The 56,709-nt window shown below is 73.4% G+C and carries 49 protein-coding genes and 1 pseudogene (1 of these 50 running past the window's edge); 25 read left to right on the plus strand and 25 right to left on the minus strand.

Annotated elements, in window-relative coordinates; genetic code table 11:
- Positions 1-122: 122 nt before the first annotated feature.
- Positions 123-1,811, minus strand: coding sequence for a ricin-type beta-trefoil lectin domain protein (locus tag AAT21_RS11675; RefSeq protein WP_235438749.1), 1,689 nt, complete (start codon positions 1,809-1,811; stop codon positions 123-125).
- 156 nt (positions 1,812-1,967) lie between these two features.
- Between AAT21_RS11675 and AAT21_RS11680 the strand changes: the two genes are divergently transcribed.
- The 3 genes from AAT21_RS11680 to AAT21_RS11690 all read left to right on the plus strand — a co-directional run bounded on the left by AAT21_RS11680 (position 1,968) and on the right by AAT21_RS11690 (position 4,131).
- Positions 1,968-2,609 (plus strand): TetR/AcrR family transcriptional regulator, encoded by a 642-nt coding sequence (locus tag AAT21_RS11680; protein ID WP_046776561.1) that lies wholly within the window; start codon positions 1,968-1,970, stop codon positions 2,607-2,609.
- Positions 2,610-2,623: 14 nt separating this feature from the next.
- A complete protein-coding gene (locus AAT21_RS11685; RefSeq protein WP_079025567.1) occupies positions 2,624-3,670 on the plus strand; it encodes a serine/threonine dehydratase in 1,047 nt (348 codons plus the stop codon).
- 89 nt (positions 3,671-3,759) lie between these two features.
- Positions 3,760-4,131 carry a hypothetical protein gene (locus tag AAT21_RS11690; RefSeq protein WP_235438750.1) on the plus strand — a complete coding sequence of 124 codons (372 nt, stop codon included), beginning with the start codon at positions 3,760-3,762 and terminating at the stop codon, positions 4,129-4,131.
- 70 nt (positions 4,132-4,201) lie between these two features.
- Here AAT21_RS11690 and AAT21_RS11695 read toward each other — a convergent pair whose 3' ends face one another.
- Entirely contained in the window at positions 4,202-5,257 is a 1,056-nt protein-coding gene (locus AAT21_RS11695) for an AraC family transcriptional regulator (RefSeq protein WP_046776564.1), read from the minus strand.
- Between the two features lie 270 nt (positions 5,258-5,527).
- On the opposite strand from AAT21_RS11695, the gene AAT21_RS11700 reads away from it, so the two are divergent.
- The 7 genes from AAT21_RS11700 to AAT21_RS11730 all read left to right on the plus strand — a co-directional run bounded on the left by AAT21_RS11700 (position 5,528) and on the right by AAT21_RS11730 (position 16,271).
- Positions 5,528-6,949, plus strand: coding sequence for a serine hydrolase domain-containing protein (locus tag AAT21_RS11700; protein WP_046776565.1), 1,422 nt, complete (start codon positions 5,528-5,530; stop codon positions 6,947-6,949).
- Positions 6,950-7,231: 282 nt separating this feature from the next.
- The gene (locus AAT21_RS11705) at positions 7,232-8,569 is read left to right on the plus strand and encodes an ABC transporter substrate-binding protein (protein WP_235438751.1); all 1,338 of its coding nucleotides are present in this window, start codon (positions 7,232-7,234) and stop codon (positions 8,567-8,569) included.
- 143 nt (positions 8,570-8,712) lie between these two features.
- On the plus strand, positions 8,713-9,606 hold the full coding sequence (locus AAT21_RS11710) for a carbohydrate ABC transporter permease (RefSeq protein ID WP_046776566.1): 894 nt from the start codon (positions 8,713-8,715) through the stop codon (positions 9,604-9,606).
- Positions 9,603-10,472: a carbohydrate ABC transporter permease gene (locus AAT21_RS11715; RefSeq protein WP_046776567.1), complete on the plus strand. Its 870-nt coding sequence runs from the start codon at positions 9,603-9,605 to the stop codon at positions 10,470-10,472. Before AAT21_RS11710 ends, AAT21_RS11715 begins: the two co-directional genes overlap by 4 nt.
- A 69-nt stretch (positions 10,473-10,541) precedes the next feature.
- A complete protein-coding gene (locus tag AAT21_RS11720) occupies positions 10,542-13,565 on the plus strand; it encodes an alpha-mannosidase (protein WP_046776568.1) in 3,024 nt (1,007 codons plus the stop codon).
- Positions 13,566-13,777: 212 nt separating this feature from the next.
- Positions 13,778-15,811 carry an NADPH-dependent 2,4-dienoyl-CoA reductase gene (locus AAT21_RS11725; RefSeq protein ID WP_046776569.1) on the plus strand — a complete coding sequence of 678 codons (2,034 nt, stop codon included), beginning with the start codon at positions 13,778-13,780 and terminating at the stop codon, positions 15,809-15,811.
- A gap of 46 nt (positions 15,812-15,857) precedes the next feature.
- The gene (locus AAT21_RS11730; RefSeq protein ID WP_046777274.1) at positions 15,858-16,271 is read left to right on the plus strand and encodes a PaaI family thioesterase; all 414 of its coding nucleotides are present in this window, start codon (positions 15,858-15,860) and stop codon (positions 16,269-16,271) included.
- 241 nt (positions 16,272-16,512) lie between these two features.
- Here the strand turns inward: AAT21_RS11730 and AAT21_RS11735 are convergent, their stop codons facing one another.
- The 4 genes from AAT21_RS11735 to AAT21_RS11750 form a co-directional block, all read right to left on the minus strand.
- Positions 16,513-17,064 carry a hypothetical protein gene (locus AAT21_RS11735; protein ID WP_052757716.1) on the minus strand — a complete coding sequence of 184 codons (552 nt, stop codon included), beginning with the start codon at positions 17,062-17,064 and terminating at the stop codon, positions 16,513-16,515.
- A gap of 155 nt (positions 17,065-17,219) precedes the next feature.
- A complete protein-coding gene (locus tag AAT21_RS11740) occupies positions 17,220-18,242 on the minus strand; it encodes an SCO0930 family lipoprotein (protein WP_046776570.1) in 1,023 nt (340 codons plus the stop codon).
- Positions 18,243-18,379: 137 nt separating this feature from the next.
- Positions 18,380-19,798, minus strand: coding sequence for an NADH-quinone oxidoreductase subunit NuoF family protein (locus tag AAT21_RS11745; protein ID WP_235438752.1), 1,419 nt, complete (start codon positions 19,796-19,798; stop codon positions 18,380-18,382).
- A 29-nt stretch (positions 19,799-19,827) separates the two neighbouring features.
- The gene (locus tag AAT21_RS11750; protein WP_063838085.1) at positions 19,828-20,724 is read right to left on the minus strand and encodes a hypothetical protein; all 897 of its coding nucleotides are present in this window, start codon (positions 20,722-20,724) and stop codon (positions 19,828-19,830) included.
- Between the two features lie 585 nt (positions 20,725-21,309).
- On the opposite strand from AAT21_RS11750, the gene AAT21_RS11755 reads away from it, so the two are divergent.
- Positions 21,310-22,611 carry a PucR family transcriptional regulator gene (locus AAT21_RS11755; RefSeq protein ID WP_046776572.1) on the plus strand — a complete coding sequence of 434 codons (1,302 nt, stop codon included), beginning with the start codon at positions 21,310-21,312 and terminating at the stop codon, positions 22,609-22,611.
- Between the two features lie 583 nt (positions 22,612-23,194).
- Here the strand turns inward: AAT21_RS11755 and AAT21_RS11760 are convergent.
- From AAT21_RS11760 to AAT21_RS11775, 5 genes and pseudogenes are all read right to left on the minus strand, one after another.
- Positions 23,195-24,577, minus strand: coding sequence for a DUF1996 domain-containing protein (locus AAT21_RS11760; RefSeq protein ID WP_046776573.1), 1,383 nt, complete (start codon positions 24,575-24,577; stop codon positions 23,195-23,197).
- Positions 24,578-24,586: 9 nt separating this feature from the next.
- Positions 24,587-25,234: a DUF4142 domain-containing protein gene (locus AAT21_RS11765; RefSeq protein WP_046776574.1), complete on the minus strand. Its 648-nt coding sequence runs from the start codon at positions 25,232-25,234 to the stop codon at positions 24,587-24,589.
- A gap of 385 nt (positions 25,235-25,619) precedes the next feature.
- Positions 25,620-25,844, minus strand: a pseudogene (locus AAT21_RS38810) (WCX domain-containing protein); the annotation flags it as partial.
- Positions 25,845-25,929: 85 nt separating this feature from the next.
- The gene (locus AAT21_RS11770; RefSeq protein ID WP_046776575.1) at positions 25,930-26,628 is read right to left on the minus strand and encodes a sigma-70 family RNA polymerase sigma factor; all 699 of its coding nucleotides are present in this window, start codon (positions 26,626-26,628) and stop codon (positions 25,930-25,932) included.
- A 240-nt stretch (positions 26,629-26,868) separates the two neighbouring features.
- Positions 26,869-27,546, minus strand: coding sequence for a hypothetical protein (locus AAT21_RS11775; RefSeq protein ID WP_052757718.1), 678 nt, complete (start codon positions 27,544-27,546; stop codon positions 26,869-26,871).
- 245 nt (positions 27,547-27,791) lie between these two features.
- On the opposite strand from AAT21_RS11775, the gene AAT21_RS11780 reads away from it, so the two are divergent.
- From AAT21_RS11780 to AAT21_RS38815, 3 genes are all read left to right on the plus strand, one after another.
- Positions 27,792-29,006, plus strand: a complete 1,215-nt coding sequence (locus tag AAT21_RS11780; protein ID WP_046776576.1) for an MFS transporter — start codon at positions 27,792-27,794, stop codon at positions 29,004-29,006.
- A complete protein-coding gene (locus tag AAT21_RS11785; protein ID WP_327152731.1) occupies positions 29,003-30,151 on the plus strand; it encodes a sugar ABC transporter permease in 1,149 nt (382 codons plus the stop codon). The genes AAT21_RS11780 and AAT21_RS11785 overlap by 4 nt, the downstream gene beginning before the upstream one ends.
- Before the next feature lie 189 nt (positions 30,152-30,340).
- Positions 30,341-30,505, plus strand: coding sequence for a hypothetical protein (locus AAT21_RS38815; RefSeq protein WP_235438753.1), 165 nt, complete (start codon positions 30,341-30,343; stop codon positions 30,503-30,505).
- Here AAT21_RS38815 and AAT21_RS11790 read toward each other — a convergent pair.
- A complete protein-coding gene (locus tag AAT21_RS11790; RefSeq protein ID WP_412180318.1) occupies positions 30,495-31,652 on the minus strand; it encodes an acyl-CoA dehydrogenase family protein in 1,158 nt (385 codons plus the stop codon). The genes AAT21_RS38815 and AAT21_RS11790 overlap by 11 nt on opposite strands.
- Before the next feature lie 340 nt (positions 31,653-31,992).
- On the opposite strand from AAT21_RS11790, the gene AAT21_RS11795 reads away from it, so the two are divergent.
- The 3 genes from AAT21_RS11795 to AAT21_RS11805 are packed head-to-tail and all read left to right on the plus strand — an operon-like array spanning position 31,993 to position 36,402.
- On the plus strand, positions 31,993-33,834 hold the full coding sequence (locus AAT21_RS11795; protein ID WP_046776577.1) for a CoA transferase: 1,842 nt from the start codon (positions 31,993-31,995) through the stop codon (positions 33,832-33,834).
- Entirely contained in the window at positions 33,831-35,489 is a 1,659-nt protein-coding gene (locus tag AAT21_RS11800) for an AMP-binding protein (RefSeq protein ID WP_046776578.1), read from the plus strand. The genes AAT21_RS11795 and AAT21_RS11800 overlap by 4 nt, the downstream gene beginning before the upstream one ends.
- Before the next feature lie 37 nt (positions 35,490-35,526).
- Positions 35,527-36,402 (plus strand): DUF1963 domain-containing protein, encoded by an 876-nt coding sequence (locus AAT21_RS11805; protein WP_052757719.1) that lies wholly within the window; start codon positions 35,527-35,529, stop codon positions 36,400-36,402.
- A 20-nt stretch (positions 36,403-36,422) separates the two neighbouring features.
- Here the strand turns inward: AAT21_RS11805 and AAT21_RS11810 are convergent, their stop codons facing one another.
- The 4 genes from AAT21_RS11810 to AAT21_RS11825 form a co-directional block, all read right to left on the minus strand.
- Positions 36,423-38,078, minus strand: coding sequence for a WG repeat-containing protein (locus AAT21_RS11810; RefSeq protein ID WP_167350571.1), 1,656 nt, complete (start codon positions 38,076-38,078; stop codon positions 36,423-36,425).
- Between the two features lie 161 nt (positions 38,079-38,239).
- Positions 38,240-39,046, minus strand: coding sequence for a metal ABC transporter substrate-binding protein (locus tag AAT21_RS11815; protein ID WP_046776580.1), 807 nt, complete (start codon positions 39,044-39,046; stop codon positions 38,240-38,242).
- Positions 39,004-39,873: a metal ABC transporter permease gene (locus AAT21_RS11820; RefSeq protein WP_046776581.1), complete on the minus strand. Its 870-nt coding sequence runs from the start codon at positions 39,871-39,873 to the stop codon at positions 39,004-39,006. Before AAT21_RS11820 ends, AAT21_RS11815 begins: the two co-directional genes overlap by 43 nt.
- Complete coding sequence (locus tag AAT21_RS11825) at positions 39,870-40,505, minus strand: metal ABC transporter ATP-binding protein (RefSeq protein WP_046776582.1); 636 nt, start codon at positions 40,503-40,505, stop codon at positions 39,870-39,872. The genes AAT21_RS11820 and AAT21_RS11825 overlap by 4 nt, the downstream gene beginning before the upstream one ends.
- 267 nt (positions 40,506-40,772) lie before the next feature.
- On the opposite strand from AAT21_RS11825, the gene AAT21_RS11830 reads away from it, so the two are divergent.
- Both AAT21_RS11830 and AAT21_RS11835 read left to right on the plus strand, forming a co-directional pair.
- Positions 40,773-42,209: a tyrosinase family protein gene (locus AAT21_RS11830; RefSeq protein WP_046776583.1), complete on the plus strand. Its 1,437-nt coding sequence runs from the start codon at positions 40,773-40,775 to the stop codon at positions 42,207-42,209.
- On the plus strand, positions 42,209-43,027 hold the full coding sequence (locus AAT21_RS11835) for a DUF2182 domain-containing protein (protein WP_052757722.1): 819 nt from the start codon (positions 42,209-42,211) through the stop codon (positions 43,025-43,027). The genes AAT21_RS11830 and AAT21_RS11835 overlap by 1 nt, the downstream gene beginning before the upstream one ends.
- A 6-nt stretch (positions 43,028-43,033) precedes the next feature.
- Here AAT21_RS11835 and AAT21_RS11840 read toward each other — a convergent pair whose 3' ends face one another.
- From AAT21_RS11840 to AAT21_RS11855, 4 genes are all read right to left on the minus strand, one after another.
- A complete protein-coding gene (locus AAT21_RS11840; protein ID WP_046776584.1) occupies positions 43,034-43,450 on the minus strand; it encodes a VOC family protein in 417 nt (138 codons plus the stop codon).
- 99 nt (positions 43,451-43,549) lie between these two features.
- A complete protein-coding gene (locus AAT21_RS11845) occupies positions 43,550-44,206 on the minus strand; it encodes a DUF2278 family protein (protein ID WP_046776585.1) in 657 nt (218 codons plus the stop codon).
- Positions 44,207-44,470: 264 nt separating this feature from the next.
- Complete coding sequence (locus AAT21_RS11850; protein WP_235438754.1) at positions 44,471-44,650, minus strand: hypothetical protein; 180 nt, start codon at positions 44,648-44,650, stop codon at positions 44,471-44,473.
- Between the two features lie 44 nt (positions 44,651-44,694).
- Positions 44,695-45,111 carry a VOC family protein gene (locus AAT21_RS11855; RefSeq protein ID WP_046776586.1) on the minus strand — a complete coding sequence of 139 codons (417 nt, stop codon included), beginning with the start codon at positions 45,109-45,111 and terminating at the stop codon, positions 44,695-44,697.
- 196 nt (positions 45,112-45,307) lie between these two features.
- Between AAT21_RS11855 and AAT21_RS11860 the strand changes: the two genes are divergently transcribed.
- The 3 genes from AAT21_RS11860 (at position 45,308) to AAT21_RS39830 (ending at position 47,247) form a co-directional block, all read left to right on the plus strand.
- Positions 45,308-45,967: a DUF4232 domain-containing protein gene (locus tag AAT21_RS11860; RefSeq protein WP_046776587.1), complete on the plus strand. Its 660-nt coding sequence runs from the start codon at positions 45,308-45,310 to the stop codon at positions 45,965-45,967.
- Positions 45,968-46,126: 159 nt separating this feature from the next.
- Positions 46,127-46,402, plus strand: a complete 276-nt coding sequence (locus AAT21_RS11865) for an isoamylase early set domain-containing protein (protein WP_046776588.1) — start codon at positions 46,127-46,129, stop codon at positions 46,400-46,402.
- Between the two features lie 230 nt (positions 46,403-46,632).
- Positions 46,633-47,247 carry a DUF5133 domain-containing protein gene (locus AAT21_RS39830; RefSeq protein ID WP_063838086.1) on the plus strand — a complete coding sequence of 205 codons (615 nt, stop codon included), beginning with the start codon at positions 46,633-46,635 and terminating at the stop codon, positions 47,245-47,247.
- On the opposite strand, the gene AAT21_RS11875 is transcribed toward AAT21_RS39830, so the two are convergent.
- The gene (locus AAT21_RS11875; RefSeq protein WP_063838087.1) at positions 47,157-48,209 is read right to left on the minus strand and encodes a nucleoside hydrolase; all 1,053 of its coding nucleotides are present in this window, start codon (positions 48,207-48,209) and stop codon (positions 47,157-47,159) included. The two genes, AAT21_RS39830 and AAT21_RS11875, sit on opposite strands and share 91 nt — an antisense overlap.
- Positions 48,210-48,380: 171 nt before the next feature.
- Here AAT21_RS11875 and AAT21_RS11880 point away from each other — a divergent pair, with 171 nt between their 5' ends.
- From AAT21_RS11880 to AAT21_RS11890, 3 genes are all read left to right on the plus strand, one after another.
- Positions 48,381-49,160, plus strand: coding sequence for a VOC family protein (locus AAT21_RS11880; protein WP_079025573.1), 780 nt, complete (start codon positions 48,381-48,383; stop codon positions 49,158-49,160).
- Between the two features lie 200 nt (positions 49,161-49,360).
- Positions 49,361-50,359: an ATP-binding cassette domain-containing protein gene (locus AAT21_RS11885; protein ID WP_046777286.1), complete on the plus strand. Its 999-nt coding sequence runs from the start codon at positions 49,361-49,363 to the stop codon at positions 50,357-50,359.
- Positions 50,356-51,171 carry an ABC transporter permease gene (locus tag AAT21_RS11890; RefSeq protein ID WP_046776589.1) on the plus strand — a complete coding sequence of 272 codons (816 nt, stop codon included), beginning with the start codon at positions 50,356-50,358 and terminating at the stop codon, positions 51,169-51,171. Before AAT21_RS11885 ends, AAT21_RS11890 begins: the two co-directional genes overlap by 4 nt.
- A 55-nt stretch (positions 51,172-51,226) precedes the next feature.
- On the opposite strand, the gene AAT21_RS11895 is transcribed toward AAT21_RS11890, so the two are convergent.
- The 4 genes from AAT21_RS11895 to AAT21_RS11910 form a co-directional block, all read right to left on the minus strand.
- Positions 51,227-52,024 (minus strand): VOC family protein, encoded by a 798-nt coding sequence (locus AAT21_RS11895; RefSeq protein WP_046776590.1) that lies wholly within the window; start codon positions 52,022-52,024, stop codon positions 51,227-51,229.
- Between the two features lie 22 nt (positions 52,025-52,046).
- The gene (locus AAT21_RS34405; RefSeq protein WP_157879665.1) at positions 52,047-52,796 is read right to left on the minus strand and encodes a hypothetical protein; all 750 of its coding nucleotides are present in this window, start codon (positions 52,794-52,796) and stop codon (positions 52,047-52,049) included.
- Between the two features lie 304 nt (positions 52,797-53,100).
- Positions 53,101-54,192, minus strand: coding sequence for an ABC transporter substrate-binding protein (locus AAT21_RS11905; protein ID WP_046777288.1), 1,092 nt, complete (start codon positions 54,190-54,192; stop codon positions 53,101-53,103).
- Positions 54,193-54,368: 176 nt separating this feature from the next.
- Positions 54,369-56,709, minus strand: the 3' portion of a protein-coding gene (locus tag AAT21_RS11910; RefSeq protein ID WP_079025574.1) for a SpoIIE family protein phosphatase. It continues 506 nt past the right edge of the window; the window shows 2,341 of its 2,847 coding nt (coding positions 507-2,847); the start codon falls outside the window, past its right edge; it ends in the stop codon at positions 54,369-54,371.

Here is a 56,709-nt window from a genome sequence, read left to right on the forward strand (position 1 = left end):
CCCGCGCAGATCACGGCCAGCAACGCCGCGGGAAGCGCGGCGAGGGCGGCCGGGCGGGTGGCGGGCAGGCGGCGCCCGCGGCGTGGCATCGGGGTCGGGTTCCTCATCCGTTCACGCCGGCCTCAGACCGGCAGGGACCAGGCCTGGTCGACCCGGTGGTCGCCGCACGGGCTCAGCCGGAGCCGCTCGGCCGGGGCGTCGGGGGTGGCGGCCGCGGCGGGCGCGGTCAGGCACAGGCCGCTGACCTCCTCGATGAGGGCGCCGTCACGGCGGTGGGACCAGCTCTGGCCGGGCTGCTCGCTCGGCCGCGGCGCGCAGTCGGCCAGTTCGACGAGACCGTCCTCGCCCGCCGACAGGCATTCGCCGGCGAGCCGCAGGCGGGAATCGTCGCCGAGGAACCACCGCTGGTCGGGGGCTCCGGTGCAGCCGGCCATAACGACGGCGCCGACCCCGCTGGTGTTCGCCCCGTCGGCGCACCGGGCGCCGTCACCGACGATCTGCCCGGTCGGCACGGCCTCGGCGCAGCCGCGCGGGCTCAGCCGCCACACGGCGGTGTCATGGCCGGCCAGCTTGCCGGTCAGGGCGTCGGAGACCTCGCTGCGGGCGCCGCTCCACAGGTCCTGGGCGTCGGCCGTGCACGCGTTCAGGCCGATCTCGTCGAGCGGGACCCTGATGTCACGGGTGTTCGCCGAGCGGTTCAGGACGGCCACCGCCCGGTCGCCGTTCGCGAGGGGGCGGACCAGGATCTCGAAGGTGGCGTTGGAGGAGACCACGGCGCCCTGACGGCCCATCGGGTCCTGGTCCAGCGCGATCATCCGGGTGTTGCCCAGGGCGGCGAGGCCCGCCGGGTTCAGCTTCGAGACGTCGGACGACAGGATGAAGGGGGCCGCCATCATGGCCCAGAGGGCCACCTGGCTGCGACTCTCGGCGGCCGTGAGGCCGGGGGCGCCCGCGAGCAGGAAGTCGGGGTCGTTCCAGTTGCCGGGGCCCGCGTACCGGCCGAGCCAGCGGTTGTAGCCGTAGTTGCCCAGCACCGAACTCCACCGCGAGGTGGCGGGCGCGGCCGGGTTGTAGACCTTGATGTCCTTGCCCTCGCGCCACAGCTGGCCGGTCTCGCCGACCCAGCCGAGCACCTTGTGCCAGTCGGAGCCGCCCCACTCGCCCTGCTGGAAGTAGGCGGGTGCAGAGGCCGACAGGACCATGTCCCGGCCGCTCTCGCGCAGGGCCTTCGCGACGGCGTTGTAGGCGTCCCGGTAGGCCTGCTCCTTGGTGCGCCCCTCCGGCACCCACAGGTTGCAGCCGTCCATCTTGACGTAGTCCACCTTCCAGGAGGCGAACTGCCGTGCGTCCCGGGCGTAGTGGTCGGCCCCGCCGCCCTGGGGGGCGCCGCTGCCCGGGTACTTCTCGCAGGTGAGGTAGCCGGCGTCCTGGTAGATGCCGAACTTCAGGCCCTTGGCGTGCAGGTACTCGCCGAGCCAGGCCATGCCGTGCGGGAACTTCGCGGTGTCGACCACCAGATTGCCCCGCGCGTCCCGGCTCCTGGTCATCCAGCAGTCGTCGACGGTCACCGTGTCGTAGCCCTTGGCGGCGAGCCCCGTCGACACGAGCGCGTCGGCGTTGGCGACGACCTTGGCCTCGTCGATGTCGCACATGTAGTGCGCCCAGTTGTTCCAGCCCATCGGAGGGGTGAGCGCGAGCGGGGTGTCCGAGGTCGCCCGGGGCTCGGCCGCCACCGGGGCGGGGGAGAGCGCGAGGGCGAACAGGGTGGCCGCGGTCAGACAGGGGAGCGTTGCGCGCAGGCGAGGCGGCACGGGGTCTCCTTGACGTGGGGACAGTCGTGCGCCCAGTGCAGCGAGGTGGCTACTCAGTGTCAACGCAAGTCGCTGATTGTCGGCCGATGACCAGCAATATGGCTGCAACGCCTGTCACACGAACGAGATGATACGTCGTATGATACGGTGTATCTCATGCCGAGGAGATCAGCCGCCCTGGACCGCGCCACCCCGGAGGCCATCGCCGTCGCCGCTTTGCGGCTCCTCGACGAGGAGGGGCCGCAGGGCCTCAGCTTCCGCACCCTCGCCGACCGGCTCGACGTCTCCCACGCCACCGTCCAGCGTCGCTGCGTGGACCTCGCCGGACTCCTCGACCTGTGCACCGAGCACCTGGCCGCGCAGCTTCCCGAGATCCCCGCCGGCACCGACTGGGCCGAGGCCACCGAACAGCGGTTCCGTGCGCTGTACCGGCTGCTCACCGCCCACCCCGGACTGCTCGTGCTGCGCGGCGGCCGCCCCTGGCTCGGCCGGCAGCTGCTGGCCCGGCTGGTCGAGCCGGCCCTCGCCGACAGCGTGGCGGCCGGGATGACCGTCGCCGAGGCGATCACCGCGTACCGCCGTATGTACCTGCTCACCCTGGGCAGCGCGGCCTTCGTGGACCACCGGGACCCGGCCGGCGCCACGGCCGCCTCGCGCGCCGCCCTGGCCGCGCTCGATCCCGGGGAGTTCCCCGTACTGTCCGGCGCAATGCCCGACGTACTGCCGGCCCTGACGGACCACGAGGTGTACCACGGCGCCCTGCGCCAGCTGATCGAGGCCGCCCGGCCCGCCACCTGATGGGGAGACCGACCATGGAACGTCCGCAACACCCGCAGCACCCGTTGCATGAGCAGCACCCGCAGCGCCCGCAGCGTCCGCATGTGGCGCCGCAGCGGCTCGACTACGCCGCCGTGCGCGCCGCCGCCGCGCGGATCGCCGGGGGCGTACGGCCCGTCACGGTGGCGCCCGCGGCGGAGGGCGTCTGGTACGCGCTGGAATACCTCCAGCACACCGGCACCTTCAAGGCGCGCGGCGCCCGCAACTTCCTCGCCGCCCACCACGAGGCCGGCGCCCTTCCGGCCGCGGGCGTCACCATCGCCTCCGGCGGCAACGCCGGGCTCGCCTGCGCCTGGGCGGCCCGCGCACTGTCCGTGCCCGCGACGGTCTTCGTGCCCGCCAACGCCCCGCGCGTGAAGGTGGAACGGCTGCGCGGCTACGGGGCCGACGTCCGGCTCGTCGGCGACCGGTACGCCGAAGCGCTCGCCGCCTGCCGGGAGTTCGCCGCCGGGAGCGGGGCGCTGAGCAGCCACGCGTACGACCATCCGCTCATCGCGGCCGGCGCCGGGACCCTGCTCGACGAGATCCGCGACGCCCTGCCCGGGCTGGACACCGTGGTCGTCGCGGTGGGCGGCGGCGGTCTGTTCGCGGGAGTGGCCACCGCCGCGCGCGAACACGGCGTACGGGTCGTCGCGGCCGAACCGGAGAACTGCCGGGCCCTGAACGCGGCCCTGGAGGCGGGCCGGCCCGTCGACGTGAGCGTGGACTCCGTGGCCGCCGACTCCCTGGGCGCCACCCGGGTCTCGGCCGACGCGCTGGCGGCCGCGCAGGAGAAGAACGTGACATCGGTCCTCGTCCCCGACGAGGCGATCACGGCGGCCCGGCGCGCCGTCTGGGAGGAGCACCGGATCGTGGTCGAGGCGGGCGCGGCGACCGCCCTGGCGGCCCTGCGCGAAGCCACGGAACCGCTGGGGGAGCGCGTCGCCGTCGTTCTGTGCGGGGCCAACACCGACCCGAGGGACCTGTCCCTGTATGCACCGCACGCCGGGTCGACCCCGAACGACGATCGTTGCGGCGGGTGACGACTTTCGAGGACAGCACGCGACCCCCGGGCCTTGCGAAGGTGTGAGCGTCCAGGCGATCACCGCCGGACGCGAACCGACTTGGAGGAATGGGCGTGGCTCAGCGCAAGGGTTGTCTGATCGGCTGCGGTGTGGCGCTGGTGCTGGGCATAGGCGCCGTCATCGCGGTCGTCTTCGGCGTGGGGAAGATCGCCGACATGGCGGACAAGAGCCTGCTCGACCCCTCGGTCTACGAAGGTGTGAAGACCGGTGACGCGGAGAGCGACGTCCGCGCGAAGCTGCCGTCGGGCGAGAGCTTCGTCAAGAGCGCCCTCAAGGAGGGCGGTCCGGTCGAGCCCGAAGGCAGCACCTGTGCCTGGTACATCTCCACCGACGACACCGACCTGGGCACGGAGACGGTGCTGCGCTTCTGCTTCAAGGACGGCAAGCTCGCGGAGAAGACCAAGTACCCCATGAAGTAGCCGATTCGGCCGCCGGGACGTCTCGGCCGCGGGTGGCGCCGGCCGCGGATGGCGTCGGCCGCCCTGAGTGTCAGCCGCCAGGGGCGGCGGGCGCCGCGAGGCCGGCCGCGGTGCGGATGTCGCGGGGCGCCCGCCCGTCCCAGCGCCGCACTGCCCGGCGCAGCGCGCGCATGTCGCTGTAGCCGACCCGGGCCGCGATCACCTGGAGCGGCAGATCGGTGGTGCGCAGCAGTTCCATGGTCCGCTCCTGGCGCACGGACTCGACCTCCTCGCGCCAGGTCGTGCCGAGTTCCCGCAGGCGTCGCTGCAGGGTGCGCGGGCTCATCGCCAGCCGTCCCGCCACGTGCTCCAGGTTCACGGTGTCCTCCCGGAAGGCGCCGGCGAGGACCATCCGGAAGCTGTCCTGCCAGAGCATCACCGGCTGGGCGGCCGCCAGCGTCAGCCGGGCCTGGTGCGCCAGCAGGAGGTCCAGCCCCGGCTGCGCCTTGGGCAACGGAGCCCGTACGTCGTCGTCGTGGAAGGTGATCGAGTTGTACGGCGCCTCGAAGTCGACGCGGGTGGTACCGAAGAATTCCGCCAGCCGCCGGTACCCGCCGGGCGCGCCGTGGGTCACGGTGATGCGCAGCGGGACCAGGGGCCGCCCGGTGGCGGCTCGCGCCCGGGTCAGGAACATCGCCAGCGCGAACCAGTCGATCGCCTCCACCACATCCGGCCCCCAGCTCCCCGTGGCGTGGCGGACGGTGAGACTGCGTGCGTCCTCCTCGACGAGGAGCTTCTCGTTGGCCGGGTCGCCGATGACGGCGCTGTACTCCACCACCTGCTTCAGGGACTCCCGGAGGCTGGGGCCGTTGGTGATCAGGTAGTCCCACAGGCCGAACGTGCCGATCGGCGCCTCGGCGGTGAGCAGCGCGCCGACCGCCGTGCCCGGTTCGGTGAGCGTCAGCTCCGCCCACACGGCCAGCGCCGACGGGGTGGAGACCCGGGCCAGGTCGTTGCCCAGCACCTCGGGGCCGAGGTCGTGGAACCGGGCGAACCCGGCCATGTCCCCGCCCGACCGGCGCAGGGCGTCGAGGATGAACCGCGCGAGGTGCACGGAGACGGTGCCGTGGGCGTGCGTGGGCTGCATAGACCCGGTGACGTTACCAGCCGGTCGGGTGAACCTCTGCGTACAGTGCGCAGCTTGGCGCCCGGACGCCGCTGCGCGGCCTGAAACGCGCCCTCCCGGCGCGCCGCCGTTCCCCTGTGGCGCCGACGGTTCCCTCACTGACGCGCGAAGGTCCTTATGGACGTCCGCGGCACCGGCCTACGGTGGCGGCGATCACGGGTATGCGGATCGACGACCGCCTGCGCTCACATGCCGTGATCCGTACGAGACCACCGAGTCGAAGGATCCGACGTGACGTTCTCCCCTGCCCGTTGGCAGAGCCGCCTCGACGCGTTGCGCGCCGCCCATCACGTTCCCGGCGCCGTCCTCGCGGTCTTCGCCGACGGGCGGATCCACGAGCTCGCCAGCGGCCTGCTGCACCGCGGAACAGGGGTGGAGGTCACCACCGACTCGGTGTTCCAGCTGGGCTCCATGGCCAAGATCTACACGGCCACGCTGGTCATGCAGCTCGTCGACAGCGGCCTGCTGGACCTGGACACGCCCGTCGCCGCGCTGCTCCCCGAGTTCTCCCCGGCCGGCGCCCGCGGCGCGGACAAGGAGATCACCGTACGCCGTCTCCTCAGCCACACCAGCGGCCTCACCGGTGAGTTCATCCACGACAGCGGGCGCGGCGACGACTGCCTGGCCGCCTACGTGCGGGCGGCCCGCAACGTGGCGCTCGACTGCCCGCCCGGCACGGCCGTCTCGTACAGCAGCGTCGGCTACACCCTCCTCGGCCGTATCGTCGAGGTCGTCACCGGACGCACCTGGGACCAGGCCCTGAAGGAGCGGATCGTCGCCCCCCTGGGCCTGAACCGCACCATGACCCTGCCCGAGGAGGCGCTGGCCTTCCGTACGGCGATGGGCCATGTCCCGGGCGACGGGCCCGACCCCGAACCGGCGCCGGCCTGGGACATGATGCCCCGGTCGGCAGGACCCCACGGGCGGGTCCTGGCCAGCGCCGCCGACGTGCTGCGCCTGGCCAAGATGCACCTGGACGGCGGCGCCACCGCGGACGGTACCCAGGTCCTGGGCGCCCGCTCCGTCGCGGCGATGCAGCGCTGGGAGGTCGACGTCCCCGACCGGTGGACGGTGAGCGCGGACGGCTGGGGACTGGGCTGGTCCCTCTACGACTGGAACGGCGTCCCCGGGTACGGCCACGACGGCGCCGCCCTCGGCCAGTACGGCTACCTGCGGGTCGTTCCCGGCGCCGACGTCATCGTCGTCCTCCTCACCAACGGCGGCGGATCCCGCCACCTGTACGCCGACCTGTTCCGCGAACTCCTCGCGGACCTCGCCGAGGTCCGTATGCCGCCGCCCTTCGCGCCGCCCGCGTACCCGCCGGCCGTCGACATGACCCCGCTGCTCGGCACCTACCGCCGCGAGGGGGTGGTCATCACGGTCAGCGCCCCCGACGGCACCCCGCACCTGCGCTACGAGTTCGCCGACGGCATGCGGGACTTCTCCCCGCCCCTGGAGAGGGACCTCACCCCGCTCAGCGCCACGGTCTTCGCCGCGGCCGGCGCGGCGGGCACCGCGTTCGGCGAGGCCTGGACCCCGGTCGTCTTCGCCGCCCTCGTCGACGGCACCCCCTGCTGCTACATCAACATGCGCTGCGCCCCCCGCACCCCGGGTGGAAAGGGGGTTTCGTGGGGTGGAGGTAAAGCGCATTAGTAAGGCGCCGGGGAAAGGGGCGACAAGGAGTCAACATGGACGTGCGTGACGCTCGGGTGTCGGGTCGGGGGCGGCGGGGGAGGGCTTTGTACTAAAGCGCATCAGTCCAGTTCGGGGGCGTGGGGTCTGGTCTTGTCGGCATTTCCCGGGCGTTGCCGTGCGATTCGGCACCCGTGCGTCGTCGGCCAGCTTCGGATCGGCGTCATTGACGCGGACTTGCTTTCCCGTAACGGTGGGCACCGCCTCCGGCGACGAGGCCGGACTTCTGTGGAGGCGGCGACGATGGCCCGTTCGAACCCGACCCGTAAGACCCTTGTCGTGCTGGTGTCCGGCGCCCTCCTGTCGACCGCCGCGTGCGGTCTCGGCGGTGCCGGTGCCGGGAACACCGAGGAGGCGGAGAGAACGGGCAGGGTGGCCGGCGAGATCACCTTCCGGACCCTGCAGCTGAAGCCCGCCTTCACCGGCTACGTGCAGGCCGTCATCGACGCCTTCGAGAAGGAACACCCCGAGGTGAAGGTCAACTGGGAGGACGTGCCGGGCGACGGCTACAACGAGAAGCTGGTCGCCGACGCCCAGGCCGGTGCCCTCCCGGACGTGGTCAACCTCTCCACCGACTCCTTCCAGCTCCTCGGCGACCGGGGCATGCTCGCGGACGTCGCGAAGCTCGACGGGGACTCGGCCGGGGAGTACGTACCGGGTGCCTGGGAGCAGTTCAAGCTGCCCGGCAAGGGCGACAGCGTCTACGCCTACCCCTGGTACGTGACCCCGGAGATCCTCACCTACAACAGGGAGCTCTTCGAGAAATCCGGCCTGGACCCGGCCGCTCCGCCCACCAGCGTGGAGCAGTTCTTCGACTACGCCGAGCAGATCGCCGCCCGGTCCGGCGGCCGGTACACGGCCTTCATGGCCGACCCCAAGGGGCGGCTGCCCGGTGACTGGCAGAAGATGGGCGTGCCCGTCCTCAACGCCCGGAAGGACCGGTTCACCTTCGGCACGGACCAGGCCGTCGCATGGGTGGAACGCATGAAGGACCTGTACGACAAGGGCGCCATGCCCAAGGAGTCCCTGCTCAAGTCCGACGACATCAACCAGCTCTACGGCGGCGGCAAACTCGTCTTCGGTCCCGGCTCCCCGGGATTCGTCAAGGACATCAAGCAGAACGCCCCGCAGGTCTACGCCAAGACCGGGGTGGCGGGAGCCGTCACCGGCCGGCTCGGGCACATCGGGATCTACGCCCAGTCGCTCGGCATCAGGAAGGACACCAAGCACCTGGACGCGGCCGCCGCGTTCGCGAAATGGGTCACCAACGGCCCCAACCAGGTGGAGTTCTCCCGGAAGGCCACCATCTACCCCTCCAACGCCCGGGGCCTCGCCGACCCGTTCTTCTCCGACCGGGGCGACGGCAGCGACGCCGAGACACTCGCCCGTGCGGTCGGTGCCGACCAGCTGAAGACCGCCGCCCTCGACGCCAACACCCCGGTCCAGTGGACCAACCAGGTCGGGGACGCCGTCGTACGCGAGGTGCAGAAGGCCATCAAGGGCGAGCAGGACGCCCGGACGGCGGTGAAGAAGGCCGAGGAAGCGGCGAACAGGCTGCTCGCCGACGCGGCCCGCGGATGACCGCCGTCGGCGCAGGCCGGCCCGCCGCCGCACACCCGCCGGCACCCCCGCCCGGACACCCGCCGGCACCCCCGCCCGGACACCCGTCGGCTCACCCGCCCGTGCCGCCGGACGGGCGCCGTCGCAGGGCGGCGCTGCGCGCCATGGAGGCCGACACCGGGCTGCCCCACCGAGCCTGGTGGACCCCGTACCTCTTCCTCGCCCCCGGCCTGGTGATGGTGGTGCTGTTCGGCCTCTGGCCGTTCGTCAACACCGTCATCCTCTCCTTCACCGACGCCCGGATCCTGCGTGGCGGCGGCTTCGTCGGCCTCGACAACTACCGGCGCGCCGTCGCCGACCCCGACTTCTGGGTCGCGACCGGCAACAGCGTGCTCTACCTCCTCGTCGTCGTCCCCTGCCTGGTGTTCCTGCCGCTGGCCCTCGCCGTCCTCGTCCGGGCGAAGATCCCGGGCATCGGCTTCTTCCGTTCCGCCTTCTACACCCCGGTGATCGCCTCCGCCGTGGTCGTCGGGCTGATCTGGCAGTGGGTCCTGCGCAGCGACGGCCTCGTCAACACCGTCTTCCGCCGGCTCCACCTGGTCTCCGAGCCGGTCCCCTTCCTGACGGACAGCACGATGCTGCTGGTCTCCGCGATGATCGTGACCGTGTGGAAGGGCCTCGGCTACTACATGGTCTTCTACCTCGCGGCCCTCGGGAACGTCCCCGCCTCCCTCCACGAGGCCGCCGCCATCGACGGCGCGGGGCCCGTCCGCCGCTTCTTCAGCATCACCGTCCCCCAGGTGAAGCCGATGATGCTGCTGGTCGGAACCCTCTCCGCCATCTCGGCCCTGCGCGTCTTCACCGAGATCTACATCCTCGGCGGGGAGAGCGGCGGGCCCGGCGGCGGCGCCCGCACCCTGCCCTTCCTCATCCGCCAGGTCGGCCTCGGCTTCGCCGGCGAGACCGGCTACGCCTCCGCCATCTCGATCCTGCTGTTCCTCCTCACGCTGGGGTTCAGCCTGCTGGGCCGCCGCCTGACGAAGGGGGACGAGGGATGAGCACGACACCCGCGGGCGAAACCGACCGGGCCGACCGCAGCGGTCGTGCGCGCCGCCGGCTCGGCCTGGCCGCCCGGTACGGCACGCTGCTGCTCATGCTCGTCGTCATGCTGGGCCCGATCGTCTGGCAGTTCCTGACGTCGATCCGCGGCCGCACCGAGAACGTGTACGACGGCGTGCTGCCCACGCAGCCCACCCTCGACAACTACGTCCGGGTCGCCGAGTCCTTCCCGATCCTGCAGTACGTCGGCAACACCCTCGTCGTCGCCGTACTCGCGGTCACCTCGAACATGCTGTTCGCCGCGATGGGCGGATACGCCCTCTCCCGCGCCGCCTGGAAGGGCCGCGAGGTGGTCTTCACCGTCCTCGTCGCGACCCTGATGTTCCCCTTCGAGTCCGTGATGATCTCGATGTTCCTCACGGTCCGCGGGATGGGCCTGGTCGACACCCTCGTCGGCGTGTGGCTGCCCGGAGCGGTCTCCGTCCTCAACATCATGATCATGAGGGCGGCCTTCCTCGCCGTGCCCAAGGAGGTCGAGGAGGCCGCCGTCCTCGACGGGGCGGGCGAGTGGACCCGCTTCACCCGGGTCTTCGTCCCCTCCGCCAAGGGCGCCCTGGCCGTCGTCTGCATCACCAGCTTCATGGGCGCCTGGGACGACTTCCTGTGGCCGCTGCTGGTCCTCACCGACAGCGACCACTACACCCTCCAGCTCGGCCTGAAGACCCTGGCCGGCGCCACCACCGTCAACGACCAGCGGCTCGTCGCCGCCGGCGCGATGGCCGCGCTCCTGCCGATGATGCTCTTCTTCTTCGCCCTCCAGCGCTTCTTCTTCAAGGGCGTGGGCGAGGGCGCCGTCAAGTTCTGAGCCGGACCGTCCGACGAACCGACCCGCAGGCCCCCGTACCGACCGACCACCACTCCGGGAGCAGCTGTCATGCATGACGACCGCAGCATCACCGAACACCGCCTCCGCCGGGTGCTCCACGAGCGCATCAAGCCCGCCGTCCACTCCAGCCCGCTCCCGCTGACCGTCGAGCGCTGGGACGCCCCCGGCGAGCCCGTCTCCGTCGCCGAGGGCCTGGCAGCGCCCTACGAGCCCTGCGCGCCCGGCGATGCGTGGGGCCCGGCCTGGGGCACCACCTGGTTCAGGGTCACCGGAACCGTCCCCGCCGGTTGGGCCGGGCGGACCGTGGAAGCCGTCCTCGACCTCGGCTTCGACCGGATGATGCCCGGCTTCCAGTGCGAGGGCCTGGTCCACCGGGCCGACGGCGGCGAGATCAAGGCCCTCAACCCGTACAACGACTGGGTGCGCGTGGCGGACCGCGCCGAGGGCGGCGAGCGGATCGAATGGTACGTCGAGGCCGCCTCCAACCCCGTCCTCGTCGACCACCGCCCCACCTACGAGGGCGACGCGCGCACCAGCGGCGACCAGCCCCTCTACCGCCTCGCCCGGATGGACCTCACCGTCTTCGAGGCCGAGGTCTGGGAACTGGTCCAGGACCTCGACGTGCTCTACGAGCTGATGACGCAGCTCGCCGCCGACGACGCCCGCCGGTACGAGATCCTGCACGCCCTCGGCGCCGCCCTGGACGCGGTCGACCTCACCGACGTGCCCGGCACGGCGGCCGCCGCCCGGGCCCGCCTTGCCGGGGTCCTGGCCGCCCCCGCCAACGCCTCCGCGCACCGCATCAGCGCGGTCGGCCACGCCCACATCGACTCCGCGTGGCTGTGGCCGCTGCGCGAGACGGTGCGCAAGGTCGCCCGCACCACGTCCAACATGGTCAATCTCATGGACGACCACCCCGAGTTCGTCTTCGCCATGTCGCAGGCGCAGCAGCTCGACTGGATCAGGACCCACCGGCCCGAGCTCTTCGAACGGGTCAAGAAGAAGGTCGCGGACGGACAGTTCGTGCCGGTCGGCGGCATGTGGGTGGAGTCCGACACCAACATGGTCGGCGGGGAGGCGATGGCCCGCCAGTTCCTCTACGGCAAGAAGTTCTTCCTCGACGAGTTCGGCATCGACACCCACAACGTCTGGCTGCCCGACTCCTTCGGCTACACCGCCGCCATGCCGCAGATCGTCAAACTGACCGGCTCCCGGTGGTTCCTGACCCAGAAGATCTGCTGGTCGCAGGTGAACGCGTTTCCCCACCACACCTTCTGGTGGGAGGGCATCGACGGCACCCGCGTCTTCACGCACTTCCCGCCCGTCGACACCTACAACTCCGACCTCGGCGGCGCCCAGATGGCACACGCCGCTCGCAACTACCGAGAAAAAGGCCGTGGTTCACGTTCACTAACGCCCTTCGGCTGGGGTGACGGCGGTGGCGGCCCCACCCGTGAGCACCTCGCCCGCGCCCGCCGTCAGCGCGACCTCGAAGGCTCCCCGCGCATCGAGATCGAGCGGCCCGACGCCTTCTTCGAGAAGGCCCACGCCGAGTACGAGGACGCGCCCGTCTGGGCCGGCGAGCTCTACCTGGAGCTGCACCGTGGCACCTACACCTCCCAGGCCAGGACCAAACAGGGCAACCGGCGCAGCGAATCGCTGCTGCGCGAGGCGGAGTTGTGGGCGGCGACCGCCGCCGTGCGGGTGGCGGGGTACGCGTATCCGTACGAGGACCTGGAGCGGATCTGGAAGACGGTGCTGCTCCACCAGTTCCACGACATCCTGCCCGGGTCCTCCATCGCCTGGGTGCACCGCGAGGCCCGCGAGACGTACGGGCAGGTGGCCGGGGAACTCCGGGGGATCACCTTCGCCGCGCAGCGGGCGCTGGCGGGGGAGGGTGCCGAGGAACTGGTCTTCAACTGTGCCCCGTACGCCCGCCGCGGCGTCCCGGCGGGCGGTGCGGCCCGCCCCGCGCAGCCGCGGGAGCCCGTCACGGCGGAGGAGCGGCACGGTGGCGGGCACGTCCTGGCCAACGGCCGGCTGCTGGTGGAGGTGGACGGCCGCGGCCTGATCGTCTCCGTCTACGACCTGGAGGCGCGCCGCGAGTCCATCGCCCCGGGGGCCGCCGCGAACCTGCTCCAGATCCACCCCGACTTTCCCAACATGTGGGATGCCTGGGACGTGGACGAGTTCTACCGCAACAACGTCACCGACCTCGTCGGCCTGGACGCCCTGGAGGTCGCCGAGAGCGGACCCGGGTCGGCGACGGTCCGGGTGACCCGCTCCTTCGGGAGGTCCAGGGCCGTCCAGCGGATCACCCTGCGGGCCGGGGCCAAGACGGTCGACATCGTCACGGACGTCGACTGGCACGAGACGGAGAAGTTCCTCAAGGCGGCCTTCCCGCTGGACGTGAAGGCCGAACGGACAGCGTCCGAGACGCAGTTCGGCCACGTCTTCCGGGCCACCCACACCAACACCTCATGGGAGGCTGCCAAGTTCGAGATCTGCGCACACCGCTGGATCCACGCGGAGGAGCCCGGCTGGGGGGTCGCCCTGCTCAACGACTCCACGTACGGGCACGACGTGACCCGTGACGTACGGGACGACGGCGGCCAGACCACCACCGTGCGGCTCTCGCTGCTGCGGGCCCCGCGCTACCCGGACCCGGAGACCGACCAGGGCACCCACACCCTGCGGTACTCGCTGGCGCCCGGCGCGGGCATCGGGGACGCGGTCCGCGAGGGCCACGCGCTGAACCTGCCCGAGCGCACCCTCACCGGCGCCGGCCCGGTCGCCCCGCTGCTGGCGGTCGACGAGGACGCGGTGGTGGTCGAGGCGGTCAAACTGGCCGAGGACCGCAGCGGTGACGTGGTCGTCCGCCTCTACGAGTCCCGCGGCGGCCGCGCCCGCGCCGTGCTCACGGCGGACTTCCCGGTCGCGGAGGCCGTGGAGAGCGACCTGCTGGAGCGGCCCCTCGCGGGCACGGCCGTCGCCGCCCCGGCGGCGGACGGCACGGTCGCCCTGACCCTGCGCCCCTTCCAGATCCTCACGGTCCGCCTCCGCCGCGCCTGACGGCCGCCCGCACGGCCCCGGCCCGGCCGCCCGCCGGGCCGGGGGCCGTGCGGCGTCGGCGGCGTGAACTGCGCCACAGGCGCGCGCGGGCCGGGCCCCAGGAACAGGGGAACGCGGGCCGATGGCCCCCGACCTGGTTATGCACCTAGTTGCAAAACATGCCCCGCCTCGCTAGAACAGGTTCATCACCCCCGTGCGAGGAGGCACACCCGATGAGTCCGCAGAGTTCCCAGAGCCGGTACCCGCACCTGCTGAGCCCCCTGGACCTCGGCTTCACCACCCTGCCGAACCGCGTGATCATGGGGTCGATGCACACCGGCCTGGAGGAGCACCAGGGCGGCTTCGAGCGCCTCGCCGCCTTCTACGCCGAACGCGCCCGCGGCGGCGCCGGCCTGATCGTCACCGGCGGCATAGCCCCCAACGACGCCGGCCGCCCCTTCGAGGGAGGATCCCGCCTCACCACCGAGGAGGAGGCCGCCGAGCACCGGGTGATCACCGACGCCGTGCACGCCGAAGGCGGGAAGATCGCGATGCAGATCCTCCACTTCGGCCGCTACGCCTACCACAAGGACCTGGTCGCGCCCAGTGCCATCCAGGCCCCCATCAGCCCCTTCGTCCCGAACGAGCTCTCCGGCGACGAGGTCGAGCAGACGGTGGAGGACTTCGTCCGGGCCGCCCGGCTCGCCCGGCTCGCCGGCTACGACGGCGTCGAGATCATGGGCTCCGAGGGCTACCTGATCAACGAGTTCATCGCCGCCGCGACCAACAAGCGCACCGACCGCTGGGGCGGCGCCTACGAGAACCGCGTCCGCTTCCCGCTGGAGATCGTCCGCCGCACCCGCGAGGCCGTCGGCGAGGACTTCATCCTCGTCTACCGCCTCTCCATGCTCGACCTGATCCCCGGCGGCTCCACCCTCGACGAGGTGGTCCACCTCGCCAAGGAGATCGAGGCGGCCGGCGCCACCATCATCAACACCGGGATCGGCTGGCACGAGGCCCGCATCCCCACCATCGCCACCTCCGTCCCGCGCGGCGCCTACACCTGGGTCACGAAGCGGCTGATGGGCGCGGTCTCCGTCCCGCTCGTCACCAGCAACCGCATCAACACCCCGGAGATCGCCGAGGAACTGCTCGCCGACGGCCGCGCCGACCTCGTCTCCCTGGCCCGCCCCTTCCTGGCCGACGCCGACTTCGTCGCCAAGGCCGCGGCCGGCCGCCCCGAGACGATCAACACCTGCATCGGCTGCAACCAGGCCTGCCTCGACCACACCTTCAGCGGCAAGATCACCAGCTGCCTGGTCAACCCGCGCGCCTGCCACGAGACCGAGCTCGTGCTCTCGCCCACGAAGCTGAAGAAGCGCGTCGCCGTCGTCGGCGCCGGCCCGGCCGGCCTCGCCTGCGCGGTCTCCGCCGCCGAACGCGGCCACACCGTCACCCTCTTCGAGGCCTCCGGCCACATCGGCGGCCAGCTCGACATCGCCCGCCGCATCCCGGGCAAGGAGGAGTTCGAGGAGACCATCCGCTACTTCGGCACCCAGCTCGCCGCCCACGCCGTCGACGTCCGCCTGGACACCCGCGCCGACGTGGAGACCCTCCAGGGCTACGACGAGGTCGTCGTCGCCACCGGCGTCACCCCCCGCACCCCCGACATCGAGGGCGTGGACCACGCCAACGTCGTCAGCTACCTCGACGTCCTGCGCGACGGCGCCCCCGTCGGCGAGCGCGTCGCCGTCGTCGGCGCCGGCGGCATCGGCTTCGACGTCGCCGAGTACCTCACCGACAGCGGCGAGGGCGCCTCCCAGGACCCTGACGTCTACTTCCGCCACTGGGGCGTCGACACCGAGTACGCCGGTCCCGGCGGGCTCACCGCGCCCGAGCGCCCCGCGCCGCCGCGCCAGGTCCACCTGCTCCAGCGCAAGGCCACCAAGGTCGGCGCCGGCCTCGGCACCACCACCGGCTGGATCCACCGTGCCGAGCTCAAGCACCGCGGTGTCGTCTCCGTCGCCGGAGCCGCGTACGACCGCATCGACGACGAGGGCCTGCACATCACCGTCGGCGGCGAGCAGCGCCTCGTACCCGCGGACACGGTCGTGCTGTGCACCGGCCAGGAGCCGCGCCGGGACCTGTACGAGGCGCTGCGCGCGGCCGGCGTCGAGGCCCACCTGATCGGCGGCGCCGACGTGGCGGCCGAGCTCGACGCCAAGCGGGCCATCCGCCAGGGCACGGAGCTCGCCGCGAAGCTCTGACCGAAAGGGGATTGTGGCGGTCCGGGCGGGCCGCCACAATCTCCCGGTGACGTTCTCTCCCGCAGACGCAGACAAGATCCTCGCCGACAACTTCGCGCCCTGGGTGCTCGCCCTCGGACTGACCGTCCAGGAGACCGGCGAGCGGCACGCCGTCCTGCGGCTGCCGTGGTCCGCCGACCTCGCGCGGGACGGCGGCGGCCTCTCCGGGCAGGCCATGATGGCCGCCGCGGACACCGCCACGGTCATCGCGATCTCCGCCGCGCGCGGCGGGTACGGCCCGATGACCACCGTCCAGCAGTCGACGAGCTTCCAGCGGCCGGTCGTCGACGCCGACGTGCTCGTCCACGTACGGGTCACCAAGCTCGGCAAGCGCATGGCCTTCGCCGACATCACCCTGACCCCCGAGGGCGCCGACGAGCCGGCCGCCACCGCCTCCACCGTCTACGCCCTGCTCGGCTGACCGCCGCGGGGCCGGGTCAGAACCCGGCCGGCCCGGGCACCCCGGGGAGCGGCAGCGGCTTGGCCGGAGCCGCTCCGCGGCCCTCGGCGGTGGCCCCGCCGGGTTCCGGCAGGTCACGTCCTGGGCGGGCAGCCTGCCCGTGTGACGGTGCAGAACGCGTGGGACTCGCAGACCCCGCTCACCAGCGGCGAGATCCGCGAGCCCTTGGCCGGCACACCGCCGCCGGGCCGGCCCACCTGACTCAGCTTCCTGCAGGGGGAGTCGAGTGGCCGGAGTGCTCGGAGGAGCCGGCGGGCGCGGAGGGTGCCGCCCCGCCGGAGGGCGCGGCGGGCGCGGAGGGGTCAGTGTGCCCGGACGAGGGCCCGTTGTGCGCGGTGCCGGTCTCCACGGAGCCGCCGAGCCGTCCGCGGAGCGCGTTCAGGGCGTCCGCGGACTGGGTGGTGACGACCCAGCGGTCACCGACCAGATAGACCCCGCCGTAGGCGCGGGCCTCGTCCAGCCAGGCGCTCAGCCCCTTCTGGGCGGCGAAGGTGACCATGCGGTAGGCGCCCTGCTCGGTCTGACAGCCGCCCTGCCGCAACTCTTCGGCCTCCATGCTCACTTCGGCCGAACAGCCGATGGCCGTCGCGATCTCCTCGATCGAGGTCGTGGGCTTGGCGGCCTCCTCCGCGGAGGCTGCGGGCGTGGCCGCGTGCCCGGCGCATCCTCCGCACAGCAGCACGGTGACGCACGCCGCGGCGACGGCCGCGAGCGACGGGCGGATCCGGAGGGCGGGGCGGGCGGTGGACGGCATCGGGACCTCACGGGCTGATCGGGGAAAAGGGGTCGTGGTGCCCGGGAGGGGAGGGGCCCGGGCACCACGCGTTGAGGGGGTGTTGTGCTGTTCGGTGCTGTGTGGTGCTGTGCTGTGCGCCGCGGGTGAAGCCCTTGGGGGTGGGCTCCGCGGCCTCAGCCGGTGGCCGTCACCTTCTTGCCCTTGTCGGAGACCGCGAACCAGACGCCCTTGTTGCCCTGTCCGTTGATGTCACCCGGTTCCTTGTCACCGGTGAAGGTGTACAGCGGCCAGCAGTCGATCGTGAGCTGTTCGGTTCCGTCGGGCCGCTTGAACGTGCCCACCAATTCGGCGGGAATTCCCTTCACCAATTCCTTGTCGACGGCCTTGGCGGGCTTCCACGTGTTCAGGCAGGCATCGAGGCAATTGGTCTTCATCGGCCAGGCGCTGTCCTTGTCGAACCGGTAGAGCGTGCGGCCCTCCGCATCCGTGAGGATGGCGCCGAGCTTCGTGTCCCGGTTGACGCCGATCGGGTCGGCCTGCGCCTTCTCCTGCCCGCCGGCCTCGCCCGCACCGGCGCCGGCACCCGCGCCCGCACCGGCGCCCGCGCTCGGGTCGGCGCCGGCCCCGGAGCCCGCGTTGTTGCCGGCCTTCGCCGGCTTGCCGTCGGGCGCCAGCACGTGCCAGGTCCCGCCGACGCCCTCGCCGAGGGTGTCGCCCGCCTTGGTGTCCTTCGCGTAGCGGTACACCGGCCAGCCGTCCAGGGTCAGCTGCTTGGTACCGTCGGCCCGTTCGACCGAGCCGAGCAGGCTCTTGTCGATGCCCGCCCCGGCCGACGCGTCGTCCGCGGAGACCGCCGGCCAGACCTTGGCGCAGTCGCCCTCACAGTTGGACTTCGGGGGCTTCGGCGTGTCCTTGTCGAACCGGTAGAGCGTGAATCCCGCGCTGTCGGTGACCGTGTTCCCGAGCTCCGTGGTCGCCCTCACCTTGAGCTCTCCGGCCGGGCCGGACTTCACGGTGTCGGCCGCCGGGACAGCACCCGATCCGCCTCCGTAGCCGTCGTAGCCGGACCCCGCCTGTTTGCTGTCGCCCACCGGCTGAACCGAATCACTCTTTCCCGCGGAATTGTCGCCGCTGCCGCATGCGGCGGTCAGCATCAATACCGCGACGGCCGACCCGGCGAATACTCCACGACGCATTTTCTTCACGATCTCTCCTTCAGGTCAGGATTCGCGTTCTCGTGCCTTGGGTAATTTCTACGGGGCCGCTGGCGGAGAAAGCCGATCTCCTTCAGAATTTGTCAGATCGCGCCAACATTGAACCCGGGGGAGCTGGTTCAGTCCTGGATGCGCAGCGCGAGGGCGGGGCAGCGGCGCACCGCACGCTGCGCCTTCTGCCGCAGCTGCGCGGGCACGGGCATGGACGCCTGGGACGGGTATCCGTCCGCGTCGAGCCGTACGACGTCCGGGAGGATGTCCACGCACAGCCCGTGGCCCCGGCACAGCGTCCAGTCCACCAGCAGGCGTTCCTCGGGGGTCTCCTCCTTCGGCAGGGGCAGTGCCCCCACCACCCGCCGGCCGCAGCCGCTGCCCAGGGCGTGGTCGCGGAACTCGTCCGGGAACGCCGCGAGCGCCGACGCCACGAAGGCCGCGGTGCCGTCCGGATGGCTGCACGCGCCGCGGCGCCGTACCACCTTCATCCGGGCTTCGATGGTTTCCAGCGCGCTTCTGCCGCCGCCCCTGACCGCGTCCTCCACCACGTCGGCCAGCGCGGGCAGGCCCCGGAAACAGGGGCCGCACTGGCCGGCCGTCTCGTCCGCCATCCACCGGGTCACCTTCGCCACCTCGCCGGCCGGGCAGGTGTCGTGCGGCAGGGGCAGTACCGCTCCCGCACCCAGCACCGCGTCGAAGGCCGCGAGGGATCCCCGGGACAGGTCGGCGATGCGTGCGGACCCCGGATCCAGCCATTTGCCGTGGTAGCCGCCCACCAGTACGCCCTGGCCGGGATCGAGGCCGCACAGCTCCAGTACGTACGCCAGAGAGGTACCCAGAGGTGCCTCGACGACCGTGGAGCCGGCGATGGTCAGCATCACGGTGCCGGGCTCGGACGGCAGGCCGACGGACCGGTAGTCCAGCGCGCCGAGGCGTGCCGCCACGGCGAGCTGGGCGTAGGTCTCGGTGTTGGAGAACAGGGTGGGCATGCCGCCCAGACCCCGCTCGCTGGTCCGGATCTTCTGCCCCGAGGGCAGCGTCGGCCCGCCGTTCAGGCCGTTGACCATGGAGGTGCTCTCCCCGGTGACGAACCGTTCGGGCAGGGCCTGCACCCGTACCTGGCGGCCCGCGGGGCCGCGTTCGGCGACTGCCGCGCGCAGCGACTGCTCCACGTCGGGCCGGGTGACGCCGATGACGACGTCGTCCGCGCCGACCGCGGCGGCCGCCAGCAGGGCTCCGTCGAGCACCAGGTGCGGGACGTGCAGCAGCAGCGCCTTGTCCTTGAGGCAACTGGGCTCGCCCTCACTGGCGTTCACCACGACCGCGGTCCCCGTGTCGCGTCCCTCGCTCGCGCGCATGACGGCGCGCAGCTTCCTGGCGAAGGGGAACCCGGCCCCGCCGCGCCCGCGCAGGTCGATGTTCTCGGCGAGGTCGACGAGCTCGTCCGGCCGGTAGCGCGGCAGTTGGCCGTGCGTGGTCAGATGGGCGACGCGGTCGAGCCGGGGGGCCTGGTCGAGTCCGGCCAGGAGTCTGGGAGCGCCCACGCAGCCGAGGCTGGGGCGCGGGAAGCCGCTCACAGCCGCCACTCACGGGTGGCGTACTGGTCGCCGTCCATGCCCGCGGCGGTGCCCATGCCCAGGCCGGCGTCCATGTAGGAGCCGGCCGGGTCGGCCGCGTACACGGCCTTGAGAGCGGGTTGGTCGTCCATGGGTGGCGCGGCCGGTCCGGTGAACTTCTCCCGGTTCGACGCCCGGCCGCCGGCGGCCCGGCTGCCGGACGCCCGGGCGCGCGACTCCCGCCGCTGCCGGGGCACGCCGGCCACGATGGGCGGCTCCGGAACGTTCGTCGGGCCGGGGGACCCGGACGCCGACTCGTCCATCCTGGCCTTGAGCCGGAACGCGAGCATGCCGGCGACACCGACCAGGCACAGGGCGTACGACACGGTGACGTAGAGGTCGGCGGCGCGTCCCGCCTTGAGGCCGTGGACCAGTGAGGCGCCCCACGCCGGATAGGCGGCGAAGTGCAGGGCCCGCCACCACAGGGACCGGCCGTTGGTGGCGAACACGCTGCGGACCGCGCCGGAGACCGCGACCGCGACGAAGAGGTACCCGGCGAGGCTGCCGAGCCCGATCAGCAGGGGCCGTCCGGCATCCGTGAACGGCACCGCCGCCGCGGACGCGGTCGTCCGCTGCTCGGCGACCTTGACCCATATGTGCAGGGCCAGGAAGCCGAGCCCGGACACGGCCAGGCCGCGGTGCACGCCCTGGGCCAGCAGCCGGTGACCCGATTTCAGCAACAGCCGGTCCGTGGAGATCAGCCCCCACAGGACGGTTGAGGTGAGCGAGACGAGCGAGAGGACGCCCGCCCCGAAGTCGAGGAAGTCCCAGAGTTGCGAGAAGGCGCCCGCGCGGGCGGCCACGGTGATGGAGAGGATGGCCGCGCCGATGGCGCTGAGTGTGCCCGGACTCATCCGTCCGGGCGTCGGCAGCAGGGAGGGCCGCCGGACGGCCCTCCGTCCTGCGGCCGGAGCCGATGCCGCGTGTCGGCTCTTACGGCGCGCCCTGTGCGGGCGAGGCATGTGCGGCTGGGGCAAGGGCATCCAGGTCTCCTGTGCGCCTGGGCTCCGAGCGCTCCACCTCGCGCTCGGCACCCAGGGGGTCGTTGTCGTCTGTGCCCGGCCGCGCTGTGAAACTCCGCGCCGGCCGAGGGAACTTGGGGCCGGAGTGCAGCAGCATCGTGGAGCGTCACATCTGCTCCACAGGATTTATCGAAACGTGATAATTTCTCGCAGCGCGTCTCCGGCGCATCGAACAACACCGGAAGATTCCCCTCCAGCGGAGGTTGCGACAGGCCACCGCACCCGCCCGTCACCTACGCGTCCCGGACGGCAAAAAGAAAGCAAAGTCCCGGGACCGTGGGTGGTCGGACCTCTCCAGGAGGGAGTACGAGGGCCGCAACTCCCATGTCGGACAAAGCTGTTGGCACGGGAGGCAACCTCGGCGGGCTTGCCGCTCTTCCCCGGGCAAGCCTCACCCCAGCACGAACGAGGAAAACGATGTGCGAACTTCTGAACCGCATCTGGTCCCGCCCCCGAGGCGAGTGGACGCGCGTCCTGCGCAGGGAACTCCCCGCACTGGCCGCCGAGATAGTGGAGGAGCTTCTGCATGGAATTCCGGAATTTTCCGCTCTTGTCGATGACAACGATGCCATTGATGGAGAGTTGCTCCGGCAGCGCGTGGAAGAGGCTCTTCTCACCACCCTCGGCTACCAGGAGCGCCCCCGGGAACAAGCACCGGACGAGGACCAGGACCAGGCAGAGACCCAGGTCGAAATCGTCGGAACCGAGCACGACACCGACACCGCGGGCCGGGGGACGGCCGGCAGCAAGGAGGCGACCCGCACGGACGAGTGCGAGATCACGCACGAGGGCCGGCGCGACTACATTCGCGAAGCCACCCGCCCAGGGTCCCGCGACGGGATCCGCGAGCCGGCGCGCATGCGCATCCGGGCGAACACCCCGGACCTGACCGAGGAGGAGAACGGTGATGGCAGCCGCCCGGGCGAGCGGGCTCGCCAGGAACTGTTCAGGACCCTCACCGACGACCGTGTCGCGTCCGACAGCTCCCTCACCGAGCTCGCCGAGGCGGCCGGATGGACCCTCCCGCTGGCCGTACGGGCCATTGTGCCGGCCACGCCCGGCGAGGCGCAGCAGCTGGCGGGCGTTCTGGAGGACGCCCTCGTAGGGGTGTTCGCCGGCCGGCCGTGCCTGCTGGTCCCGAGCCCGGACCCCGATGTCCGCATACCGCTGGAGCATCTGCTGCGCGGCCGGTTCGCGTCCGTGGGCCACGCCGTCCCGCTCCGGGACACCGCCTCTTCCCTGCGCTGGGCCCTGCGCCTGGCGGCGCTGACCCCCAGTCGGCCGGGTATGGAGGCGAGGGCCGTCTTCGTCGACGACCACCTCTCGACCCTGCTCCTGCTCCAGGACGAACCTTTGGCCCACGCTCTGGCCGCCCGGTGGCTGCGGCCCCTCGCGGACCTGACCCCGCGGCAGAGCGAGCGCCTGGAGGTGACACTCCTCGCCTGGCTGGAGGGCGGCGGTGCCCCCGAGGCCGCGAAGGCCCTCAGCGTGCACCCGCAGACCGTGCGGTACCGCATGCGGCAGCTGGAAAAGCTCTTCGGAACCGGACTGCGTGACCCGCGGACCCGGTTCGAGCTGGAGATGGCCCTGCGCAGCCGCCGCCTGATGGCCCAGGTGCGGCGCCAGCACTCCCGCGTCACCCGCAGGACTGCCCGCGTGATCCAGGCGGACTTCACCCCCGTCGTCGTCGGCCGCATGGCCCGCGTCAACGGCCTCTGAGCCACACCCCCGACCTCACACCCTTCGACCTCACACCCCTGAACCCACACCCCTGACCACACCCCTCGACCCGAACTCCCCTGAACCCACACCCCTGACCACACCCCTCTGCACCACAGCAGCCCGGCCCGGCCCCGTCGTCACGGGGCCGGGCCGGGCTTTCGTGTGCCCACGTACACCGCCGGGCGCCGACGGGCCGGAGTGCGTGCGGTCGGGCACGACGTCCGCCGACACCGGACCGGTGTGGGTGTGGTCGTGCACCCGTCCGCCGCCACCGGACCGGTGTGGGTGTGGTCGTGCACAGCGTCCGCCGTCACCGACCCGGCGTCGCCGCGCCCACGCAGACCGTCCGCTGCCGCCGGCCGGGCGTCATGCGGCCCACGCACACCGCCCGCCGTCACCGCCGGAGCGCGTACGTGCCCGCGGTCCCGCCCTCCGTGACGGGGCCGGGAGACGGGCACACAAAAGGGTGTTGGTCCGAAGCGAGCTTCGGACCAACACCTGTCCCGGGGCGGGCGCGGGGNGAGGATGGGGGGAGCGCCCGCCCCGGGGGCTGTAAGGGGGCAGAGCCCCGCAGCGAGCGTCAGCGGCAGCGACGCCCCTCGTTGATGCAGCTCACGGCCTTGTTCATCAGGCCGTTCGACATCACGTTGATGAAGTCGCCGTGGTCGGTCACCGGCTTGTGGAGCTGCTCGGGGAAGCTGTCCACGGCGAAGCGGGCGCCCGGCGACACCCCGTACACGATGCGCTGGACCAGCTGCGGAATGGGCTTGAAGCCGTTCTTGCAGCGGCCGTTGTTGTCCGCGAAGGCCACGTGGGTCCGGTGGTTGGCGCTGTCGGCGTTCCGGCCGTCCCAGCAGCTCTGGAAGGTGAAGGTGCGCACCACGTCACTGCCCTTGGGGCAGATCGGGTACTTGTCCTTCAGCTGGCGGTCCTCGAAGCCGGTGCAGCTCCAGGAGGCGTTGGCGTTGGCGTTGCCGTTGGAGAAGGCCTTGGCGTCACCCGTGATGATGCGCAGGAAGCGGGGCATGGCCGTGACCTTGCCGGTGGGGTTCCCCTTGAAGTCGATCGTCACCTGCTTGGGCTGCAGGATCGTGCCGACGTTGCCGTCCTGGCCGCCGCCGGGGGCCTTGGCGTCCCGCTCGGCCTTGCCGTCGCGCAGCCGCAGCACCGGCCAGTAGTAAGTGGACTGGTCGCCGTTGTTGCATGTCGTGCCGGCCCTGGCGAGGCTGTCGTTGGTGGAGAAGGCGTCGGTGGACACGTTGCCCACGTAGTCGTGCATGTGGTGGGCGCCGTTGGAGACGCCGGGCGCGACGATGACGTTGTCCGGGTTGAAGTGCTTGTTCTCGTTACGGCCGCACTGGACGCTGAAGGTGCCGGTGGAGGCGCCGCCCTGGGCCTTGGGCTTGCGGACGTTGGGGCGGACCTTGGTGATGTTCACGAAGTCGTTCTTCGCCGGACCGCTCTTGCTGCCGGCCGCGGCGGACTTGGCGTCGGCCCCGGCCTGCAGCGCCGCGGCGCCGGCCGCGCCGTCCTCCTCGGCCGGAGCCTTCTTCATCTCGCAGGAGGCCAGTGAGGCGATCTCCTTCGGGGGCTCGGCCACCCGGTCGATCGCGTCGGACACGCCCTTGATGGTCTGCTCACGCTTGGCCTTGAGCTCGCCGAGCAGGGCGTTGCCCTGGGCCTCGCCGGCGGCGAGCCGCCGGTAGGCGTCCGCCACCTGGTCGTCCAGCTTGGCCAGGTTCGCGTCGACCTCGGCCTTGGCCTGCTCGGGTACCGAGGTGAGCTTGTCTCCCACGTCGGGGCAGTCGATCGTGGTCATCAACTGTCCCTTGCGGTTGTCGTCCTGGCCCGCGGAGGCGTTGCCGGCGATGACGGCGACACCGCCGCCGCCCAGCACGAGCGCGGAGACCACTCCCACGAGCTTGGTCGACAACCGGGGGCGCTTGTGGCCCTTTTGACTCATGCGATCACTTCACTTCGTCGGTGGGACATTGTCGGAGAGCCCGTCGAAGTCGACCAGCCCGGTGTCCTCGAGGACCGTGATGTGGTCCAGCACCGTGGCGTTGGCGGACGTGGCGAGGGCTCGCACCATGGAGTTGCGGGTCTGTGCCCGGATCCCGGCCAGCAGGCCGAACACCTTTCCGTGTGCTCGACGCAGCAGCTGGGTGAACAGTCGTTCGTATTCGTCTCCCTTGGCGCGGTTCATCTGGCTCAGCCAGTCCTGCTGTTGAGGGGAGGGCTGGTTGGGCAGGTCGATGCCGAGGGCCTGGCCGACCTGGATGGCCTGACGGTCCAGTTCGGTGTGGCCGTCCACGAGGTGATCGCCGGCCGTGCGGATCGCGGGGCGCGTCCCGCGCTGCTGGGCCTGCCGCCCGGCGGGCAGCTCCCACAGCCCGGCGAGACGGACCTTGCGCACGAAGTCCCGGTCCGCGGCAGTCAGCGGACCGTACGCCGTGCTCACCGTTCCCAGGCCGTCGTCGTCGCCCGCTGCCGGAGCCGCGACGGCGGCCGAGGCCGAGGCTCGGTCGCCGAACTTGTCCACGGGGACCAGCAGGGCGATCAGGGTGAGCGCGAGCGCGGTGATGACGACGCCGCTCGCGATCGAGTACCGGGTGGCCATCGACCAGCCTCGGCTGCTTCTCCGCCGCAGTGACAGCAATGTGCCTCCTTGCTCCGTGGGGCCGGGAGGTGGCGGGGCAGGGAGTTTCCGCAAGCGTGGTGCGGTGCAACACCCGCATTCCCGGGGGTGTCACGGGACGGTAGTGCCCGGGGTGACGCGCCCACCGGAGGACATCACCATCGGATAAACACTCCGGCGAGTCCTGGAAAGGCTGATATCTTGCGCGCGCACCCCCTGATGCGGGCCGACGCGGCTCGTGCCGGGTGTTCCGCCCTGCGCGCCGTGTCCTGTGTGCCCTCTGCGTGCCGTGTCCTGCGTGCTCTGACCTGTGCGCCGTGTCCTGTGCCCCGCTCCACGCGGGAGGCGGCTGCCCGGGGGACGGCGCCGCGTAGCGCGCGGCGGTCGCCACCGCGCGCTCGTGCAGGGATTCGCGCAACCACCGCGGGGCGAGGACCTCCGCGCTAGGGGCCGGCTGCCACAGCGCCCATTCGGCGTGCCGCGCGTCCTGGAAGGAGACGTCCAGCCGCAGCCGGCCGTCCGCCTCGGTCTCCTCGGCGAGGACGGCCGGCGCGCTGCCCGCCAGATCCTCCCGCCGCGCCGGGTCCACCCTGGGCCCGGGGGCGCGGGGGCCCAGGGGCGCGGGCCCGCGACGGCTCGCGCCCCCGGATCGTCCCGCGCCCCCGGACCGTCCCGGATCAGGCGGGCGAAGCCGCGAGCACCGCCTCGCGCGTGCGCCGCGGGGCCCGTTCGCCCCGCGCGGCCGGGGCCTCCGGCTCCGGCGCGGCCGTGGGGGCGTCGGTCAGCAGCGCGACGAGGGAGGTCCGGGCCCGGGCCACGCGGGAGCGGACCGTGCCGATCGGGCATCCGACGGCCTCGGCCGCCTCCGCGTAGGGGAGGCCGAGCAACTGCGTGAGGACGAAGGCCTCCCGGCGTTCGGCCGGGATCGCGGCCAGCAGCTCCGCCAGCGCGATGCCGTCCTCGAAGCCCGGTACGTCGTACGGCTGGGCCTGCTCGGCGGCCGTCTGCCAGTCGCAGCGGTCCGACAGTCTCGGCCGGGCGGCGGCGTGGCGCAGGCTGTCCACGACGGTGCGCCGCGCTATGGACAGCAGCCAGGTACGTGCGGAGGAACGGCCCTCGAACCGGTGGAGGCTCGCGAGCGCCCGCAGGAACACGTCCTGGGTGAGGTCGTCGGCGGCCTGGGTGTCGGCGCTCAGATAGGCGACGTAGCGCCAGACGTCGCGGTGGAGGGCGCGCACGAAGCGGTCCGTCTTCGCGCGGTCGCCGTCGCGGGCGGCGAGCGCCAGCCGGGTCACCGCCGCGTCGGAGGCCGCGGTGTGCCGGGCGGGACGCTCGCCGGTGGTACAGGACTGGGGGGTCGTCAGGGCAGGGGTCATCGCCAAAGGTCCTTATGTGCAAGGGGAGTCCGGCGTCGCGCGGAGGGCGGGGCCGGTGAGGGGCACGGCCTGCCCGAGGGCACGGCCGAGGGCCCGAGGCACGGCATCCACGTGACACATGCGGTGCACGGAGTACGTCGGGGACGCGTCAGGTGCACGTGAGACATGCGCAGTGCGCGAGGTGCGCGAGGTGTGCGCAGGATCGGTCGCGTACGCGGATGCGGCTCGGGTGACCAGCTGTCAGAGGACAGCGGTCGCCGTCGGCGGACCCCGGGTGGTGATGGCGTGGACGAGGAACAGCTGCCGCGGTGCGTGTGTCCGGCGCCGCCGGCGCACTCGCGGGCGCGGCCGGTGCGCCGGCGCGACGGTGCTGAGCAACAGGCGCAGCGGCGCCCGCAGTCGGGCGGCCACGGCGCGCACCACCCGGAAGAGGCCGCGCTCGCCGTGGGCGAGCCACAGTCCGCACAGCACGGCCGCCAGCAGGTGGGCGAGCACCATCCCGGCCGGTGACATCAACAGCACGGGCATGGCCGAGGACTCGTGCCCGGCGCCCGCCATGTGTCCGCCAACGGCCATGTGCCCGGCGGCCGGGGCGGCCACCGTCGCGTGCAGGGCGTGATGCGCGTGGCCGGCGGCTTCCGCTCCCGCCGTTCCGTCCGGCATCGCCGGCAGCGCCGTCATGGCCGGCCCGGCAGGCGGCGCCAGGGACTGGGCCAGGGAGAACCCCGAGTGGAGCACCGTCTGTACGGCGACGGCGGTGACCGTGACGGCGAGGATCCCGCGCTCACGGCCGGCGAGGGACCAGGCCGTCCCCGCGGTCGCCACGAACCCGGAGGACAACGCCCACCAGGGCACCGGGGCACCCGACATGAGCATGTGTCCGGTCGCCGCGAGCAGCACACAGAGGGCTGCGAACATCGCAGCCCGAAGGGCGCGTAAACAGCGGACCGGCTCCATGGCGGGGCTCATCCTCGCACCGGCCTCCCGAGCCGCACACCGGGGTACGCACTTCCGGACAAGATTCCGCGGACCCACCATGTCACAGCAGGGCCGCCTGCCTCATGTGGTGCAGGGCACAGCGGAACGCGGGAACCTGCCCGCCGTTCCACCCGACTGCTTACCCGGTCCATCGAGCGGTTCAACGTCCCGGGAAGGGAGACTTCGTGGCGTCGGAGGGAACGGCGACGGCATCGCCGACGGAGAAGGACGGCGGTGCGGGCCGGGGGCTGACGGCGCTCCTCACCGGCGCCATGGCGTTCTCGATGCTGCAACTGTTCCTGCTCGGGGCGCTCGGTCCGCGACTCGTGACCGAACTCGGCCTCTCACCGGCCCTGTTGGGGCTGACCACCACGATCGGGTTCGGGACGGCCGCCGCCCTGTCCCCGGCCGGGGGCCGGATCGTGGACCGGATCGGGCCCCGGCGCTCGCTGGTCGCCCTGCTCCTCCTCTCCGCCGCGGCGCTCGCCCTGATCGGCGCCGCCCCCGGCGCCGGCCTGCTGCTGGCCGCCGTCGCACTGGGCGGCGTACCGCAGGCGCTCGCCAACCCGGCCACCAACAAGGCTGTGCTGCGGGCCGTTCCGCCCGCCCGGCGGGGCGCCGTCACGGGGCTGAAGCAGTCCGGCGTCCAGCTCGGCGCCTTCGCGGCCGGAGCGCCGCTGGCGGCCCTCGCGGGCGGAATCGGCTGGCGGGGCGCGGTGTGGACGGGCGCCGCGGCGGCCCTGCTCACCGGCCTGTGGGCGCTGCGGGTGCTCCCGGCGGACCCTCCGGCTCCGCCGGCCGGCCCCCGTACGGAACTCGTCCCGCGCGGGATGGTGGCCTGGCTGGCCGCCTTCTCGCTGTTCCTCGGCGCGGGAATCGCCTCCGTCAACACCTACCTCGCCCTCTTCGGCGCGCAGCGCCTCGGCATGGGGCCGACGACGGCTGGCGCGCTGGTCGCCGTGCTGGGGGTGGCCGGGATCGCCGGCCGGGTGGGCTGGTCCAAGGCGGCCCGGCCGGGGCGTGCCGAATGGCTCCCCGGCCGGCTCGCGTGCGGTGCGCTGGGCGCGGCGGCCCTGCTGGGCGCCTCCCTCGTGGTGGGCCCGCTGGTGTGGTTCGGCGCGGTCGCCGTCGGGGTGTTCGCCGTGTCCGGCAACGCCGTCTCGATGGTGCTGGTCCTTCAGCGGGCCGCCCCCGGCCGGGCCGGCCAGGACTCCGCGCTGGTCGCGGCCGGGTTCTTCGCCGGATTCGCCCTGGGGCCACCGCTGTTCGGCCTGCTCGCGCAGAGCGGACGGTACGGGCCGGGGTGGCTGCTGGTGGCGGCGGAGTTCGCGGCGGCGGCCGCCGTCGGGTTCCTCTGGGCGGTACGCGACCGGCGGCGAGGCCCGGAGCGGGCGGCGTGAGCGGGGTGGGAGGCGTGGGCGGCATGAACGGCGGGAGCGGGACGGCCGGCGAGGGCGGCGAGGGGAGTGGGCCTACGGGCCGGGCGCTGGCCGCGGTGATGGCACGGGTGGCGGTGACCGCGGCCGAGGTGGGCCCGCGCTTCCCGCTGTACGCCGACCCCGCCGACGGGCGGTGGACCACGACCGGCCGGGGCTCGTGGACCGGAGGTTTCTGGGCCGGACTGCTCTGGCTGCGGGCGCGGTACACCGGAGCCGGGCACGACCGGCGGGCCGCCGCCGCGTGCACGGCCCGGCTCGCACCGTGGACCGCGGCCGACACCGCCACGCGCGGGCTCATCCTCTGGTACGGGACCGCCGCGGCCGGTGACGACGCCGCAGCCGCGGCGCTCCGGGCCCGGGCGGCCGGGGCCTGCCTGTCGGCCTGGGACCCGGAGCTCGGGATCCTGCCCTGGGGCGACGCCCTGGGCGGCCCCCGCCTGCTGGCCCGGGTGGACGCCGTACCCGGCACGGTGCCGCTCCTGGCGGCTGCCGGGCCCGGCGGGGCGGCCGCGGCGGCCGCCCATCTCCACCGGCACCTGGACCTCTGTCTCGACGGGACCGGCGACCCGTGGTTCCGGCCGGCCCTGATCCACGATGCGGCCACCGGCGGCTGGCGGCCCTGCGAGGACCCGCCGCCCGGCTGGAGCCGCGGGCGGGCCTGGCTGCTCCTGGCGGTCGCCGACGCGATGCTCCAACCGGAGCTCAGCGCGGGGGAGTTCACCCGCCTCTCCGAGGCGGCCACCCTGCTGACCACGCGTGGCGGGGTGCTGACCGGCCCTCCGGTCCCGCCCGCCGACACCGCCTGCCCGGACGGTCCCCCCGACACCTCGGCCGCCGCGATCACGGCGGTGGCCCTGCTGAAACTGGCCCGCACCCCCGGCCCCCGCGCGGAGCAGTACGCGCTCCGCGCCGCGGAGGTCCTCGACCACCTCACCCGCAACCACCTCACCCCCGAGGGCGGCCCCCGCCCGCCCGGCATGCTGCTGGACGGCTGCTACGACGCGGCGAAGGGCCTGGCGGTCCGCCACGAACTCGTCTGGGGCGACTTCTTCCTGGCCCTCGCCCTGACCGCCCTGCACGGCCTCGTCGACATCACCCGTTCATAGGGGGCGCCTGCGGGTCCGGCCGACGGGGGTCCGGGGGTGGGGAGCTGACGGGGCGGCAGGGTCACGACTCCGTATCCGATTGCAGAACGGAGGGAGAGAGCCGCTTCCGGCCCGGTCGACGTCCCCGTCGCGCCGTCCGAGCCCGCGAAGAAGAAGGGCACCCTGGGGAAGAGGATCCTCGGTGTCGTCGTGGCGATCGCTGTCGCCCTCTTCTGGCGCCTGGGCCTTCCCCACCTGACGGGCGAGGCCCCCGTGCACGACCTCGACACGTGCCAGGGCGTGGCCGATGTGGCGCTCGCGCAGCAGCCCGAGACGGACAAGTCCGTCCTCTGTATGGAGCCCGTCAGGAACTGACGCCCTGCCCGTTCGGGCCGTAGGCGCGCAGCACGCGGCGGGCCACCGCGGTGATGTGGAGTTCGTCCGGGCCGTCGAGGATGCGGGCTGCGCGGCCGGTGCGGAAGAGGGCCGGGAGCGGGGTGTCCGGGCCGAGGCCGGCGGCCCCGTGGACCTGGATCGCGCAGTCCGCGACCTGCTGGAGCATGCGCGCCGCGGCAACCTTGGCGAGCCCGACCTCCGTACGCGCGTCCCGTCCGGCGGCGATGAGCGCCACCGCCTCCCGGACCAGGGGGCGAGTGGTGCGCAGTGCGAGCAGGGCGTCGAAGACATGTGCCTGCACCAGCTGTTGCTCGGCGAGCGGGCCGCGCGAGCCGCCGCGGGTCGCGGCCCGCTCGCACATCAGGTCGAAGGCCCGCTGCGCCTGGCCGAGCCACCGCAGGCAGCGCAGCGTACGGCCGAGCGCGAGCCGTTCACCGGCGATGGCCAGGGCCTCGCCGGGCTCGCCGAGGAGGTGGTCGGCGGGCACCCGTACCCCGTCGAGGGCGATCTCGTACTGTCCCGTGGCGCCCAGCACGGGAAGTTCGCGCACCACGCGGAAGCCGGCCGCGCCGGTGGGCACGAGCAGCAGCGACAGCCCCTCGCGGTCCCCGTCCGCGCCGGAGGTACGGGCCATCACGGTCACCAGGTCGGCATCCGCCGCGCCCGAGGTGAACCACTTGCGGCCGGTGACCAGCCAGCCGCCGTCGGGGCGCCGTTCGGCGCGGGTCGTGGTCCGCAGCGGGTCGGTGCCGGGCACCCCCGGCTCGGTCATCGCGTAGCAGGTACGGATCTCCCCGGCGACCAGCCGCTTCAGGTACGCCTCGCGGACGCCGGGCCGCCCGTACCGCGCCAGCATCGTCACGTCGAGCAGTGGGGCCGACCCCAGCGCGGCCGGGCCGTGGTCACTGGCCCCCTCGGCCTCGGCCAGCTCGGCGTAGGCCTCGAAGGAGAGCCCGCCGCCGCCCAGTCCGGCGGGGAGCGGCAGGGCCCAGAGCCCCTCGGCCCGCGCCTCGGCACGCAGCGCGGCCAGCACCTCGCCGGCCACGGGCCCGCCCCCGTCCAGCATGGACTCCCGGGGGAACACCCGCTCCCGGACGAACCGGCCGACCCGCTCCCGCAGCGCCACCGCCCGAGACTCCCGGCCCGCGCCCCCCGCGCCCACCGCGCCCGCGCCCCCGGCGTCGGCCAAGGCACCGGCACCGGTACCGCCCACGGCACTGCCCACGGCTTCGGCATCGGCCCTGTTCGTGCGGGGATCTTTCACTGCTCGCCTCCTCTTTCCCGGGAAATTCCGGGACTCGCGCGGACTTCCGCACAGTTTCGGGAGCCTCCGCGAACTCGCGGGAACTCGCACGAACGGCCGACCGACTGTCTGTTCGTGGAACTGGTCGGGCGCGGACGCTCCCGGGTTCCCGCATTCCGCAAGACCCGGGCTGCGGCCACCGCCGCGCCAGGAGAGGAGAGGCATGGCGTCACCAGCCACCACGCAGACCGTCCGGCCGCTCGACACACTGCGCTTCGACGCCTCGGGGCCGCCCCGGATCACGGGCGTCGTCACCGATCACCTGCGCCTGCTCGGCGCACGGACGGACCGCCGCGGCCACTGGGACGCGCCCGCCTCCGGCACCACGCTCACCGGCGGCGGCTTCGCACCGGCGCACGCGACCGCCACCTGGGCGGACCCCGCGAGCGGGCTCGCCGACGAGGCCACCGTGCAGGCCGCCACAGGCATCATGGCCGTGCACGGACGGCGGGACGGCAGCCCCCGCGGACTGGCCGTCGACTACGCCGCCACCGCCACCGCCGTCCTCACGGTGCAGGGGCTCCTCGCGAACCTCGTGGGCCAGGCCCGAGGCGCGGCCGCCGCCCCCGTCACCACCAGCGCCGACCGGGCCGGGCTCCTCGCCGTGTCCCAGTACCTCGCGGCCGCCGGCGCCGACGAGGGCGAGGCGGCCGAAATCGCCCCCGGTGGACCGCCGTTCACCTCCGCCGACGGGATCCTCTTCGAGCTGGAAACCCTCGACCCGGGAGCCTGGGCCGCCTTCTGGACGGCGCTGGAGGCACCCGCGGACGCGCTGCGGGCCGGCTGGCGGCCCTTTCAGTTCCGCTACGCCACCGCCTGCGCGACCCTCCCGGCCGCCCTCCACGCCACCACGCGGTCCCACGGCTGGGACCTGATCCGCCGGGCCGCGGCCCTCTCCGGTGCCGAAGTGTGCGCGCTGCGCCCCCTCGCCGACCGGGCCGCGGAACACGACGGCGCCGCCCCCTGGTCCCTGGCCCCGTCGGTCCACGGCGCCGATGCCGCCGCCGACGGGCCGACGCCGGCGCCGACTCCGTTGCCGGGGCCCCGCCACGGGGCCGGCGGGCGGGCGGTCCCCGCGGCGCCGGCCGCCGGCCCCCTGTCCGGGCTGACCGTGCTGGAGGCCGGCCGCCGCATCCAGGCGCCGCTCGCCGCGCACCTGCTCGGGCTGCTCGGCGCCGACGTGATCCGCATCGAACCGCCGGGCGGCGACCCGCTGCGCGGCATGCCCCCCGCCTGTTCCGGGATCTCCGCCCGCTGGCTCGCCCTCAACCGCGGCAAACGGGCCGTCGAGATCGACATCAAGGCGGAGGCGGACCGCGGGCGGCTGCGGGACATGGCGGCGCACGCCGACGTCTTCCTGCACAACTGGGCGCCGGGCAAGGCCGCCGCCCTCGGCCTCGACGCCGACGACCTCGCCCGCGTCAATCCCGCGCTCGTCCACGCGTACACCAGCGGCTGGGCCGGCCGCCTCGACGACGCCCCCATGGGCACCGACTTCATGGTCCAGGCCCGCACCGGGGTCGGCGAGGCCGCCCGCCCCGAGGGCGAGAGCCCCGCGCCCTCGCTGATGACCCTCCTCGACGTCATGGGCGGACTCCTGGGCGCCGAGGCGGTCCTCGCCGGGCTGCTGCTGCGCGAACGCACCGGCCGCGGCGTCCGGGTCGACTCCTCGCTGCTCGGCGCGGCCGACACGCTGACCGGCCCCGCCCTGCGCCGGGCGGCCCGCGGGGAGAACCCCCGGCGGCCGGCCGGATTCCGCCGCCCGCTGGCCACCGCCGACGGCTGGATCGCACCCGCCGACGACGATGCCCGCGCCGCCGCCGGCCACGACCTGCGCGGCCTGCCGACGGCGGAGGCCCTGGCCCGGCTGCGCGAGCACGGCCTGACGGCGACCGCCGTCACCACCGACCTGTCCGACCTGCACCACGACCCGCGCTTCGCCGGCTCGATCAGCCGCGACGCGCACGGCGCCCCCGCAGTCCCCGACCCCTGGAGCTTCGCATGACCGCCGACAGGCTCGTACTGCGCGACCTGCTGCCCGCCGAACTCCGCCGCACCTGGGTGGTCGACGGCACCTGCCCCGACCTCGACCTCTACAGCCTCTTCCGCGCCCGCCAGATCGCCGACCTGCACCGCACCGCCGTCATCGACGCCAAGGGCAAGCTCTGCTACACGGCCCTCGACCGCAAGGTGCGGGCTCTGGCCACCGGTCTGCGGGACCTCGGGATCGGCCCGGGCGACGTCGTCGGCGTCCAACTGCCCGACGGCCGGGCCTCCGTCATCGCCGACCTGGCGCTGGCCGCCCTCGGCGCGGTCTCGCTCCCCTTCCCCGTCGGCCGGGGCGTCCTGGAGGCCGAGTGCCTGCTGCGCCGCGCCGAGGCGGTCGCCGTCATCGCCGCGAGCGAACACCGGGCGTTCCGGCACGCGGCCGACCTGCACACGCTCTCCGGGTCGCTCCCGTGCCTGCGCCACGTCATCGCCGCGGGGCGGCCGGGCACCCTCCCCGACGGAACGATTCCGCTGGCGGAGCTGCTGCGCAGCGACCCCGGCCGGTTCGTCCCCGCCCGGCCCGACCCCGACAGCGCAGCCCGGATCCTCGTCTCCTCCGGCTCCGAGGCCGAGCCCAAGATGATCGCGTACTCGCACAACGCGCTGGCGGGCGGACGAGGCAACTTCCTCGCCTCGCTCATCCCCGACGGGACCCCGCCGCGCTGTCTCTTCCTCGTCCCGCTGGCCTCCGCCTTCGGCTCCAACGGCACCGCGGTCACCCTCGCCCGGCACGGCGGCACCCTGGTCCTGCTGGACCGCTTCACCGCGGACGGCGCGCTGGCAGCGGTGCGCGAGCACCGGCCGACGCACGTCCTCGGTGTGCCCACCATGGTCCGCATGATGCTCGAACGCCTCGACGGCAGCGGCGCGGAACTGCCGCCGCCCACCGCCCTCGTCCTCGGCGGGGCGCCCCTCGACGAGACCACGGCGGCCGCCGCGGCGCAGGCCTTCGGCTGCCCCGTCGTCAACCTCTACGGCTCCGCCGACGGCGTCAACTGCCATACGGGACTGGGCAGTACGGTGCCACCCACCGACGGCTCCGGTGTTGTCGCAGGGCACCCCGACCCCCGGGTCGCAGAGATCCGCATCGCCGACCCCGAGACGCACGAGCAGCTCCCCGACGGCGCCGTCGGGGAGATCATCTCGCGCGGCCCGATGACCCCGCTGTGCTATGTCGGCGCGCCCGAGCTGGACGCCCGCTACCGCACGCCCGACGGCTGGGTCCGCACCGGTGACCTCGGCTACCTCGACGCCCAGAGCGTCCTGCACGTCGTCGGCCGGCTCAAGGACATCGTCATCCGGGGCGGCGCCAACATCAGTCCGGCCGAGGTGGAGCGCGAGCTCACCGCACACCCCCAGGTGCGGGACGTGGCCTGCGTCGGCGTCCCCGACCCGCTGATGGGGGAGCGGCTCGCGGCCTGCGTCGTGGCCCGGGGGGCGCAGGCCCCCACCCTCGCCTCCCTCGGCGAACACCTGACGGGGCGCGGCCTGGAGCGGTGCAAGCATCCCGAGCGGCTGCTCGTCGTCGCGGAACTGCCCCTGACCGCCGCCGGCAAGCCCGACCGCGCGGCCCTCCGCAGGCGGCTGACCGAGAGCAGTGCTCTCGTATAGGACGGCCGTTGTCCGACCCGGGCGGCATGATCGCCGTATGGACCACGAGGACCGGGCACACCTGGACGCGCAGGCAGGAGCGCTGCACGACATCGGCCGACGCCACCTCGACGACGAGGACGCCGAACGCTGGGCCGCGCTGCTGCGGCCCGGCGTACGGCTCGCCGTCGCGGACGAGGAGTGGGACGCCGCGGAGCTGCCGACGGCGGCCCGCCTGGGCGGGCTGCCCCGCCTCCCGGACGGGACGCACTGGCCGAGCGAGCCCGACGGTGCCCCGCTCGCCTTCGTGGCGGCGGTGGACTGTGCGGCCCTCCCGGCCGGGGCGCTCGACTTCCGCCTTCCCGCCGAGGGCTCGCTCGCGTTCTTCGCATCCGTCCCGAAGGGCCGGGGGCGGGTGTTGTGGGTGCCCCCGGGTGTTCCCGGCGCCGTGCGGACGGCGCCGTCCGGAGCGGCGGTGTTTCCGGCGGTGAGGCTGATCGCCCGGCCGGAGGTCACCGCGCCGTTCCCCGACCACCCCCGGGTGCGCGAGGCGTTCGGCCTCCACGCGCCGCAGGACCTCTACGACCACCCCCTGTGCGCCCAGTCCTTCCTCGACGAACTCGCCGAGTACGGGCACCGCTTCGAGCACCGCGTGGGCGGCCACGCGGTGGCCTCGGGCGTGGCCGAGTACCAGGCCCTCGGGGCGGGCGAGGCGGTGACGGACCCGTCCGCGGCGACCGCACTCGACATCGCGCGAGCACGCGAGTGGGTCCTGCTGGCGCAGTTCCACCACGAGCCCGCCGAGGGCATGCTGGGCCACCCCGACGATCCCGCACCGGCCGGCCGCCGGCGCGGAGCCCTCGTATGGCTGATCCGCCAGGAGGACCTGAACCGGGGCGACTTCGGCGCCGCCGTGCTCGTCCCCCGGTTCTGACCGGCCGCCCCCGGGGCGGGTCAGGCGTCGACGGCGGCCAGCCAGATCTCCATCTCCACGTCGCCGTCGCCGATGACCATCCACTCCTGGAGGACCAGCAGGCGCTCGCCCACCTGCCAGGTGACGGACCGTTCGCCGTCGCCGAAGCGCAGGAAGGCGGCCCGGTCGGCCGGCAGCGGCGGGCCGTACGCGGCGCGCAGGTGCTCCGCGACGGTGTCGTGGATCTCCGCGAAGCGCGCGTCCGTCCAGTCCTGGAGGAAGGGGTACTCGGCCAGCGCCTCCGCCTCCAGGAAGACGCTCGCGACCACGTGCACCGCGCCGCGGCACAGGTCCTCCTCGTCGTCCTCGTCCAGCCGGTCGAGGTCGTAGGGGTCCGTGGAGCCGGGGTGGAAGGGCTGCGGCGCGCGGTCCAGGAGCTCGGCGGCGACGGCCGCCGCTTCCCCTTCCCGCACGGGGGTGCGGTCCACGTACTGGCCGGCGTCGCGGAGCAGGTGCGGCCACGCCCGCTCGAAGGTCCCCGGCTGCGCCGTGCCCTCCCAGACGGTCCGGCCGGCCGCGTCCCGCAGGGCGACGCAGGCCCCGTCCCCGGAGGCCTCGACGCGGCACACGTCCCGGCCCGCGGCGTCGACGTGCACGACCGCGCCGTCGCCGGAGACGAACGCCGCGAGACCGGTCACGTCGTCGAAGCCGACGACCCAGCCGTCCCCGTCGGTCACCGGCTCCCGGTGCGGGGACGGCGTGAACGAGCCGTCCGTGCGCAGCACACTCCACCGCGGGATGCCGTCGTCCACACAGGCAACGGCCGCCCCGCACGGGGAGAAACGTTCCACCCAGGCGTAGCGCGGCTCGATCACCGGCCGCCCGGCCGGATCGACGAAGCCACGGGCGAAGCCGTCGCCGACCTTCAGCAGGCCGCACCACAGCTCCTCGTCCATCTCGCTCTCGCGGCGCAGCACCGGCTCGCCCCGGCAGTCGACGAACCCGGCGAACGCGTCGCCCGGCCCGCCGCCGATGGCGTACGCCAGACCGTTCTCGTCGAAGGGCTTCAGCAGCCGGAAGGACGGTTCGACGATCCATCCGCCCGCGGTGTCCACCAGCCCCCACAGCTCACCGACCCGCACCGGCGCCGCCCCGCCCGCGCCGAACGGACCCGCCCCGTCGAACCGCGGCGCGATCGCCGGGCGCCCCTCGCGGTCCACGTATCCGCACGCCCCGCCGGCGACCGGCCGTACGGGCGCCAGGCCGACGGGCCCGAAGGGCCCGGCCGCGTCGAAGCCGCCGCCGATGACCACCCGGCCCGTGGGATCCGCGTAGCCGGCGCCGTCCTCGGTACGGACCACGGGCAGCCCGTGGTGGAACTCCTCCGCCCCCGTGAAGCGGGCCGCCACGACCGGAGTGCCCGAGGTGTCCGCATACCCGAACAGGCCCGCCCGGCGGAACCGGGAGAGCCCGGCGCCGTCGAAGGCGCCGGCCCACTCCAGCCCGGGTGCGCTGAGCCAGCGGCCCTGCCCGTTCAGATAACCCCATCGCCCGGCCCGGTCCGCCGCGGGCGCGACCGGGCCGCCTTCGCCGTCCGGGTGGAACGGGCCGACGGCGGTGAGATCGGGGGAACGCACGAGCGCGCCCACCGCGTCGACCAGGGCCAGCCGCGTTCCGAACGGGTCGCGTCCCGTCACGGGCACGGCGTACGGCGCGGACGGTACGGGGCGGTGTCACGGACTTCTCCTGGGGGCGTACGGGACCGGGCCTCATCGTCGCGGACCGCTGCGTCGCGCCCCGATACGGGGGAGGGGCCCGGCGGACGTCCCGCCGGGCCCCTCCCCCGTACCACCGGCGGTCAGGGGGTACCCATGGCCTTCTTCAGCTCCGCCGCCGCGTAGCGGTAGACCGGCAGCAGATCGAGGTCGTCCCCCGGGTAGTTGACGATCTTCACCTGCTTGGCGTCCGAGTCCGGCAGGACCGCTCCGGTGGACATGTGGGCGTTGTCCAGCACCAGCGACGGCTTTTTCGCGGCGAGTTCGGCGAGCTGCGCCGGGGTCACCGCCTCCGGCCCGAACGTCCCCACCGTGGTGGCGCCCGCGAGCTTGGCCGACCACGCGGTGAAGACCTGGGTCACGACGGACGGACTGCGGCCGCCCGGCCAGCCGGCCTGGAGCTCCTTGTTCAGCTTCGTGTACTCGGCGTCGAAGCCGGTCTTCCACTGCGCGGCGGCGTCCGCAGTGCCGAACAGCCCTGCCAGACGGCCGACTTCGGCGGACACCTTGTCGGGGTCGTTGTCGAGCTCCACCTCGACGAGCTTCGCCCCGGACCCCGCGGCCTCCTTGATCTTCGCGGCGTACGGCTCGAAGGGCGCGTACAGCACGAAGTCGGCCTTGGCCACGGCGGCGAGGTCCGAGGGCCTGGGGTCGTAGTCGGGGGCGTGGTGGACGGACTGAGGCACGATGACCTTGATGTCCTCCGCGCCGGCGGCCTTCGCGAGGGCGCCCTCCCAGGTGGTCGTGACCACCACGGACGGCTTGCCGGTGCGCGGCTGCCCCTGGTCCCCGCCGGATGCGGACGAGGGGCCGTTCCCGCAGCCGGCGGTCAGGAAGAGGGCCGCGCTCAGTGCGAGGACGGCAGGGATACGGACGCGGGTGCGCGCCATGAGCTGATTCTCCGTTCGGGTATGAAATGCACCGCGAGGACCAGCGCCCCCGCGGTCAGGACGAGGACCGGGCCGGGCGGCCAGTCCAGCCACAGGGCCAGGAGGAACCCCGTCAGGTTCACCGTGACGCCGATGCCGACCGCCCACAGGGTGATCGACTTCAGTGAGCTGCCCAGGCGGCGCGCGGCGAGTGCGGGCAGCAGGGTCAGCGCGTCGACGAGCAGCGCGCCGGTGAGTTTGATGGCCCCGGCGACCGCGACGGCGACCAGGACCAGGAGCGCGGCCGTCAGCACCCGCACCGGGACGCCGGAGCACAGGGCGAGCTCGCGGTCGTACAGAAGCAGGCCGATCTCGCGCCGCCGCCACCAGAACAGGCCGGGCACGACGACGGCGAGGACGCCGAGGACGACGAGGTCGGGCGTGCCGACGGACAGGATCGAGCCCCACAGCAGGGCGAAGGCGCCGGAGGCGTTGACCCCCGACACGGCCAGCACCAGCAGGGCCGCCGCGATGGCCAGGCTCATCAGCAGCCCCATCGCCCCCGAGAGGCCGTCCGGTGTGCGGGCGAGCGGGGCCACGCCCGCACCGGCCAGGGCGCAGGCGACCAGCGCGCACAGCATCGGGTCGAGCCCCGTGAGCAGGCCGACGGCGATGCCCAGCAGGGCCACGTGCATCATCGCGAACCGGACCGGCATGATGTCGAGCCCGACGATGACGACACCGATGACGGGCAGTCCGACGGCGGCCAGCAGCAGGGCCGCTCCGGCCCGTTGCACCGGTAACAGCCGCAGGAGTTCACCGAGGTCCGCGGTGGCCAGGGTCGTCACCGGACCTCCCGCAGCCGGCCCGCGGCCATCTCCAGTACGCGGTCGCAGCGGTCCGCCAGGGCCCGGTCGTGCGTCACCACGATCAGGGTCACCGGCAGTGAGGTGAGCACGTCCGCCGCCTCTGCCTGTCCGTCGAAGTCGAGGGCGGCCGTCGGCTCGTCCGCCAGGAGCAGTTCGGCCCCCGCGGCCACGCATCCGATCGCCCGGGCCAGGTACATGCGCTGCAACTGGCCGCCGGAGAGGGTGTGCAGGGGCCGGCCGGTCAGCGCGCCCACCCCGAGCCGGTCCGCCGCCTCGGCCGCTTCCGCCGGGGCGTTGCTGCCGGCCAGCAGTTCGTGGCCGAGCAGCGGGAAGCGCCCGGCGGCCGGCTTCTGCGGGATCCAGGCACAGGCCCGGCGCCGCCACGCCCACTCGGCGGGCGAGCGGCCCTCCCGGCCACCGACCAGGATCGAGCCCGCCGTCCGGGGGTGCAGGCCGAGGACGGCGCGCAGCAGGGTGGATTTGCCCGAGCCGTTGGTCCCGGTCAGCGCCACGCGTTCACCGGCGGCGATCTCCAGGTCCACGTCGGCGACGGCCTCCACCCGGCCGTGCCGGCAGACGACCCCCCGCATGCGCACGTCCAGTCCGCCCATCACACGCCCCTCGATCGTCCTCGGCCGCGCGGGACGGCTCGGCTGCGCCTCCCACGTGCCAGTAGTCGGACGCGACGGGTCCGGGGTTCCCGCCGGTCCCGAACCGATGGCGCCGGACCGCGGCGCGCGGGGGAGCCGGGCCGTCCCGGCGCGGGCCGCCGGGGTTCGGGGGATGCCCCCATTGGGTCTGCCGCCCGCGCGCCGGTTCGATCACGGGATGTGCTTTCGGTAGGTTTCCTCCCGGTTCTCCGACGGAAGGCGGACACGATGGGCAACCCTCAGCAGGTGGCGCACGTACGCAGGAACGTATGGACCCTGCCGCCCGGCGACCTGACACTCGCCCACTACGCGGCGGCCGTCGCCGAGATGAAGAAGCGCGAACCCGACGATCCCACGAGCTGGACCTACCAGGCGGCCCTCCACGGGACGAGCACGACGCCCGCCCTGCCGCTGTGGAACGGCTGCAAGCACGGCTCCTGGTACTTCCTCGCCTGGCACCGCATGTACCTCTGGTACTTCGAGCGGATCGTCCGAGCGACGGTCGTGCAGCTCGGCGGCCCGGCCGACTGGGCCCTGCCGTTCTGGGACTACGACGCCGACCGTGAACAGGCCCGGATCCCCCCGGCCTTCCGCGACGAGGAGGGCGGCTCCAACCCGCTGTTCGCCGACCGGGCGAACCTCGTCAACGAGGGCGAGCCCCTGCCCGTCGAGATCACCTCCCCGGCCTACGCGATGGGGCGCACCCTGTTCGTCGGCGAGACCGAGTTCGGCGGGGGCATCACGCCGAACGGCAGCACCTTCTGGAACCGCAAGGGCGCCCTGGAGGACACGCCCCACAACGTCGTGCACAGTTACATCGGCCGCTGGATGGGCAGGACGACCACGGCCGCGCTCGATCCGGTCTTCTGGCTCCACCACGCCAACATCGACCGCCTGTGGTCCGTATGGGCGAGCCGGGCCGGGCACGACAACCCGGACGACCCACGCTGGATCAGCCAGGAGTACAGCTTCTTCGACGCGGACGGGAGCCAGCAGAGCCTCGCGGCCTCCGACATCCTCGACATCTCCGGCCGGCTGGGCTACACGTACGAGGAGCCCGTGCCGATCTCCCCTCCGGTTCCGCTGCCGCCGTCCGAGAGGACACCTCCCGTGCCCGAGTCGACGAGCGGTCCGAGTACCCCGGGGCCGACCCCGCCCGGGCGGCGTGAGATGGCGGGCTCCTCCGAGCAGCCCCTGCGCCTCGTCGGCCGCGCCGCGAGCGTCGCCGTACCGATCGACCGGCGGACCACCCTGCCCCTGGGCGAGGCGCTCGGCGTCGACGAACCCGAGACCGACCGGCACGTCTTCCTGAGCGTCGAGGACATCGAGGGTGAGACGAACCCCGATACCGTCTACGGCATCTACGTCAACCTCCCCGAGGGAGCCTCCCGGGAACAGGCGGAGGGCCACCGGGTCGGCAACCTGTCCTTCTTCGGCATCGAGCGGGCCCAGGACCCCCGGGGCGACGAGCACCCCCACGGCCTGCGGGTCAGCGTCGAGATCACCCCGCTCGTGCGCCGGCTCCAGGCCGAAAACGCCTGGGACGAAGCCCGGCTGCGCGTGACGTTCCTCCCCCTCGGACCGGCGGCCGCGGAGGGCAGGGAGGGGGTGGCGGACGAGGACCCGCCGGTCGAGATCGGGCGCGTCAGCCTCAGCTACTCCTGATGGCCCTGGAGGGCGCGGGGCGGACGCGGACGGCGCCCGCGTCACGGTCGCGGCGGCCGCGCGTCACCCTCGGGTACGAGCTGGCGGCCGTCGCCGCCTGGATCGCCGTGATCGCGCTGACCGTGACCGGGGCGGTGCACGGCCTCCACCCGGCGGCCCCGGCGACCGCCCCCGCAGGCGAGGTGGCCCACCACCACGTGAGTCCGGCGCACCCGCCCCACGGCGTACCCGGCCCCGGCACCGCCGGCTTCGGGAGCCTCGCGATGTGGACGCTGATGTGCGTCGCGATGATGCTGCCCGCAGCGCTCCCGGCCCTCGCCCACGTGGGCGAGAACAGCCTGCGCCGGCGCCGTCGCCGCGCGATGGCCGGCTTCGCCGCCGTCTACCTCACGGTGTGGACCGGCTACGGCGCACTGCTCCTCGCGGCGGCCCCGCTGTGGTCCCGGCCGCCCGGGCACGCCGTGGCGGCGGGCGCGCTCGCGCTCGCCGCCGCCTGGCAGCTGACGGTCCACAAGCGGCGCGCCCTGCGCGACTGCCACCGCTCCTTCCCGCTGCCGCTGAGCGGCCCGAGCGCCGCGGCGGGCCCCGTCCGCTTCGGGCTGCGCCACGGCGGAGCCTGCCTGCGGTCGTGCTGGGCGCTGATGGCGGTGATGGCCGTGGCCGGCGGGGGCGCCGCCATGCTCGCCTGGATGGCGCTGCTCACCGGGATCGTCCTGGCGGAACGGTTCGCCGCCGGGCCGGGGCGCGTCACACGGCTCGCCGCCGGCCTCCTCGCGGCGGCGGCGCCGGCGGTCGCCCTCATCCCTGCCGCGGTCTGAGGAGGCTCAGGCCGGCGGCTCCTGGAGGTTGAGCTGCCAGGACACGCCGAAGCGGTCGTTCACCCAGCCGAAGCGGGCGCTGAAGCCGTACGAGCCCACGGGCATCAGTTCCTTGCCCCGTTCGGCGAGGGCCGCGTAGAGGCGGTCGAGCTCCTCGGCGGAGGCGCACTCGACGAAGAGCGAGACCGACGGGGTGAAGCCGAACCCGTGCGTGACGTAGCTGTCGATACACATGAACCGCTGTCCGGCGAGCGCGAACGTGGCGCGGAGCACGGTCCCCTCCTTGCCGGGGCCGTCGGCGCCGTAACGGGTGATGTCGATGACCTCGGAGTCCTCGAACAGGGAGGTGTAGAAGGTCAGCGCCTCCTCCGCCCTGCCCTCGAACATCAGGAACGTGGTGATTTTCTGCGGTGCCGAGGGCATCGAACGTCCTCCGGGTGACGGGGCGGGAGCTTGGGGGCCGGGGCCGGGCCCGGGGCCGATGCCAGGACACGGCAGCGGCAATGCGGTGAAGGAGGCGGCCTACACCGGGTGCCCGTCGGCGTCCGTGTGGTCCTTCTGGGTGGAGAACTTGTTCAGGAACACGTCGTACTTGCCGTCGGGGCGGCGGGTCAGGGTGGCCCCGTCCTGCCAGATGCCGTTCTCGGGCCACCACTGGCTGCCGAACGGGTCGCCCTGGTTCTGGTGGATGTTGTGCACGCCGAGGCCCGCGTTGAAGGGTTCGCCGAAGACCAGGACCGGCCGTCCGACGACGAGCATCGGCTCGAAGGCGAGTGCGGCGTCGAGATTGGTCCCCGACGCCCACGGCCGGGAGGTCCTCAGCAGCCGGCCGAGCAGCTCCCGCACCGGGTCGGGCAGCCACGAGGGCCAGGCCGGGCCGCCCCGCAGCGCCGGATGCCGGATGTAGTCGAGCGCGCCGGACCCGGCCGTGCGGGCGAGTTCGTGGAACCCCGGCGCGAGTGCGGCCACCGGACCGAGTGCGGCGGCGTCCACCGTGAACACCTTCCACTGCACACCGGTCGCCGAGTCGTGACTGTCCACGTCGACGGCGCACTTGTGGCGTCCGCCCGGCGTGTCGACCCGGAGGTTGACGTGGAACCACGCGCCTTCCGTGTCGGGGGTGTCCCGGAAGTGCTGGTGCAGGGTCCCGGACAGGACCCCGTAGCGGGCGAAGGGCATGGTCCCCAGTGAAGCACCGGGCCGGCCGCGGCGGGCCCGCGACGCGCGCCGCGGCAGGAGCCGGCCAGGAGGGTGGTTCCGGTTGGCGGACGAGAGGGGTCCGGAGCGAAGCCGGACGAACGGTCCTACTGTCGATCACGCCCGGGGCCGTGTCGCGGCACACCTCCAGCCGTGTCGGGTGGATCAGGAGCAGGCCGATGGACGTGGGCATCCGTACCTTGCCGTCAACGCGGCCTGTTTCGAACGCACTTGTCGCAGCCGTTCTCACCCGCGGCCGGGAGCCATGTCGTAGGTGACCCACATCGTGCGGGTTGCCACCTGGTCGTACTTCGCCCTCGCGCGGTGGTTGTCGTCCGCCGTGATCCAGCGGACCACGCTCCAGCCCCGTTCGGCCGCGAGCCCGCGCAGCGCGCCGAGTCGAAAGGGGGACGGTCCCGGTGCCACCGTGGACGGTGGCGCCGGGACGTCCACGGTCGCCGACGTTCCGGTCAGCCCTCCGAGGTGTTGATGTTGACGAGCCAGGTGATGCCGAAGCGGTCCGTGCACATACCGAAGACGTCGCCCCACATCTGCTTCTCCAGCGGTACAGAGACCGTGCCGCTGCCGGAGAGCCGGTCCCAGTAGCCGCGCAGCTCGGCGGCGTCCTCCCCACTGACGCTCACCGAGATGTTGGTGCCGGGGTTGTGCTGCGTCCCCGGAGGGTTGTCGGCCCCCATGAGCGTGAAGCCGCTCGTGGTCTCCAGCATGCCGTGCATGATCCGGTCCGTGGCGTCGCCGGCTTCCTCCCCGCCGAAGTCGCCGTACGTGTTCAGCGACAGTGTGCCGCCGAAGACCTCCTTGTAGAACTCCATGGCCTGCCGGGCGTCCCCGTCGAAGCTGATGTACGGGTTGAGGCGAGAAGGCATCGTAGGTTCCCTTTCTGACGGTCTGTCTCGAATGGCAGGCTAGGCGAGGCGGTCGCGGCGCGCCGGGAACCGTGGTGGACTCGGCAACGGGCCGTCACCAAGCTGTGAAGCTTCGGCGGGATCCTGGTCCCAGGCCACCGGCACCGGCCCGGTCGCCCGGCCCCGCGCGTGTCGCGCCTCATTTGGGGGGAACACCATGAGCACCGTCAGCAGAACCGCCCTCGCCCTCGCCGCCCTGTCCGCACTCGCCCTGACCGCCTGCGGGCCCACCGGGGACGACGCGGCGGGCGGGACCGGCACGCCGTCCGCGAGCGCGGGCGCGACCGCGGCTCCCTCCCCGTCCGGCTCCGCCGCCCCGGCGAAGTCCGCGACACCGACGGCGAAGCCGGCCAAGCCGACGAAGCCCGCTCCCGGCGCGGGCGCGCCGACCGACCCCGACTTCGACGTCTTTCCGTGCAGCACCTTCGACGTGACCTTCACCGCGAACCTGGCGGAGCCCACGACCAGCAGCTACCTCCTGAAGATCACCAACAAGGGGACGAAGGCGTGCCGGGTGCTCGGGCACCCCGTCGTGACCTTCGGCGCTCTCGACGGCCAGGCCACCGAGCGGGGCACCGCCCCCGTCATCGAGGACGCGATCAGGCTCGAACCGGGCAAGTCGGCCTACGCCGGGCTCATGGGCGGTGCCGTCGACGGCTCCGGCAAGACTGTCGACTCGATCGCGATGACCATGAACACCGAGTCCGACCTGGCGCAGACGCCGCTCAAGGCGTCGACCCCCGGTCTGCACGTCTCCTCCACCAAGAACTCCGTGACCCCCTGGATGGACAACGCCGAGGACGCCCTGAGCCTCTAGTGCTGTGACCGGAAAGGTGCACCGGGTCACAGCACTAGGTTCTTTCGCCCCGACGGGTGACCGTGGCCGTGCTGCGGCGGGTCGTGGACGGAAGCCGCGGGGGACCGTCAGGAGACTTCCGGGGCAAGTGGGCCGCCCACGACGCAGAAGGAGCGCTTCATGCTGGAAAGACAGCGTCGCAAGAACACCACCGCCGTCACCTTCGTGCTGCCGGGCACAGACCCGCCCGGCCCCGTCAGTGTCGTGGGCACCTTCAACGGCTGGCAGCCGGGCGCCCACGTACTGGAACCCCGGCCCGACGGCATGCGGGCCGTCACGGTCGCGCTGCCCGCGAAGGCCACGCACGCCTTCCGCTACCTCGCGGCCGGGGACTACTGGTTCAACGACGCCGGCGCCGACGGACAGGACGGACCCAACAGCCGTCTGGACACCTGACGTCCGCCCGCCCAGCCGCACGCTGCGCTCCGCACCGGCCCGCCCGCCGCTGCGGAGCGTTCGCGCGCCACGGCCCCGCGGAGCGCGAGCTCCCTACGAGGTCAACGCACCGCGGCCGGAGTCCCCCCATCAGGGGATCCGCTCCCCGCCGCCCGCGTGTGCGCGCCGGCCGCCCGTCCGGAGGTGCTACACAGCGGCATTCACCTGGACCGGACCCGAGGAGCGGACGGATGATTCAGAGCCCGGCGGCCGACAGCCGCACCGAAGGCGACGCCACCGCGACCGACGGGGACACGGACCCGGACGGTGCCGCGGCCGGAGCCGCCCTCGCCACCGCGACCGGCATGGTGATGGCCATGGTGCCCTGCACCGCCGGGAGCGCCCGGCGCGTCCTCGGCGACGCGGCCCGGGCGGCGGGCGTCACGCTCCGGCTCATGGCACGCACGGTCGTCGCCACGCGCGCCTGCCCCGCCGAGGTGGACCCGGACTGCGAACGGGCGCTGCGCACCGCGATCGGGTACGCCCGCGCACCGCAGCCCCTGTCGCCCCCCACAGAGGGAACGGTCCTGCCCGCCCCGGACGTGCTCCGCCGCCACCTGGAGCACCTGCGGGCCGTGCGCCGCCGTACGCTGGCCGCGCCCGACGACCCGGCGCTGCGCGCCGCGCTGGAGGACGCCGCGTACACGCTGTGCGTCCTGATGGGGCAGCGCCACGCCCACGGCGCGCTCCTCGCCGCCGAGGAGCGGGTGGCCGCTCACCGGCTGCCCCCGTCCCCGCCCGGGTCACCGTCCCCGTCCGCGCCTCTTCCCGCGGTCCCTGCGTCGGTGCCCGGCGGAACGGCCTGAGCCGCGCCCCCGCCGCCGAGGGTCGCGACGGCCGCCACCAGCCGGTCCCAGAACGGTCCGGCCCGCAGCCCGACGGCGACCCGGGCGTTCGCCGGCCGCCCCAGGGTGCCGTGCAGGTCCACCACGGTCGCCCCGCGGGTGTGCCGGCCGTGGAGTTCCACGGCCACGTAAGCGTCCACACAGGTGACCAGCCCGGGGTCGATGACCCGGGCGACCGCGACCGGGTCGTGGACCGGGGGAGCGGGGAACCCCCACAGCTGCCGGTAGGTGCCCCCGAAGAAGCCCAGCAGCTCGGCGCAGATCCGCCCGAGACCGGTGTCCAGGGCCTCGAAGCGGGCGACGACCTCGGGCGTCGCGAGGGCCTGGTGGGTCACGTTCAGCCCGCACATGGTCACCGGTACGCCGCTGCGGAAGACGATGTCCGCGGCCTCCGGATCGGTGTGGATGTTGAACTCGGCGGCCGGGGTCCGGTTCCCCCGGTCGGTGGAGCCGCCCATCAGCACGATCTCCCTGATCCGGCCCGCCAGCTCGGGGTACCGGGTGAGCAGCAGCGCGATGTTCGTCAGCGGCGCCGTCGGCACCAGGGTCACCGGCTCCGGGTGCCCGGCCAGGACCCGCCGCAGCAGCTCCACCGCGTGCTCGGGCTCGGCCGCCAGGGAGGGCTCGGGGAAGCGGGGGCCGTCCAGCCCCGACACCCCGTGCACGTCCTCGGCGACCCGCAACGGCTCCACCAGCGGTGCCGCGCAGCCGGCGGCGACCGGCACCCCGGTGATGCCCGCGACCGTGCACACCCGCAGGGCGTTCAGGGTGGTCTTCTCCAGGGTCTGGTTGCCCGCCACCGTGGTGACGGCCAGCAGATCGATCCCCGGGTCACCGGCGGCCAGGAGGATCGCGAGGGCATCGTCGTGCCCCGGATCGCAGTCGATGACGACCGGAACGGGGTCGGGGTCGGGAACGTGCAAGGCAGGACACCTCTCCTCGGTCCGCGGCCGCAGCCGCGGCGCGGGCCACCGGGTCCAGTGTGCGCACCGGAAGGCGTGGATGGTCCGTTTCATTCGTTTGTGTGAGGGTCGGGTGGGCATCCGCCTTGCGGCGGGTCCGGATGCCGGTGCGGCGATCGGAGGAGCGGTGCGATGACCACGAACAGCCGCGACGTGTTCGGTGTGCCCTGCTGGGTCAACCTCACGGCGCCCGGCCTCGCGGAGGCGGAGGAGTTCTACGCCGGGGTGCTGGGCTGGACGTTCCGAGCCACCCGGCTCGGCGAGAACTTCCGCGTCGCCCTGCTGGACGGCCGGCCCGTCGCCTCGGTCGGCGCGCTCGCCCCGCACCTCACCGTGCCGACCGCCTGGACGCCGTACTTCGCGGTCGACGACGCGGAGGTGACCGCCGCCCGCGTCCGTGAACGGGGCGCGACGATGGCGGTGGGGCCGCTCGCCTTCGCCACCGGGAGGGCCGCCCTGGCCGCCGACCCGTCCGGGGCGGTCTTCGGCTTCTGGGAGGGCGAGGTGGTCCAGGAGTGGCACGCCGGGCAGGAGGATGGCGCGGCCTGGGTCGAGCTCCGTACCCGCGACGCGTTCGCCGCCGCGGTGTTCTACGGGGAAGTCCTCGACTGGGCCTGCGAGCGGCCCGGATGCTGCGACGTGGCCTACGAGCACGACCACGTGGTGGTGCGCAGGGGCGGCCGGACCGTCGCGCGGATCGACGCCGGAGCCGTGGAGAACGCCCCCGACCCGCAGGTCCGGCCCCGCTGGCACGTCCACTTCGCCGTGGCCGACCTCGACGGCGCGGTCGACCGGGCGGCCCGGCACGGGGGCGGGGCGGTGACCCCCGTACGGTCTTCCCCGACGGACCGCAGGGTCACCCTGCGCGACCGGAGCGGGGCCTTGTTCACCATCAGCGAGGAGACCGGCTGAACCGGACCCAGGGCCGCCCGCCGCTCCGCCGCCGGACCGCCACGCAGGCAAGGGGTTCGGAGGAATCGGGCCTCTGCCGTCGTCCGGCCGGCCGCGCCGGCCCGCGCCGTCCGGGCGGGCCGCCCGGACGGACAGTGTCAGTGGCGTGCGTCACAGTTGAGGGAAGTGTCGGTGCGTACCTTCCGTCCGGGGTGATCTCCATGCAGTACGCGATCCGGGCCGACGGCCTGGCGAAGCGGTTCAATCAGACCCGCGCACTGGCCGGCGTGGACCTCCAGGTGCCCGTCGGCAGCGTCCTCGGCCTGCTCGGGCCCAACGGCGCGGGCAAGACCACCGCCGTCCGTATCTTCGCCACCCTCCTCAGGCCGGACGAGGGCCGCGCGGAGGTCGCCGGGTACGACGTAGTCCGGCAGGCCGGCCGGGTGCGTTCGATGATCGGGCTCACCGGCCAGTACGCCGCCGTCGACGAGAACCTGACCGGCACCGAGAACCTGCTGATGATCGGGCGGCTGCTCGGTATGCCGCGCGGCGCGGCCCGCGCCCGGGCCGTCGAGTTGCTCGACCGCTTCCGGCTGGACGAGGCGGCGGGGCGGGCCGCCAAGACGTACTCGGGCGGCATGCGGCGGCGCCTCGACCTCGCGGCGAGCCTGGTGGGGCGGCCGCAGATCCTCTTCCTGGACGAGCCGACCACCGGACTCGACCCGCACAGCCGCGGCGAGGTGTGGGACATGCTGCGCGTTCTCGTCGCCGAGGGCGTCACGGTGCTGCTGACCACGCAGTATCTGGACGAGGCCGACCGGCTGGCCGACAACATCGTCGTGATCGACCAGGGCAGGGTCATCGCCGACGGCACCCCCGACGGGCTGAAGGCGCAGGTCGGCGGCCAGGTGCTGCAGCTGCGGCCGGCCCGGGCCACGGATCTCGCCACGGCGCACGCCCTGCTCACCGAGGCCGCGGGCCCGCTGGCCAAGATCGAGGGGGACGAGATCACCGTGCCCGTCAAGGACCCGGAGCTCATGCCGAGCGTGGTCCGCCGGCTGGACCAGGCCGGCATCGCGGTGGCCGAGCTGACCCTGCGGCGCTCCTCCCTCGACGAGGTGTTCATGGTCCTGACCGGCCACCGGGCGCAGCCGCAGACCGCGGCGGGCGACGACGAAGGCGACGACGAGCAGTACGCGACCGCGGGGAGCCTGTCATGACCACCGCCTCCACACCCGTGACCGGCGCCCTCGGCGGCAGCAGCCGCGTACGGCCCCTGGCGGCCCTGCGGCAGACCACGACGCTCGCCTGGCGCAGCCTGGTCTCCGTCAAGCACAATCCGCTGGAGCTCGTCGACTACAGCATCTCGCCGATCATGTTCGTCTTCCTGTTCACCTTCGTCTTCGGCGGACAGATGGCCGGATCCCCGGAGGCGTACCTCCAGTACGCACTCGCCGGGATCATCGTCCAGAACACGCTCTTCATGAGCATGTACACGGCCATGGCGTTGAACACCGACCTCACCAAGGGAGTCTTCGACCGCCTCCGCAGCCTGCCCATCGCCCGCTCGGCGCCGCTCCTCGGGCGCATCGCGGCCGACCTGGCCAAACAGCTCTGGGCGATGCTCCTGATGCTCGCCCTGGGCACGGTGCTGGGCTTCGACATCACCGGTGGTGTCGCCGGCTTCCTCGGCGGGCTGCTGCTGCTCCTGATCTTCGCCGCGGCCATGTCGTGGACGGCCGTACTGATCGGGATGCTGGCCGGGGACGCGGAGAAGGTGCAGGTCTTCGCCTTCACGCTGATCTTCCCGATCACCTTCACGAGCAGCGCGTTCGTGATGGTCGACACGATGCCCGGCTGGCTCCAGGCCTGGGTGAACGTCAACCCGGTCACCCAGCTGTCGGACGCCTTCCGCGGGCTGCTGCTCGGCACCCCCGCCGGCGAGCCGATCATGTGGTCCCTGATCTGGGCGGCGGGCATCGCCCTCGTCTTCGCACCCCTGGCGATGCGGGCCTACCGCCACCGGGTCTGACCGGCTTCCCCGGCCGGCCCCGCCGGGCCGCCAGGCCGGTCCGACGACGGGGCGGTCAGTCCGACGACGGGGCCAGCACCACGAAGTCCGCGCCCGCCGGGTCGAGGCAGACGGCCAGCCGTCCGACGCCCTCGGCGTCCTCCGGCCCCATCTGCAGGCTGCCGCCGTTCCCGGTGACCGCGGCGACCGCCTCGTCGCAGTCGGTGACGGCGAAGACGGGGTGCCAGTACGGCCGCCCGCCCGCGAGGGCGAGGTGCTCGGAGGGCAGCTCCATCACGCCGCCGTGCATGCGTTCCGCGGGCTGCCCGGCGGGCGTCACCAGGGCGTACGTGCCCCCGCCGCCCGGCAGCTCCATGTCGCTGTACCACCAGCCGAAGACCCCGCCGTAGAAGTCCTTGGCCGCCGCCGCGTCGCTCGTGTACAGCTCCGTCCACGACAGCGAGCCCGGCTGGTCCACCAGCTCCACGCCCTTGCTCGTGCCCGGCTGCCAGACGGCGAACTGGCCGCCCAGCGGGTCGCTGTACTGGGCCATCCGCCCCCACCCGTCGAGGTCCCGCGGTGCCACCCGCACCGTGCCCCCGGCCCGCTCGACGGCCTCGGTGACGGCGTCCGCGTCAGGGACGCTGTAGTAGATCATCCAGGCCGGGCGGGCGCCCTCCTCGGTGAGCTTGCCGAGCCCGGCGACGATCTTCCCGTCCTTCCGGAACATCCCGCCCTCCACGTCCTCCCCCTCGCCCATGGACTCGTACTCCCAGCCGAGCACGGCGCCGTAGAACGCCGCCGCGGCGGGGACATCGGGAACGCCGAGGTCGATCCAGCAGGGCGCGCCCGCGGCGAAATCAGTGGTGATCATGAGCTTCCCTTCGCATGACGCGTCAGCGGAGCTGGGACAGGTCGACGGAGTCGGCGGGCGCGGGGGGCTTGGGGCGGACGGGCTCGTCGAAGGCGGAGAAGGTGGCTTCCACGCGCTCCCCGGAGGCCTTGGCTCCCTGGATGCGCAGGAGGTACGGCTCGTCCTGCGTCGACACCAGGTAGGTGCCCGTGTCGCCGCCGCGCTTGCCGGTCACGGTGATGGCCGGACGGCCGTCGACGGTGGTGCGGGCCCCCTTCTGCAGCTGCTCGTTCGCCGGCTTCGAGGAGAACTCCCTCTTGAAGTAGTCGAGATCGCAGAACTGGGCGAAGTCGCGCAGCATGATGTTGTCCGTGGTGCCGTGCAGGTAGCGGCCGTTGATGAGCGCGATCGCGTCCTCGGCCGCGGGGCCCGGCACCTGGGAGCGGAGCAGTTCGTCGTCGAGCTTCATCCACACGTCGGTGCCGCGTTTGATGACGTCGGCCCTGCCGGAGCCGCCGGGCGGCGTGACGGTGCCGACGCAGTTGCCCGCCTCGTCGAACCGGATGTCCAGGCCGGTGGTGCCCGCTTTCTCGGTCACCTTGGCCACCATGCGCATGGACGTGACCTCGGACATCGCCTTGCGGGAGGCATCGGCGACGGCCTGCGCGCTCTTGTCGGCCATGCCGTTGTCGTCGGCCAGGGCGGCGCCGGTGCCGGCGCCCGCGAACACGATCAGACAGACGGTTCCCGCAGCCGCGCGGCGGGCCGCGGCTGCTGCCCGGGGTGCGGACATCGGGCGTCACCTCCCTCGGGCCGCCGCCGGACGGCGGCAGGTGCACCCTGCCCTCCGGCGCAGCCGGTCACCGGTTCAGCGTAGGTCCGCGCCGCAGCCGCCGCAGCCCGGGCGGCGCCGCGACCGCCGAAGACCGACCGCACGACCCGGCCGGATCGCCGTCCGGCACGGCCTGCACGGCCCGGGCCGCGGGGTCGTCACCGAACAGGCCGGCGGCTGTGCGCAACGCCCTCCGGTCGTGTGAGGCATCCGGCCGGACCGCCACCGGCGTTGACCGGACACCCCGTACGATCCGGCCCGCTCCTCAGGGCGAGACGGCCTCCTCCCAGGTGCGGTCGACGGTCCTCGCCGCCTTCTCCTGCTGCGCCTCCGTCGGGAACGTGGGCGTGCCCTCGACCGTCGGCAGTTTCTCCGCCGCCCTCTTGTCGAGGGTGCCGTTCTCCTCCATCGACTCCATGAGGACGGGGCGCGCATACGCCGCGAGCCGGAGGTTCTGGCCCTCCGGGCTGAAGAGGTACTCCTGCCACAGCCGCGCCGCGGCCGGGTGCGGGGCGTTCTTGTTGATCCCCTGTGCGTAGTACTGGGCGAAACTCCCGTCGAAGGGGATCGCGGTCCGCCAGTCCACGTCCGCGCCCTTCCTGCGGAACTCCTCGGCGTACCCGAGGTTGAGGAAGTCCCAGTCGATGCTGATCGGGGTCTGCCCCTTCTCGATCGTGGCCGGGGTCGATTCGACGGGGATGAAGTTGCCGCTCTCGCTGAGGTCGGCGAAGAAGTCGATGCCGGGCCGGATGTCGCCGAAGGAGCCCCCGTTCGCCAGGGCCGCCGCGTACACCCCCGCGAAGGCGGAGCCCGACTTCGTCGGGTTGCCGTTGAGGGCGACCTGGCCCTTGTACTCGGGCTTGCGCAGATCGGCGAAGGTCGACGGGCAGGTCGTGACGCGGCGTGCGTCGCAGCCGATCGAGACGTAGCCGCCGTAGTTGTTGTACCAGCGGGCCCGCGGGTCCTTCTGGTCCTTGGGGATGTCGTCGTACGGGACGACCTCGTACGGGGCGAACAGGTTCTGCCGGGCCGCGGACGGTGCGAAGGTGCCGCCCACGTCGACCACGTCGGGGGCGCTGCCGTCGCGCCGGTGCTCCTTGAGAGCGTTGACCTCGTCCTGGCTGGTGCCGTCCGGGTTCTCCACCGTGACCTCGATCCCGTACTTCTTCTCGAAGCCGTCGATCAGCGCGCCGTAGCCCGCCCAGTCCCTCGGGAGCGCGATGGTATTGAGCGCCCCCTCCTTCCGGGCCGCCTCGGTCAGCGCCGCCATACCGCCCACGTCCGCGGCGGACGTGGCCACCGCGGGCGGCCTGGTGGGGGCGGGGGGCCTGTCTCCGCAGGCGCCGAGGGGCCCCATGGCGAGGGCGAGGCCGGCGGCGACGGCGGCTGTCCGGAGACGAGGTGCGGGCACAAAGGCTCCATAACGGGCGGCACGTACTGATCCGATGCCAGCCTACGTGGGGCAGCCGCGACAACGCAGTCCCATCGGTACGCGCCCACCACCTGTCCTCCGGCCGAGCTACTGGCGCGGACTCAGAACGCCTCGTCGTCCCAGGTGGCGAGGAGCGCCGCCCCCAGGTCCTCCCCGGCTGCCGGGGGCTCGGCGTGCAGGGCCTGCTCACTCCAGATGATCTTGCCGCGGGCGGTGTAGCGGGTGCCCCACCGCTCGGCGAACTGGGCGACGAGGAACAGCCCGCGTCCTCCCTCGTCGGTGGCCTCGGCCCGGCGCAGGTGCGGGGAGGTGCTGGACCCGTCGGACACCTCACAGACCAGACTGCGGTCGTACAGCAGCCTCACCCGGATGGGCTGCGTCCCGTAGCGGACGGCGTTGGTGATCAGCTCGCTCAGGATGAGCTCCGTGGTGAAGGCGATGTCCTCCAGACCCCATGCCGCCAGCCGGCGGGAACAGGCGTTGCGTACCGGGGACACCGCCGCCGGATCGGACGCCACGTCCCACTCGGCGATCCGTTCGGGATCCAGCCGGCGCGTGCGGGCCACCAGCAGCGCGATGTCGTCGCTCTGCCCGCTCGGCAGCATCGCGTCGATCACCGCGGCGCAGGTCTCCTCCGGCGACCGGGCCGGCCCCGCCAGGGCGGCGCCCAGCACCGCCAGACCCGCGTCGACGTCGCGGTCGCGGCTCTCCAGCAGCCCGTTGGTGAACAGCACCAGCTGGGCGCCCTCGGGAACGGTCAGCGACGCGGTCTCCATGGGCATGCCGGCGCCCAGGCCCAGCGGCGGCGAGACCGGCAGCTCCGGGAACGACACCATGCCGTCGGGGTGCACGACGGCCAGGCCCGGGTGGCCCGCGGTCGCGGCGGTCACCTGCCCCGAGACGGAGTCGTACACGGCGCACAGGCAGGTGGCGCCGGTGAGGCCCTGCCACTCCTGCTCACCGGCGCCCTCGTCGGTGTCGATATGGGCGACCAGCTCGTCCAGATGGCTCAGGAGCTCGTCGGCCGGCAGGTCGAGCGTGGAGAAGTTGTGCATCGCGGTGCGCAGCCGGCCCATGGTGGCGGCGGCGTGCAGCCCGTGCCCGACGACATCGCCGACCACCAGCGCGACCCGGGCGCCGGGCAGCGGGATCACGTCGAACCAGTCCCCGCCCACCCCCGCCTGCGCGGGCAGGTAGCGGTGGGCGACCTCGACCGCGGACTGGTCCGGTACGCCCCGGGGCAGCAGGCTGCGCTGCAGCGTGACGGCCATGGCGTGCTCACGCGTGAAGCGCCGGGCGTTGTCGATGGACAGCGCCGCCCGTGCGGTCAGCTCCTCGGCGAAGGACACGTCCTCCTCCTCGAAGGCCGGCGAGGGCTCCACCCGCCAGAAGCCCGCCATCCCCAGCAGCACGCCGCGGGCCCGCAGCGGGACGGCGATCACCGAATGGACGCCCTGCTCCAGCATGCGCCGGGACCGGAGCAGGTCCTGGGCCATCCACTCCCGGGTGACCCGCAGGTCCGCCACCCGCACCGCGTGCTCGCCGGCCACCCCGATCGCCATGGGGCTGGTCGGGACGAACCGGATCAGCTCGCCGACCTCGTACAGGGGATGCGGCTCCTGAGCGGCGACGACTGCGGTGCGGCGCATCTCGGTGCCCGGCTCGGGAGGCTCGTCGCCGTGCAGCACCGGGTCCAGCAGGTCGACCGAGGCGATGTCGGCGAACCTCGGGACCGCCACCTCCGCCAGTTCCCCGGCGGTGCGGCTCACGTCCAGCGTCGTACCGATGCGCACCCCCGCGTCGTAGAGCAGCTTCAGCCGTTCGTGGGCCACCTCGGCCCGCCCGGAGAGCGCCCGCAGCTCGGTCGTGTCGCGCAGGGTCACCACGGTCCCCGCCTGCCCGAAGGGCGCCGTGGGCCGGATGTTGACCGCCAGCAGCCGGTCGGCCGCCACATGCAGCTCGTCGGTCGCGGAACGGCCCGAGGCGATCGACGCGGCGATCCCCTCCTCCAGGCCCAGCTCCGTGACGGGGCGCCCCTCCGCGTCCGCCGGCAGGTCCAGCAGCCGCCGAGCCTCGTCGTTGGCCAGCAGCAGCCGCCCGCCGCCACCGACGATCAGGACGCCCTCCCGGACCGCGTGCAGCACGGCGTCGTGGTGCTCGTACATCCTCGTCATCTCCGCCGGCCCCAGGCCGTGGGTCCGGCGCAGCAGCCGCCGGCTCACCAGGGCCGTGCCGCCCGCCGACAGGGCCAGCACCAGGGCCGCCGTGCCGATGACGACCGGCAGCTGCCGGTTCACCATGCTCTGCACGTTCTGGACCGTGACCGGGGAGGCCACGACGGCGATGACCCGGTCCTCGGAGTCCTTCACCGGGACCGCCGAGACCACCGACTGCCCGAGGGACCCCTCGAAGGTCTCGGTGAAGGACGTGCCGGCCGCGGCC

The sequence above is a fragment of the Streptomyces yangpuensis genome, assembly GCF_001005295.1.
GTDB lineage: Bacteria > Actinomycetota > Actinomycetes > Streptomycetales > Streptomycetaceae > Streptomyces > Streptomyces yangpuensis.

Bases quoted from the DNA above. Each gene is read 5' to 3' on its own strand.
- AAT21_RS11800 (WP_046776578.1), top strand. From the start codon at position 33,831: ATGACCGCCGACAGGCTCGTACTGCGCGACCTGCTGCCCGCCGAACTC.
- AAT21_RS11760 (WP_046776573.1), bottom strand. From the start codon at position 24,577: ATGAGTCAAAAGGGCCACAAGCGCCCCCGGTTGTCGACCAAGCTCGTG.
- AAT21_RS11735 (WP_052757716.1), bottom strand. From the start codon at position 17,064: ATGCCGTCCACCGCCCGCCCCGCCCTCCGGATCCGCCCGTCGCTCGCG.
- AAT21_RS11715 (WP_046776567.1), top strand. From the start codon at position 9,603: ATGAGCACGACACCCGCGGGCGAAACCGACCGGGCCGACCGCAGCGGT.
- AAT21_RS11835 (WP_052757722.1), top strand. From the start codon at position 42,209: ATGGCCCTGGAGGGCGCGGGGCGGACGCGGACGGCGCCCGCGTCACGG.
- AAT21_RS11880 (WP_079025573.1), top strand. From the start codon at position 48,381: ATGACCACGAACAGCCGCGACGTGTTCGGTGTGCCCTGCTGGGTCAAC.
- AAT21_RS11695 (WP_046776564.1), bottom strand. From the start codon at position 5,257: ATGCAGCCCACGCACGCCCACGGCACCGTCTCCGTGCACCTCGCGCGG.
- AAT21_RS39830 (WP_063838086.1), top strand. From the start codon at position 46,633: ATGATTCAGAGCCCGGCGGCCGACAGCCGCACCGAAGGCGACGCCACC.
- AAT21_RS11720 (WP_046776568.1), top strand. From the start codon at position 10,542: ATGCATGACGACCGCAGCATCACCGAACACCGCCTCCGCCGGGTGCTC.
- AAT21_RS11690 (WP_235438750.1), top strand. From the start codon at position 3,760: ATGGGCGTGGCTCAGCGCAAGGGTTGTCTGATCGGCTGCGGTGTGGCG.
- AAT21_RS11845 (WP_046776585.1), bottom strand. From the start codon at position 44,206: ATGCCCTTCGCCCGCTACGGGGTCCTGTCCGGGACCCTGCACCAGCAC.
- AAT21_RS11740 (WP_046776570.1), bottom strand. From the start codon at position 18,242: ATGCGTCGTGGAGTATTCGCCGGGTCGGCCGTCGCGGTATTGATGCTG.
- AAT21_RS11795 (WP_046776577.1), top strand. From the start codon at position 31,993: ATGGCGTCACCAGCCACCACGCAGACCGTCCGGCCGCTCGACACACTG.
- AAT21_RS11815 (WP_046776580.1), bottom strand. From the start codon at position 39,046: ATGGCGCGCACCCGCGTCCGTATCCCTGCCGTCCTCGCACTGAGCGCG.
- AAT21_RS11855 (WP_046776586.1), bottom strand. From the start codon at position 45,111: ATGCCTTCTCGCCTCAACCCGTACATCAGCTTCGACGGGGACGCCCGG.
- AAT21_RS11885 (WP_046777286.1), top strand. From the start codon at position 49,361: ATGCAGTACGCGATCCGGGCCGACGGCCTGGCGAAGCGGTTCAATCAG.
- AAT21_RS11685 (WP_079025567.1), top strand. From the start codon at position 2,624: ATGGAACGTCCGCAACACCCGCAGCACCCGTTGCATGAGCAGCACCCG.
- AAT21_RS11725 (WP_046776569.1), top strand. From the start codon at position 13,778: ATGAGTCCGCAGAGTTCCCAGAGCCGGTACCCGCACCTGCTGAGCCCC.
- AAT21_RS11770 (WP_046776575.1), bottom strand. From the start codon at position 26,628: ATGACCCCTGCCCTGACGACCCCCCAGTCCTGTACCACCGGCGAGCGT.
- AAT21_RS11905 (WP_046777288.1), bottom strand. From the start codon at position 54,192: ATGGGGCCCCTCGGCGCCTGCGGAGACAGGCCCCCCGCCCCCACCAGG.
- AAT21_RS11680 (WP_046776561.1), top strand. From the start codon at position 1,968: ATGCCGAGGAGATCAGCCGCCCTGGACCGCGCCACCCCGGAGGCCATC.
- AAT21_RS11775 (WP_052757718.1), bottom strand. From the start codon at position 27,546: ATGTTCGCAGCCCTCTGTGTGCTGCTCGCGGCGACCGGACACATGCTC.
- AAT21_RS11750 (WP_063838085.1), bottom strand. From the start codon at position 20,724: ATGAGTCCGGGCACACTCAGCGCCATCGGCGCGGCCATCCTCTCCATC.
- AAT21_RS11830 (WP_046776583.1), top strand. From the start codon at position 40,773: ATGGGCAACCCTCAGCAGGTGGCGCACGTACGCAGGAACGTATGGACC.
- AAT21_RS11755 (WP_046776572.1), top strand. From the start codon at position 21,310: ATGTGCGAACTTCTGAACCGCATCTGGTCCCGCCCCCGAGGCGAGTGG.
- AAT21_RS11895 (WP_046776590.1), bottom strand. From the start codon at position 52,024: ATGATCACCACTGATTTCGCCGCGGGCGCGCCCTGCTGGATCGACCTC.
- AAT21_RS11890 (WP_046776589.1), top strand. From the start codon at position 50,356: ATGACCACCGCCTCCACACCCGTGACCGGCGCCCTCGGCGGCAGCAGC.
- AAT21_RS11860 (WP_046776587.1), top strand. From the start codon at position 45,308: ATGAGCACCGTCAGCAGAACCGCCCTCGCCCTCGCCGCCCTGTCCGCA.
- AAT21_RS11840 (WP_046776584.1), bottom strand. From the start codon at position 43,450: ATGCCCTCGGCACCGCAGAAAATCACCACGTTCCTGATGTTCGAGGGC.
- AAT21_RS11865 (WP_046776588.1), top strand. From the start codon at position 46,127: ATGCTGGAAAGACAGCGTCGCAAGAACACCACCGCCGTCACCTTCGTG.
- AAT21_RS34405 (WP_157879665.1), bottom strand. From the start codon at position 52,796: ATGTCCGCACCCCGGGCAGCAGCCGCGGCCCGCCGCGCGGCTGCGGGA.
- AAT21_RS11710 (WP_046776566.1), top strand. From the start codon at position 8,713: ATGGAGGCCGACACCGGGCTGCCCCACCGAGCCTGGTGGACCCCGTAC.
- AAT21_RS11825 (WP_046776582.1), bottom strand. From the start codon at position 40,505: ATGGGCGGACTGGACGTGCGCATGCGGGGGGTCGTCTGCCGGCACGGC.
- AAT21_RS11705 (WP_235438751.1), top strand. From the start codon at position 7,232: ATGGCCCGTTCGAACCCGACCCGTAAGACCCTTGTCGTGCTGGTGTCC.
- AAT21_RS11805 (WP_052757719.1), top strand. From the start codon at position 35,527: ATGGACCACGAGGACCGGGCACACCTGGACGCGCAGGCAGGAGCGCTG.
- AAT21_RS11765 (WP_046776574.1), bottom strand. From the start codon at position 25,234: ATGGCCACCCGGTACTCGATCGCGAGCGGCGTCGTCATCACCGCGCTC.